General features: G+C 68.2%; 53 protein-coding genes (2 of these 53 only partly in view). 28 read left to right on the forward strand and 25 right to left on the reverse strand.

The window, feature by feature from the left end; all coding sequences use genetic code 11:
• The 6 genes from BACI71_RS11505 to BACI71_RS11530 form a co-directional block, all read right to left on the reverse strand.
• Positions 1–489, reverse strand: partial view of a sugar phosphate isomerase/epimerase family protein gene (locus BACI71_RS11505; protein ID WP_159758733.1) — the 5' portion only. 348 nt of this gene lie to the left of the window's left edge; only the first 489 of its 837 coding nucleotides appear in the window; its start codon is at positions 487–489; the stop codon falls past the left edge of the window.
• A complete protein-coding gene (locus BACI71_RS11510; RefSeq protein ID WP_159758735.1) occupies positions 486–1,061 on the reverse strand; it encodes a gluconate 2-dehydrogenase subunit 3 family protein in 576 nt (191 codons plus the stop codon). The genes BACI71_RS11505 and BACI71_RS11510 overlap by 4 nt, the downstream gene beginning before the upstream one ends.
• Positions 1,062–1,095: 34 nt before the next feature.
• Entirely contained in the window at positions 1,096–2,004 is a 909-nt protein-coding gene (locus tag BACI71_RS11515; protein ID WP_159758737.1) for a hydroxypyruvate isomerase family protein, read from the reverse strand.
• A complete protein-coding gene (locus BACI71_RS11520; RefSeq protein ID WP_236552962.1) occupies positions 2,001–3,266 on the reverse strand; it encodes an MFS transporter in 1,266 nt (421 codons plus the stop codon). The genes BACI71_RS11515 and BACI71_RS11520 overlap by 4 nt, the downstream gene beginning before the upstream one ends.
• 101 nt (positions 3,267–3,367) lie before the next feature.
• Positions 3,368–4,411, reverse strand: coding sequence for a sugar phosphate isomerase/epimerase family protein (locus BACI71_RS11525; protein WP_159758741.1), 1,044 nt, complete (start codon positions 4,409–4,411; stop codon positions 3,368–3,370).
• Positions 4,412–4,425: 14 nt separating this feature from the next.
• Positions 4,426–4,806: a c-type cytochrome gene (locus BACI71_RS11530; protein WP_159758743.1), complete on the reverse strand. Its 381-nt coding sequence runs from the start codon at positions 4,804–4,806 to the stop codon at positions 4,426–4,428.
• Between the two features lie 115 nt (positions 4,807–4,921).
• On the opposite strand from BACI71_RS11530, the gene BACI71_RS11535 reads away from it, so the two are divergent.
• On the forward strand, positions 4,922–6,082 hold the full coding sequence (locus BACI71_RS11535; RefSeq protein WP_159758745.1) for a Gfo/Idh/MocA family protein: 1,161 nt from the start codon (positions 4,922–4,924) through the stop codon (positions 6,080–6,082).
• Between the two features lie 167 nt (positions 6,083–6,249).
• On the opposite strand, the gene hemW is transcribed toward BACI71_RS11535, so the two are convergent.
• Entirely contained in the window at positions 6,250–7,434 is a 1,185-nt protein-coding gene (gene hemW, locus BACI71_RS11540; RefSeq protein WP_159761148.1) for a radical SAM family heme chaperone HemW, read from the reverse strand.
• Positions 7,435–7,543: 109 nt separating this feature from the next.
• Here hemW and BACI71_RS11545 point away from each other — a divergent pair, with 109 nt between their 5' ends.
• Positions 7,544–8,092 carry a CAP domain-containing protein gene (locus tag BACI71_RS11545; protein WP_159758747.1) on the forward strand — a complete coding sequence of 183 codons (549 nt, stop codon included), beginning with the start codon at positions 7,544–7,546 and terminating at the stop codon, positions 8,090–8,092.
• Positions 8,093–8,198: 106 nt separating this feature from the next.
• Here BACI71_RS11545 and rdgB read toward each other — a convergent pair whose 3' ends face one another.
• Both rdgB and rph read right to left on the reverse strand, forming a co-directional pair.
• A complete protein-coding gene (gene rdgB / locus BACI71_RS11550; RefSeq protein ID WP_159758749.1) occupies positions 8,199–8,840 on the reverse strand; it encodes an RdgB/HAM1 family non-canonical purine NTP pyrophosphatase in 642 nt (213 codons plus the stop codon).
• Positions 8,837–9,550 (reverse strand): ribonuclease PH, encoded by a 714-nt coding sequence (gene rph, locus BACI71_RS11555; protein WP_159758751.1) that lies wholly within the window; start codon positions 9,548–9,550, stop codon positions 8,837–8,839. The genes rdgB and rph overlap by 4 nt, the downstream gene beginning before the upstream one ends.
• 79 nt (positions 9,551–9,629) lie before the next feature.
• Here rph and BACI71_RS11560 point away from each other — a divergent pair, with 79 nt between their 5' ends.
• Positions 9,630–10,127 (forward strand): DUF6438 domain-containing protein, encoded by a 498-nt coding sequence (locus BACI71_RS11560; protein WP_159758753.1) that lies wholly within the window; start codon positions 9,630–9,632, stop codon positions 10,125–10,127.
• A 182-nt stretch (positions 10,128–10,309) separates the two neighbouring features.
• Here BACI71_RS11560 and BACI71_RS11565 read toward each other — a convergent pair whose 3' ends face one another.
• A complete protein-coding gene (locus BACI71_RS11565) occupies positions 10,310–10,660 on the reverse strand; it encodes an STAS/SEC14 domain-containing protein (RefSeq protein ID WP_159758755.1) in 351 nt (116 codons plus the stop codon).
• A gap of 100 nt (positions 10,661–10,760) precedes the next feature.
• On the opposite strand from BACI71_RS11565, the gene hrcA reads away from it, so the two are divergent.
• Together hrcA and grpE are read left to right on the forward strand one after the other, a co-directional pair.
• Positions 10,761–11,804: a heat-inducible transcriptional repressor HrcA gene (gene hrcA / locus BACI71_RS11570; RefSeq protein WP_443018467.1), complete on the forward strand. Its 1,044-nt coding sequence runs from the start codon at positions 10,761–10,763 to the stop codon at positions 11,802–11,804.
• Between the two features lie 35 nt (positions 11,805–11,839).
• Positions 11,840–12,391, forward strand: a complete 552-nt coding sequence (gene grpE / locus BACI71_RS11575; RefSeq protein WP_159758759.1) for a nucleotide exchange factor GrpE — start codon at positions 11,840–11,842, stop codon at positions 12,389–12,391.
• Positions 12,392–12,597: 206 nt separating this feature from the next.
• Here the strand turns inward: grpE and BACI71_RS11580 are convergent, their stop codons facing one another.
• Entirely contained in the window at positions 12,598–13,926 is a 1,329-nt protein-coding gene (locus BACI71_RS11580; protein ID WP_159758761.1) for an MFS transporter, read from the reverse strand.
• A gap of 115 nt (positions 13,927–14,041) precedes the next feature.
• Between BACI71_RS11580 and cyoA the strand changes: the two genes are divergently transcribed.
• From cyoA to BACI71_RS11615, 7 genes are all read left to right on the forward strand, one after another.
• On the forward strand, positions 14,042–15,202 hold the full coding sequence (cyoA, locus tag BACI71_RS11585) for a ubiquinol oxidase subunit II (protein WP_159758763.1): 1,161 nt from the start codon (positions 14,042–14,044) through the stop codon (positions 15,200–15,202).
• A 7-nt stretch (positions 15,203–15,209) separates the two neighbouring features.
• The gene (cyoB, locus tag BACI71_RS11590; RefSeq protein WP_159758765.1) at positions 15,210–17,210 is read left to right on the forward strand and encodes a cytochrome o ubiquinol oxidase subunit I; all 2,001 of its coding nucleotides are present in this window, start codon (positions 15,210–15,212) and stop codon (positions 17,208–17,210) included.
• Positions 17,211–17,215: 5 nt separating this feature from the next.
• A complete protein-coding gene (cyoC, locus tag BACI71_RS11595; RefSeq protein WP_159758767.1) occupies positions 17,216–17,848 on the forward strand; it encodes a cytochrome o ubiquinol oxidase subunit III in 633 nt (210 codons plus the stop codon).
• Complete coding sequence (cyoD, locus tag BACI71_RS11600) at positions 17,848–18,258, forward strand: cytochrome o ubiquinol oxidase subunit IV (protein ID WP_159758769.1); 411 nt, start codon at positions 17,848–17,850, stop codon at positions 18,256–18,258. Before cyoC ends, cyoD begins: the two co-directional genes overlap by 1 nt.
• Entirely contained in the window at positions 18,258–18,935 is a 678-nt protein-coding gene (locus BACI71_RS11605; protein WP_159758771.1) for an SURF1 family protein, read from the forward strand. Before cyoD ends, BACI71_RS11605 begins: the two co-directional genes overlap by 1 nt.
• Before the next feature lie 210 nt (positions 18,936–19,145).
• Positions 19,146–20,444, forward strand: coding sequence for an ATP-binding protein (locus tag BACI71_RS11610; protein ID WP_159758773.1), 1,299 nt, complete (start codon positions 19,146–19,148; stop codon positions 20,442–20,444).
• Positions 20,441–20,971 (forward strand): response regulator transcription factor, encoded by a 531-nt coding sequence (locus BACI71_RS11615; protein ID WP_159758775.1) that lies wholly within the window; start codon positions 20,441–20,443, stop codon positions 20,969–20,971. The genes BACI71_RS11610 and BACI71_RS11615 overlap by 4 nt, the downstream gene beginning before the upstream one ends.
• Positions 20,972–21,109: 138 nt before the next feature.
• Here BACI71_RS11615 and BACI71_RS11620 read toward each other — a convergent pair whose 3' ends face one another.
• From BACI71_RS11620 to BACI71_RS11630, 3 genes are all read right to left on the reverse strand, one after another.
• Positions 21,110–21,853, reverse strand: a complete 744-nt coding sequence (locus BACI71_RS11620; protein ID WP_236552963.1) for a MauE/DoxX family redox-associated membrane protein — start codon at positions 21,851–21,853, stop codon at positions 21,110–21,112.
• 19 nt (positions 21,854–21,872) lie between these two features.
• A complete protein-coding gene (locus BACI71_RS11625; protein ID WP_159758777.1) occupies positions 21,873–22,877 on the reverse strand; it encodes a glycosyltransferase family 4 protein in 1,005 nt (334 codons plus the stop codon).
• Between the two features lie 74 nt (positions 22,878–22,951).
• Positions 22,952–24,529: an alpha-amylase family glycosyl hydrolase gene (locus tag BACI71_RS11630; protein WP_159758779.1), complete on the reverse strand. Its 1,578-nt coding sequence runs from the start codon at positions 24,527–24,529 to the stop codon at positions 22,952–22,954.
• 232 nt (positions 24,530–24,761) lie between these two features.
• On the opposite strand from BACI71_RS11630, the gene coxB reads away from it, so the two are divergent.
• From coxB to BACI71_RS11675, 9 genes are all read left to right on the forward strand, one after another.
• The gene (coxB, locus tag BACI71_RS11635; protein ID WP_268894076.1) at positions 24,762–25,688 is read left to right on the forward strand and encodes a cytochrome c oxidase subunit II; all 927 of its coding nucleotides are present in this window, start codon (positions 24,762–24,764) and stop codon (positions 25,686–25,688) included.
• Positions 25,685–28,210: a cytochrome c oxidase subunit I gene (gene ctaD, locus BACI71_RS11640; protein WP_159758783.1), complete on the forward strand. Its 2,526-nt coding sequence runs from the start codon at positions 25,685–25,687 to the stop codon at positions 28,208–28,210. The genes coxB and ctaD overlap by 4 nt, the downstream gene beginning before the upstream one ends.
• On the forward strand, positions 28,207–28,614 hold the full coding sequence (locus BACI71_RS11645) for a hypothetical protein (protein ID WP_159758785.1): 408 nt from the start codon (positions 28,207–28,209) through the stop codon (positions 28,612–28,614). The genes ctaD and BACI71_RS11645 overlap by 4 nt, the downstream gene beginning before the upstream one ends.
• The gene (locus tag BACI71_RS11650; protein WP_236552964.1) at positions 28,614–29,270 is read left to right on the forward strand and encodes a cytochrome c oxidase assembly protein; all 657 of its coding nucleotides are present in this window, start codon (positions 28,614–28,616) and stop codon (positions 29,268–29,270) included. The genes BACI71_RS11645 and BACI71_RS11650 overlap by 1 nt, the downstream gene beginning before the upstream one ends.
• The gene (locus tag BACI71_RS11655) at positions 29,267–30,334 is read left to right on the forward strand and encodes a c-type cytochrome (protein ID WP_159758789.1); all 1,068 of its coding nucleotides are present in this window, start codon (positions 29,267–29,269) and stop codon (positions 30,332–30,334) included. The genes BACI71_RS11650 and BACI71_RS11655 overlap by 4 nt, the downstream gene beginning before the upstream one ends.
• Positions 30,335–30,456: 122 nt before the next feature.
• Positions 30,457–32,013: a sensor histidine kinase gene (locus tag BACI71_RS11660; protein ID WP_159758791.1), complete on the forward strand. Its 1,557-nt coding sequence runs from the start codon at positions 30,457–30,459 to the stop codon at positions 32,011–32,013.
• Between the two features lie 35 nt (positions 32,014–32,048).
• Positions 32,049–32,393 (forward strand): response regulator, encoded by a 345-nt coding sequence (locus tag BACI71_RS11665; protein ID WP_268894077.1) that lies wholly within the window; start codon positions 32,049–32,051, stop codon positions 32,391–32,393.
• Positions 32,390–33,106: a Crp/Fnr family transcriptional regulator gene (locus BACI71_RS11670; protein ID WP_159758793.1), complete on the forward strand. Its 717-nt coding sequence runs from the start codon at positions 32,390–32,392 to the stop codon at positions 33,104–33,106. Before BACI71_RS11665 ends, BACI71_RS11670 begins: the two co-directional genes overlap by 4 nt.
• 36 nt (positions 33,107–33,142) lie before the next feature.
• Positions 33,143–33,718, forward strand: coding sequence for a TetR/AcrR family transcriptional regulator (locus tag BACI71_RS11675; protein WP_159758795.1), 576 nt, complete (start codon positions 33,143–33,145; stop codon positions 33,716–33,718).
• On the opposite strand, the gene BACI71_RS11680 is transcribed toward BACI71_RS11675, so the two are convergent.
• From BACI71_RS11680 to BACI71_RS11690, 3 genes are read right to left on the reverse strand one after another with little or no spacing between them, the layout of a single operon-like run.
• Positions 33,704–35,149 carry an efflux transporter outer membrane subunit gene (locus BACI71_RS11680; RefSeq protein ID WP_159758797.1) on the reverse strand — a complete coding sequence of 482 codons (1,446 nt, stop codon included), beginning with the start codon at positions 35,147–35,149 and terminating at the stop codon, positions 33,704–33,706. The genes BACI71_RS11675 and BACI71_RS11680 overlap by 15 nt on opposite strands.
• The gene (locus BACI71_RS11685; protein WP_159758799.1) at positions 35,149–36,732 is read right to left on the reverse strand and encodes an MDR family MFS transporter; all 1,584 of its coding nucleotides are present in this window, start codon (positions 36,730–36,732) and stop codon (positions 35,149–35,151) included. Before BACI71_RS11685 ends, BACI71_RS11680 begins: the two co-directional genes overlap by 1 nt.
• A gap of 2 nt (positions 36,733–36,734) precedes the next feature.
• Positions 36,735–37,907 (reverse strand): HlyD family secretion protein, encoded by a 1,173-nt coding sequence (locus tag BACI71_RS11690; protein ID WP_159758801.1) that lies wholly within the window; start codon positions 37,905–37,907, stop codon positions 36,735–36,737.
• 117 nt (positions 37,908–38,024) lie between these two features.
• Here BACI71_RS11690 and BACI71_RS11695 point away from each other — a divergent pair, with 117 nt between their 5' ends.
• Positions 38,025–38,819 (forward strand): FadR/GntR family transcriptional regulator, encoded by a 795-nt coding sequence (locus tag BACI71_RS11695; RefSeq protein ID WP_236552965.1) that lies wholly within the window; start codon positions 38,025–38,027, stop codon positions 38,817–38,819.
• Between the two features lie 96 nt (positions 38,820–38,915).
• Here BACI71_RS11695 and BACI71_RS11700 read toward each other — a convergent pair whose 3' ends face one another.
• Positions 38,916–41,405, reverse strand: a complete 2,490-nt coding sequence (locus BACI71_RS11700) for an ABC transporter permease (RefSeq protein WP_159758803.1) — start codon at positions 41,403–41,405, stop codon at positions 38,916–38,918.
• A 10-nt stretch (positions 41,406–41,415) separates the two neighbouring features.
• Positions 41,416–42,123 (reverse strand): ABC transporter ATP-binding protein, encoded by a 708-nt coding sequence (locus BACI71_RS11705; RefSeq protein WP_159758805.1) that lies wholly within the window; start codon positions 42,121–42,123, stop codon positions 41,416–41,418.
• A gap of 47 nt (positions 42,124–42,170) precedes the next feature.
• Here BACI71_RS11705 and BACI71_RS11710 point away from each other — a divergent pair, with 47 nt between their 5' ends.
• The gene (locus tag BACI71_RS11710; protein ID WP_443018508.1) at positions 42,171–42,764 is read left to right on the forward strand and encodes an arylesterase; all 594 of its coding nucleotides are present in this window, start codon (positions 42,171–42,173) and stop codon (positions 42,762–42,764) included.
• Positions 42,765–43,001: 237 nt separating this feature from the next.
• Here the strand turns inward: BACI71_RS11710 and mobA are convergent, their stop codons facing one another.
• From mobA to cobU, 4 genes are all read right to left on the reverse strand, one after another.
• A complete protein-coding gene (gene mobA, locus BACI71_RS11715; RefSeq protein WP_159758809.1) occupies positions 43,002–43,535 on the reverse strand; it encodes a molybdenum cofactor guanylyltransferase in 534 nt (177 codons plus the stop codon).
• A gap of 303 nt (positions 43,536–43,838) precedes the next feature.
• Positions 43,839–45,167, reverse strand: coding sequence for an adenylosuccinate lyase (gene purB / locus BACI71_RS11720; RefSeq protein WP_159758811.1), 1,329 nt, complete (start codon positions 45,165–45,167; stop codon positions 43,839–43,841).
• 210 nt (positions 45,168–45,377) lie between these two features.
• Positions 45,378–46,469 (reverse strand): Gfo/Idh/MocA family protein, encoded by a 1,092-nt coding sequence (locus tag BACI71_RS11725; RefSeq protein ID WP_159758813.1) that lies wholly within the window; start codon positions 46,467–46,469, stop codon positions 45,378–45,380.
• Between the two features lie 61 nt (positions 46,470–46,530).
• Complete coding sequence (gene cobU / locus BACI71_RS11730; protein WP_159758815.1) at positions 46,531–47,046, reverse strand: bifunctional adenosylcobinamide kinase/adenosylcobinamide-phosphate guanylyltransferase; 516 nt, start codon at positions 47,044–47,046, stop codon at positions 46,531–46,533.
• 63 nt (positions 47,047–47,109) lie between these two features.
• Between cobU and BACI71_RS11735 the strand changes: the two genes are divergently transcribed.
• The 3 genes from BACI71_RS11735 to BACI71_RS11745 are packed head-to-tail and all read left to right on the forward strand — an operon-like array spanning position 47,110 to position 50,457.
• A complete protein-coding gene (locus tag BACI71_RS11735) occupies positions 47,110–48,099 on the forward strand; it encodes an aminotransferase class I/II-fold pyridoxal phosphate-dependent enzyme (RefSeq protein WP_159758817.1) in 990 nt (329 codons plus the stop codon).
• Positions 48,092–49,015 (forward strand): adenosylcobinamide-phosphate synthase CbiB, encoded by a 924-nt coding sequence (gene cbiB, locus BACI71_RS11740; RefSeq protein WP_159758819.1) that lies wholly within the window; start codon positions 48,092–48,094, stop codon positions 49,013–49,015. The genes BACI71_RS11735 and cbiB overlap by 8 nt, the downstream gene beginning before the upstream one ends.
• Positions 49,003–50,457: a cobyric acid synthase gene (locus BACI71_RS11745; protein WP_159758821.1), complete on the forward strand. Its 1,455-nt coding sequence runs from the start codon at positions 49,003–49,005 to the stop codon at positions 50,455–50,457. The genes cbiB and BACI71_RS11745 overlap by 13 nt, the downstream gene beginning before the upstream one ends.
• Here BACI71_RS11745 and BACI71_RS11750 read toward each other — a convergent pair.
• Together BACI71_RS11750 and BACI71_RS11755 are read right to left on the reverse strand one after the other, a co-directional pair.
• A complete protein-coding gene (locus BACI71_RS11750) occupies positions 50,443–51,141 on the reverse strand; it encodes an adenosylcobinamide-GDP ribazoletransferase (protein ID WP_159758823.1) in 699 nt (232 codons plus the stop codon). The genes BACI71_RS11745 and BACI71_RS11750 overlap by 15 nt on opposite strands.
• A 252-nt stretch (positions 51,142–51,393) precedes the next feature.
• On the reverse strand, positions 51,394–51,921 hold the full coding sequence (locus tag BACI71_RS11755) for a GNAT family N-acetyltransferase (RefSeq protein WP_159758825.1): 528 nt from the start codon (positions 51,919–51,921) through the stop codon (positions 51,394–51,396).
• A gap of 796 nt (positions 51,922–52,717) precedes the next feature.
• On the opposite strand from BACI71_RS11755, the gene BACI71_RS11760 reads away from it, so the two are divergent.
• Both BACI71_RS11760 and BACI71_RS11765 read left to right on the forward strand, forming a co-directional pair.
• Positions 52,718–55,384 (forward strand): TonB-dependent receptor, encoded by a 2,667-nt coding sequence (locus tag BACI71_RS11760; RefSeq protein WP_159758827.1) that lies wholly within the window; start codon positions 52,718–52,720, stop codon positions 55,382–55,384.
• On the forward strand, positions 55,384–56,225 hold the 5' portion of the coding sequence (locus tag BACI71_RS11765) for a Ca2+-dependent phosphoinositide-specific phospholipase C (RefSeq protein ID WP_159758829.1). It continues 250 nt past the right edge of the window; 842 of the gene's 1,092 nt are visible here — the first part of the coding sequence; the start codon lies at positions 55,384–55,386; the stop codon falls past the right edge of the window. Before BACI71_RS11760 ends, BACI71_RS11765 begins: the two co-directional genes overlap by 1 nt.

Genomic DNA, 56,225 nt, shown 5'->3' on the forward strand with positions numbered 1-56,225 from the left:
GAACTCGAAATCGTGGTTGTGATAGGCGAACGCCAGCCCGGCCTTCTTCAGATCGCGCGCGAAGCGGTTGAAGTCCTTGAGCGCGGTGTTCCAGCTGGCCTCGTTGCGGTGCTGGTCGGTCATGTACGGCAGGATGACCGTGTCGGCCCCCAGCGTCCTGGCCATCTTCACCATGCCGTCGAAGTCGGCGAGCAGCCACTCATAGGGAACGTGGACCGACGGCGCCTTCAGACCAAGCTTGTCCTGCGTGCGGCGCAGCGCGGCATGGTCCATCTTGTCATAGCCGCCACCACCATATTCGATCTCGCGGTAGCCGATCTTCGCGACCTTCTCGAGCGTGCCCATCGGGTCCGGCTGGAAGATCTCGCGGATCGTGTAGAGCTGGAGCCCGATCGCGCCGAGCTGCGCGGCCTGGGCCGAGACCCCGAACAGCCCGAGCGCGGCGAGACCGCCGGCACCGGCGAGGACGTTGCGACGCGTGGCGATCATGAGGAATAGACCTTGTTGACGTTGGAATAGGGGAAAGCGCCGTCATAGCTGCCGGGGACGGGCAGATATTCGCGCTCCTGCGTGATGCCGATCTCGGATGTGTAGTAACCGGCGATCACCATCTGGCGGAACGGGCCGAAGAAGGCCGCGCCGCCGGGCAGCTTGTCGTCCATCGCCAGCGTCAGCAGCGCGTCGTGCTGCGCGGGCGTGAGCTGGTTGGCAGTTTTCTTGTAATCGGCCTGCGCGCGCGCGGCGATCGCGTCGAGCCCGGCGATGATCGGCACGCGATCGTCGGGGGTCGACCAGTCGGCGAGCAGCTTCTCGATATAGTCCGGCACGCCCGCGGCGACCGCGCCCGGCGTGTCGGTGGTCGGGATCACCCGGTCGCTGAGCGCGCTCATCAGCGCGCGTTGCGCCGGCGTGAACACCTGCGTGCTAGGCGGTCCCTCGCTGATGACGGGGATGCCACCGCCCTTTGCCGTCGCGGCGGTCGCCGCGCGTGCCAGCGGCGCGTACAAGGACGCCCCGAACATGGCGGCGATGCCGCCCAAGGCCTGTCGTCTGTCGATCACTCACCCTCTCCCGTAATGCTGATGCTGCGCCGGCTCATGCCGCGTCGATCGCGCGATAGGCGGCGATCAGCCGCTCCTCGCCCGCGCGTCCCGGCTGCGATGTGCCATGTTCCATGCCGATCACGCCGCGGTAGCGGCGCTCGCGGAGGAAGCGCACGATATTGTTGAAATTGACTTCGCCGGTGCCCGGCTCCTTGCGGCCGGGATTGTCGCCGAACTGGATATAGCCGACCTCGTCCCAGATCATCCCGAGCGAGCGGATCAGGTTTCCCGACTGGATCTGCTCGTGATAGCAATCGGCGAGCACCTTGACCGCCGGGCTGTTCGCGCCGCGCGCCACCGCATAGCCGCCGGCGAACGAGCGCATATAGACGTTCGGATGGTCAGTGCGCGTGTTGAGCGGCTCCATGACCAGCGCCAGATCGTGCGGCGCGAGGATCTCGCCCGCGCGGCGCATCAGGTCGATGACGCGCCCGGTCTGGATCTCCATCGGCACCTTGTGGTCGACGAAGCCGGTGACAACGGTCATGTGCTTTGCGTTCAGCCGCTTGGCGACCTCGACCGAGGCGCGCACGTCGGCAAGGAACGCCTCGCGCTCCGCGCCGTCGTCGCTGCCGAAGATCGGGCGAAACGCCGACCATTTCGGCATCGACGCGACGAACACGCCCATCGTCATCCCGCGCTGTTGCAGCGCCTTGGCCATCGCCTCCTGCTCGGCGACGCTGCGGCTGCGCGCCTCATTGTCTTCCCATGCACGGAAGCCCTGATCGGCGGCGAAGGCGATCTGCTCCAGCCGGTCGCCGCGGCTCGCGAAGCTGCCCTCGTGCGGGGCGTAGTTGAGCGAAAAGGTCGCGGCGTTGCTCACGCGGGCCTGGCCTTGCGCCGACGACGACAGCGCCGCGGCAGCGGCGCCCGCCAGAACCGTGCGCCGCGAGGGCGTCATGCCGCCGCGACCGTCGCGCGACGGCGGCGCTCCGACAGCCAGATCGCCCCGAACACGAACAGCAGCACGATCGGCACCAGCGCGAGCTTCGCGAAGGATTGCGAGGCGGCGGCGTCCTCGACCGAGCGCAGCGCCTCGCCGGTCAGCTGCTTGAAGGCCTCGGGTCCGCCCGCGAGCCGCACCTTGGCCTCGTCGAACATGCCGCCGAGCGCCGGGAGCACGAAGAAGCTGGCGAGCGCACCCGCCGACCCGACGAGCCCGAGCGCCCACGCCCCGCCGCGCGGATAGCGTTCGGCGACAGAGGCGAGCATCGTCGGCCACATCGCGCAGACGCCCAGCCCCCAGACGGTCGAGGCGACCAGCGCCGCGACCGGCGACTGCGCGCGCGACAGCAGGAACAGCCCGATCGCGGCGAGCAGGCTCGAAATCCACAGCAGCCCCGGATTGGAAAGCTTGCCTGCCAGACGCCCCGCGAAATGGCGGAACACGAACATCAGCGCGCTGACATAAACGAGCAGCAGGATGCCGCGCATCCCGACGCGGTTGGTGAGCGCGACATCGAGCCATTGGCCCGGCGCCAGCTCCGACGAGGCGGTGAGGAACATCGCGCCAAACCACACGAAGAAGCTCGGGCGGCGGAACACCTCGCCGATCATCGTCCCAAAGCTCTCGCCCTCGACCGCCGCCGGGGCAGGGGGGAAGGTCGTGGTGGCGCCGATGATGACCACGCCGATCGCGGGCAGGAACACCAGCCCCATGATCGCCTGCCACGGCAGCACGTTGGCGAGGAACACGCCGGCCAGCCCGCCGATAATGAGCCCGCCCGGATACCAGGCATGGAGCACGTTCAGGCGGTGCGTGGTCTCCTCGGGATAGAGGCGCGCGGTCAGCGGGTTGATCGACGACTCGGCCAGCCCCCAGCCGATGCCGCTGAGCATCATGCCCAGCCAGACCAGCGAATAGATCGTCATGCCGGTCGCGATCGCGCCTGCGCCGACGATCAGCGCGGTGCCGAGAATGAAGCAGATGCCCGAGCCGATCACGATCCGCTTCGCGCCGATCTTGTCGAGCAGCGCGCTGGCGACGAACAGAGTGATGGCGAAGCCGAGGAACGCCGAGCCGAGCGCCGCGCCGATCAGCTCACCGGCCTGCACCGGCGCGATCGGATCGATCCATTCCGCCTTCAGGCTGCTGGCGATCGCTGCGCGCAGCGATGCGCTGACCGCCGCGGTGGTCAGCGCCAGCACGCTCAGCCAGAACAAGCGGGACCGATGTTGTCCCGTAAACGCCGCTGCCTCTGTCTGCACCCTCAACCCCTTTAAAACCGTACGATTCTTTTATCTGATTTTTGCAGTCTGGCCGATCAGTCGAGCCCGAGCAAGCGCCGGTTCGCGGCCGGATCGGAGCCGCCCGCGAAATCGTCGAAGGCGCGCTCGGGGCGACGGATCATGTGCGCAGCGATGAACGGTGCGCCTTCACGCGCGCCGTCCTCGGGATGCTTCAGGCAGCATTCCCATTCGAGCACCGCCCAGCCGCCATAGCCATATTGCGTCAGCTTCGAGAAGATACCGCCGAAATCGACCTGCCCGTCGCCGAGCGAGCGGAAGCGGCCCGGGCGATCGACCCAGTCCGAATAGCTGCCGTACACGCCCGCCTTGCCGGTCGGGTTGAACTCCGCGTCCTTGACGTGGAACATCCGGATACGGTCGTGATAGAAGTCGATGAACTGGAGATAGTCCATCGCCTGCAGCACGAAGTGGCTGGGATCGTAGAGGATATTGGCGCGCTGGTGCCCGCCGACCGCGTCGAGGAACCGCTCGAAGGTGGTGCCGTCGTGCAGGTCCTCGCCGGGATGCAGCTCGAAGCAGAGATCGACGCCTTCGTTCTCGAACGCGTCGAGGATCGGGGTCCAGCGCTTGCCGAGTTCGGCGAACGCGTCCTCGACCATGCCAGCCGGGCGCTGCGGCCACGGATAGACGAACGGCCACGCGAACGCGCCCGAGAAGGTGGCGTGCGCGTCTAGCCCCAGCCGGCGGCTCGCCTTGGCGGCGAGCTTGAGCTGATCGACCGCCCATGCCTGCCGCTCGGCGGGCTTGCCGCGGAGTTCCTCCGGCGCGAACACGTCGAAGGCGGTGTCGTAGGCGGGGTGGACCGCGACGAGCTGGCCTTGCAGGTGCGTCGACAATTCGGTGATCGCGACGCCCGCCTCGCGGCAGCGCCCGACCAGGTCGTCGGCATAATCCTGGCTCTCGGCGGCGAGTTTCAGATCCATGCATCGCTCATCGCGGGTCGGGATCTGCACGCCTTCGTAGCCGGCGTCGGCCATCCAGCGCGCGGCATTGTCGAGTGTGTCGAACGGCGCGGCGTCCCCCATGAACTGCGCGAGGAAGACACCCGGGCCGCGCATGGTGCCGCCGCCGCTCACTTGGCGGTCTCGGACTTCAGATAGGCGATGATCGCGGCGCGCTTGGCGGGATCGGGAGTCGCGATCGGCATCCGCGTCCCCGGCACCTTCTTCTGCGGCGCGGCGAGAAATTCGCTGAGCGACGCATCGTTCCACTTCAGCTGCGCCTTCTTGAAAGCGGCCGAGTAATTGAAGCCGGGTGCCGAGGCGGGGGCGCGCGTGAACAGCCCGTTCAGGTTCGGGCCGATGCCGTTGCGGCCACCCTTGTCGACCGTGTGGCACGCCTTGCACGCGGCGAACGCCTGTTGCCCGTTCTGTTGTGCCGGCGCGGGCGCCGACACGACCAGCGCGACAATGGCTGCGACTGGCGCAGCGGCCAGACCGGCGATCAACTTCATCGCATACTCTCCAAACCCGAATTGATTGCCGCCAGTTTACCGCTAAACCGGGCGATAGCAAGGCGGCTGACGTTACGGTCTTCGTAATGCCGGTATGCGGATGACGGGAGGATGAATGGCGCGGGTAGAACCACTTAAGCTTGGTATGGTCGGCGGCGGCGAAGGCGCGTTCATCGGCGCGGTCCATCGGATGGCGGCGGGCGTCGACGGCGACTGGCGGCTGGTCGCGGGCGCGTTCAGCACCGACGCGGGGCGCAATTCGCGCACCGGCGAGCTGCTCGGTATGGATGCGGGACGCGCTTACGGCTCAATTGATGAGCTGCTTTCGGCCGAGCGTGCGCTGCCGGAGGCCGAACGGATCGACGCGGTGGCGATCGTGACGCCGAATCACCTGCATGCGCCGATGTCGATCGCGGCGCTCGACGCCGGCTTCCACGTCATCTGCGAGAAGCCGATGTCGCTGAACCTGGAGGAAGCGCAGGCGATCGCGGCGGCAGCCGAGCGGAGCGGGCGGCATTATGCGCTGGCCTTTACCTACAGCGGCTATCCGCTGGTCGAGGAAGCACGCGCGCGGGTGGCGCGCGGCGACTTCGGCGCGATCCGGCTGGTGCAGGTCGAATATTCGCAGGGCTGGCTCAGCAGCGCGCTGGACCGCGAGGGCAATCGCCAGGCCGAGTGGCGCACCGATCCGGCGCGCGCCGGGCTGGGCGGGTGCCTTGGGGATATCGGTACGCACGCCTTCCAGCTTGCCGAGCATGTCAGCGGCCTGCGCGTCGACTCGCTGTGCGCCGATCTGACGACGCATGTGCCGGGGCGGCGGCTCGACGACGACGTCAGCGTGCTGCTGCGCTTCGAGGGCGGCGCGCGCGGCGTGCTGAAGGCGACGCAGGTCGCGGCCGGCGACGAGAACGGCTTGCGGCTGCGCATTCACGGCGAGAAGGGCGGGCTCGACTGGGCGCAGATGGAGCCCAACACGCTGACGCTCCGCTGGCTCGACCGGCCGGGCGAGGTGGTACGTACCGGCGGGCCGGGGCTGGCCGAGACGACGCTGGGCCGCATCCGGACGCCGGCCGGGCATCCGGAAGGATATATCGAGGCGTTCGCGAACATCTATCGCGCGGTCGCGGCGACGATCCGCGGCGGCGATGCGGTCGCCGGGCGCGGCGCGGCGGCGTGGTTCCCGGGGACCGATGACGGCGTGCGGACGATGGCGTTCGTCGAGGCGGTGGTCGCCAATGCGGCGTCGGATCAGAAGTGGAGCGGGTTGGCGGGGTAGCTCCCGGCATTGCTGGCCTGGCCAGCCACTTGCCTCATCCCGTCATCCCGGACCCGTCGGCAAGCTCAGGAGAGCCTTGATCCGGGATCCCGCTTCTTACGTCGGTCGCCAAGAAGAAGCGGGGCCCCGGATCAAGTCCGGGGCGACGGAGGGTAGGGTGTCGATCCCTATCGCACCACCTTCGGCAGGATCGCGTCGAGCAGGATCATCCCCGCCTCGGTGACGCGCAACCGCGAGCCCTCGCGCACGATCAGTTCGGGCAGCGCGGCGATCGCGGCGAGGTCGACGATCTCCTCGACCCGCATCCCCGCTGCCGCCGCTATGCCCTCGACATCGACGCCCTCGCGCAGCCGCAGCCCCATCAGCAACGCCTCGCTGACGCGCGTCGCGGCATCCAGCGGCTCCTCGCTCTCCAGCCCGTGGCCGTTGCGCGCGACGGCGGCGAGCCAGTTCTCGGGCTTCTTGCGCCGGAACGTCGCGAGATGGTCGCGCCGCCCGTGCGCGCCCGGGCCGATGCCGGCGTAATCGCGGTAGCGCCAGTAAGCGAGATTGTGGCGACTCTCCGCGCCGGGGCGGGCGTGGTTGGAGATCTCATAGGCGGGCACCCCCGCCGCCGCGGTGCGTGCACGGGTGAGTTCGAACAGATCGGCGGCAGTGTCGCCGTCGGGGATCGTCAGCCGCCCCGCCGCCGCCTCGGTCGCGAAGCGCGTGCCGGGCTCGATCGTCAGCTGGTAGAGCGACAGGTGCTCGGTCCCGAATGACAGCGCGCGTGCCAGCTCGGCATCCCACGCCGCCTGCGTCTGGCCGGGGCGGGCGTAGATCAGGTCGAAGCTGACCCGCGCGAAATGGTGCTGCGCCACTGCCAACGCCCCGAGCCCCTCGTCGACGCCGTGCGCCCGTCCCAGAAAGCGCAGCGCGGCATCGTCGAGCGCCTGTAATCCCAGCGAAACGCGATTGACCCCCGCCGCCGCCAGATCGGCAAAGCGCGCCGCCTCGACTGACGACGGATTGGCCTCCAGCGTGATCTCGACATCGCCGAGCGGCGCCCATGCCTTCGTCGCCGCCTCGATCAGCGCGGCGACGGTGGCGGGTGGCATCAGCGAGGGCGTGCCGCCGCCGAAGAAGATCGATCCCAACCGCCGTCCCGGCAGCAGCGCCGCCTCGTGCGCGAGATCGGCGAGCAGCGCCTCATGCCACTCCGCCTCGTCAACGGTGGCGCGGACGTGGCTGTTGAAGTCGCAATAGGGGCATTTCGAAACGCAGAATGGCCAATGGATATAAAGCGCGAGCGGCGCGGCAGCGCGCGCGGCGCGGTCCTGCGCGGCGGGGTCGCGGGAGACGAGGTCGATCATGCCCATGATCGCGGTCATATGGCGGCTCGTCGCAGCAAACGCCACTGTCACCGCACCGGGAGAAAACGGACGTTGCGCATCCGTAACGACTTTGGCATCAGACCCGACGATGGTTTTCCGGTTCGCCGCGTTGCTGCTCGCCCTGATTCTCTCCGCGCCAACAATGGCCGCCGGGGTTGAATGGCGGATGAACCGCGTCACGCCCGCGCGCGACGGATCGCTGCTCCAGCGGGCGGTGCTCGACGCGCACAACCGGGAACGCGGTGCGATCGGGCTTGCCCCGTTGCGGTGGAGTCCGACGCTGGCAACGGCCGCGGCGCGCCATGCGGAGGTGCTGGCCCGCGCCGGGCAGCTTTTTCACGCCGATCCTTCGAGCCGCGGCGGCTGGCAGGGCGAGAACCTGTTCGCAGGGACGCGCGGCGGCTATGACTATGACGAGATGGTGCGCTATTGGCTCGACGAGCGCCGCAACTTCCGCAATCGCCCAAGCCCGCGCTTCAGCCGCACCGGGCGTGCGCAGGACGCCGCGCATTATGCGCAGATCGTGTGGCGGACCACGACCGAGGTCGGCTGCGCGCTGGAGAGCGGGCAGACGCAGGACTTCCTCGTCTGCCGCTACAATCCCGGCGGTGAACTGGCGGGGCAGCGGGCGTATTGAAGAAGCCTTCTTCCGTCATCCCGGACTTGATCCGGGATCCCGCTTCCCACCGCGATCGCGAAGAAGAAGCGGGGCCCCGGATCAAGTCCGGGGCGACGACGCCGCCTCAGAAGACCGCCGCGACCATTTGCCGGAACGCATCGCCGCGATGGCTGATCTCGTTCTTGGCGGGTTCGTCCATTTCCCCGAAAGTGACGTCGTGCCCGACCGGCTGGAACACCGGGTCATAGCCGTGCCCCTTGTCGCCGCGCGGCGGCCAGACCAGCGTGCCGTCGACACGCCCCTCGAACCATTCGACGTGGCCGTCGGGCCACGCCAGCGCGAGCGCACAGACGAAATGCGCATCGCGCGGTGCGTCGGGGGTTTCCGCGAGCTTGTCCTCGACCAGCCGCATCGCATGGTCGAAGTCCTTGTTCGGTCCGCCCCAGCGCGCCGAGAAGATACCGGGATCGCCGCCCAGCGCATCGACGCACAAGCCGCTGTCATCGGCGAGCGCGGGTAGTCCCGAAAGGTCCGCTGCCGCGCGCGCCTTCAGCTCGGCATTCATCACGAAGGTGGTGCCGGTCTCCTCCGGCTCGGGCAGATCGAGCGCCCCCGCCGAGACGATGTCGAGCCCGCGGCCTTCCAGCAGCGCGGCGATCTCGCGCACCTTGCCGGCATTGTGGCTGGCGATCACCAGCTTGCCGGGCTGGAGCTTGCGGATCGCCTGCGGCTCGTTACCCCCATCCTCGTCAAAGGCGCCGCTCATGCGATCGCGCGCGCCTGCGCGGCGAAGATCTCGTTGCAGCCGATCCGCGCGAGGCGGAGCAGGCGCAGCAGCGCTTCCTCGTCATAGGTCGCGTGTTCGGCGGTCGCCTGCGCCTCGGCGATATGACCGTTTTCGAGCAGCACGAAATTGGCGTCGGCGTCGGCGTTCGAATCCTCGTCATAATCGAGGTCGAGCACCGGATTGCCCTGATAGATGCCGCACGACACCGCCGCGATCTTCTGTTTGATCGGGTCGGCGGTCAGCTTGCCCGAGGCGAGCAGCCCATCGACCGCCAGCCGCAGCGCGACCCATGCGCCCGAGATCGACGCGGTACGCGTGCCGCCATCAGCCTGGATCACGTCGCAGTCGAGCGTGATCTGCCGCTCGCCGAGCAATGTCAGGTCGGTGACCGCGCGCAAGCTGCGCCCGATCAGCCGCTGGATCTCCTGCGTGCGCCCGGATTGCTTGCCCTTGGCGGCCTCGCGGCTGCCGCGCGTGTGCGTGGCGCGCGGCAGCATCCCGTATTCGGCGGTCACCCAGCCCTGGCCCTTGCCGCGCAGGAACGGCGGCAGACGCTCCTCGACCGAGGCGGTGACCAGCACCCTGGTATCGCCGAAGCCGATCAGCACCGAGCCTTCGGCGTGGCGGGTGAAGCGCGGCTCGATGGTTATCGGGCGCATCTGGTCGGGGGTGCGGCCGCTGGGGCGCATTCAACTCTCCTCAAGGTCGGATCGCCCACGCCCCTAGCGGGGTTGGTGCGGCGGCGCCAGCGACTTACAGGAGGATGCGATGCGGGTGATGATGGCGATGCTGGTGCTGGCGGCGGGATGCACGCCCGTTGAGCTGCGCGCGCCGGCGGCGGCGGGCACGCCGATGGCGATCGAAGGCGACTCGATCAGCTATGCGACGGGGCCGTGCCATGGCACCTGCCCGGTCTACAAGGTGACGGTCCGTCCCGACGGCACGGGGACGTTCGAGGGCGAGCGCTTCACCGCGGTGACGGGCAGCCGGGCATTCCGGGTGACGCCGGACGACTATCGCCGCTTCGCCGCCGCGCTCGAACCGTATCGGCCCGACGGCGACCGGCGGGTCGAGATGGGCTCGCCCGATTGCGGCCCCGCGCCGACCGACATGCCGAGCGTCGACGTCAACTGGGCAATGGCGAGCGGCGGGGCAGGGCATCTGCATTTCTATTACGGGTGCCGGGTCGGGAATGCAGCGATGGCCGAGGTGCTGCAGGAGGCACCCAAGCGGCTGCCGATCGCGGGGTTGATCGGGAAACGCTGACCGGGATGACGGACGGTTTGCCCCGAACCCGGTCGCCCCTGCGCAGGCAGGGGCCCATGGCTGTGTCGTATCGTAAAAAGTTCGACACATAGGCGACGTGACCTGTGTCAGGCCGCCGATCCCGACGACACAGCCATAGGCCCCTGCCTGCGCAGGGGCGACGGCGTATGAGGCGTGCGCCCCTATTCCACCACCCATCCGCGTGCCGCGGCGGCGTCGTCAAACAACCGCATATACGACTGCGTCATCACCCGGCGCACCTGCCCGCGCAATACGGCGCTGATCGCGACGATCGCGATGCGGCTTGCTTTAGGGAACGGCCCCATATGCTGTGCCAGCGCCGCGAGCGTCTCCTGCGCCTGCGGCCCGCACGCGCTCATGTCGATCATCAGGCGATAACCGGGGCGGAAGTGCGCGGCGAGAAACTGGCGCATCACGTCGCGGGTATAGGCGACCACCTCGTCGGGGGTGAAGATCCGGTGCCAGCGGATCGCCAGCAATTGCGCGTCATGGTCGAATGAAACGTCGTACATCACTGATCTTCCTCATTTCCGTCTTTGCGCGCGTCAGGTTGCGGAAAGGTGAAAGACGGAGCGGTTGAGCCGGGCGGCGCGGGCGCATACATCTATGCACGTGACCCGTTCGCCGCCCATCGCCGAGCTGACCGACCGCGCCCGCGATATCTTCCGCCGCGTCGTCGACGGCTATCTGGAGAGCGGGCAGCCGGTCGGGTCGCGGACGCTGGCGCAGGCGGGACTCAACCTGTCGCCCGCCTCGATCCGCGGGGTGCTGGCGCAGCTCGAGATGGCCGGGCTGCTCACCGCGCCGCATACCTCGGCGGGACGGATGCCGACCGAGCGCGGGCTGCGGCTGTTCGTCGACGGGATGATGCAGGCGCACGAACCCAGCGACGAGGAGCGCCAGCAGATCGAGGCGCGCGCGGGAACCGGCGGCCCGGTCGAGGAAGCGCTGGCGGCGACCACTGCCGCGCTCTCCGGGCTGTCGGCGTGCGCCGGGCTGGTGATGGTGCCCAAGCGCGAGGCGGTGCTGCGCTCGATCGGCTTCGTCCCGCTCGGCCCCGCGCAGGCGCTGGCGGTGCTGGTCGGTGAGGATGGTGCGGTCGAGAATCGCGTGATCGACCTGCCCGTCGGGATCGCGCCGGGCGCGCTGGTAGAGGCGGGCAATTTCATGACCGCGACGCTCGCCGGACTGACGCTCGGCGAGGCGCGCGCACGGCTGGAGCGCGAGCTGTCGCAGGGACGATCAGCGCTCGACGCGGCGGCGCGCGCGCTGGTCGAACGCGGGCTGGCGGTGTGGAGCGAGGATGGCGCGCGCCGCCCGGTGCTGATCGTGCGCGGTCACGGGCGGCTGCTCGACGACGCGGCGACCGCCGACCTCGAGCGGGTGCGTGCGCTGCTCGACGACCTCGACGGCAAGCAGGAGGTCGCCGCATTGCTCGACTCGGCGCGCGCGGGCGATGCGACGCGCATCTTCATCGGGGCGGAGAACAAATTGTTCACGCTCAGCGGCTCGTCGGTGATCGCGAAACCGTTCCGCGGTCGCGACGGCCGCGTGGTCGGCGTGGTCGGCGTGATCGGGCCGACGCGGTTGAACTACGCCCGCGTCGTGCCCATGGTGGATTTCACGGCCGCGACGCTCACCCGGTTGCTCGGGTGAGGCGCGGCTTTCCGACGTAGAAGAACAGGACGGATATGACCGACAACGCCACCCCCGCCGACGACCTGCGCGACGCCACCGCCGAGGCCGCCCCCGAGGTCGCGGAACACGATGCCTCGGCGGCCCGCATCGCCGAACTCGAAGAGCAACTCGCCGCCGCACGGCAGGAGACGCTCTATGCGCAGGCCGATATCCAGAACGTCCGCCGCCGCGCCGAGAAGGACGCCGCCGACGCACGCGCCTATGCCGCGACCGGCTTTGCGCGCGATGTGCTGTCGGTCGCCGACAACCTCGAACGCGCGCTGGCCGCGATCCCGGCGAGCCTGCGCGAGGACGAGAAGTTCAAGGGGCTGGTCGTCGGCCTTGAGGCGACGGGGCGCGAATTGGCGAACGTCTTCGGCCGCCACGGGCTGACGAAGATCGAGGCACTCGGCCAGCCGCTCGACCCGAACAAGCATCAGGCGATGGTCGAGATGCCGAGCGATGCCGAGCCGGGCACCATCGTGCAGGAGATGCAGGCGGGCTGGATGATCAAGGACCGTCTGCTCCGCCCGGCGCTGGTCGGCGTCGCGAAGAAGCCGGACTGAAGAGTCGCGCCACAAGCACTACCGTCATTCCCGCGAAGGCGGGAATCCAGAACCTCTGACGTGGCGCCTCTAGCTATAGACCTTCGCGTCTGGATCCCCGCCTCCGCGGGGATGACGGCCGGCAAATTGCCCCGATGGGAAAAGGAAAGGGCGGGTCGTGGTCTCCACCACGCCCGCCCTTTTCCTTTGGCAAAAGCCGCCGCGCGTCAGTCCAGACGCCGCGCGAGTTCCACGTTCAGCCCCAGCGCGATCAGCGTGCCGAGCGCGCCCGACAGCAGATACCCGCCCGCCGCGACCAGCCCGAACGCCTGCGTCAGCGCCAGCGCCGCCAGCGGCGCGAAGCCTGCGCCGAACAGCCACGCCAGATCCGAGGTCAGCGCCGCGCCCGTATAGCGCGCGCGCTTCGGGAAGTTGCTGGTCACCGCGCCCGACGACTGGCCGAACGAAATGCCGAGCAACAGGAAGCCCATCACCATGAACAGGATCTCGCCCGCCCGCCCGCCGCCGAGCAGCTGCGGCGCGAAGCCGCTGAACGCTGCGATGCCCGCCGCCGTGTAGCCGAGCACGCTGCGTCGCCCGATCCGGTCGGCCAGCATGCCCGACAGCACGATCGCGCCCAGCCCGACAACACCGCCCAGCACCTCGATCATCAGGAAGGTCGAGATATCCTCGCGGGTATACAGCGCCACCCACGACAGGGGGAACACCGTCACCATGTGGAACATGGCGAAGCTCGCCAGCGGCGCGAACGCGCCGATGATGATGTTGCGCCACTGCGCCTTGACGGTCGCAGTGACGCGCGACGGGGTCAGCTCGCGGCTATGGAACAGTTCGCTATATTCGGGGGTGACGACGATGCGCAGACGCGCGAACAGCGCGACGACGTTCAGCGCGAACGCCACGAAGAACGGATAGCGCCAGCCCCAGGAGATGAAGTCCTCGGGCGCCAGCGTTGACAGGAAGAAGGCGAACAAGGCGCTCGCCACGATCAGCCCGAGCGGCGCGCCGAGCTGCGGGACCATCGCCCACCAGCCGCGCTTCTTCTCCGGCGCGTTGAGTGCCAGCAGCGACGGCAGCCCGTCCCACGCGCCGCCCAGCGCGATCCCCTGGCCAACCCGGAACAGCGCCAGCAGGATCGCCGATGAGGAGCCGATCGTGTCGTAACCGGGCAGGAAGGCGACCAGCACCGTCGAGGTGCCGAGCAGGAACAGCGCGATCGTCAGCTTGGTGCCGCGACCGTAGCGGCGGTCGAGCTTCATGAAGATTTGCGTGCCGATCGGGCGGGCGATGAACGCCAGCGGGAACAGCGCGAATGACCACAGGGTCGCGGCGATCGGCTGCATGTACGGGAAGATCACCGCCGGGAAGACGAGCACCGAGGCGATCGCATAGACGAAAAAGTCGAAGAACTCGGACGTGCGCCCGATAATGACGCCGATTGCGATCTCACCGGGGCGCACATCGTGATCCCCTCTGCTATGGAGAGCGCGAGCATCCTGCTCTAGCGACGTGGACGAAGCGGTGGCCATATTCATTCCCGATCGGTCGGACGGACGGTTTCCGGCGGAGCCCTACCCTAAACCATTCCGCGCGTGGATGGGACAAAATGTCCTATTCCGCTGCGCCGCAGCAAAGCCTAGCTCGCGCCGCATGACCCGTCGTCCCGCCCCCCGTCGTTCCACCCGACCTGCGCCCGGCCGCACGCCCCTCGTCCGTCACCTCGCCGCGGCGGCGGCGCTAGTCGCGCTCGGCGGGTGCAACACCGTCGTGATGCGTCCCGCCGGTGATGTTGCGGTGCAGGAATCCAGCCTGATCGTATGGTCGGTCGTGCTGATGCTGCTGATCATCGTGCCGGTTATGGCATTGGTGGTGCTGTTCGCATGGCGTTATCGCGAGTCGAACACCGAGGCGAGCTACGAGCCCGACTGGGATCACTCGACCGGGCTGGAGCTGGTGATCTGGTCTGCGCCGCTGCTCATCATCATCGCGCTTGGCGCGCTGACCTGGGTCGGCACGCATACGCTCGACCCCTACCGCCCGCTGGCGCGCACCGCGCCGGGCAAGCCGGTGGCCGCGAACGTCAGGCCGCTTGAGGTGCAGGTGGTCGCGCTCGACTGGAAATGGCTGTTCATCTACCCCGAACAGGGTGTCGCAACGGTCAACGAGCTGGTCGTGCCGGTCGATCGCCCGGTGAAGTTCACCATGACCTCGTCGAGCGTCATGAACGCTTTGTGGGTGCCGACGATGGCGGGCATGATCTACACGATGCCGGGGATGGAGACGGTGCTGCACGGCGTGCTGAACCGCACCGGCAAGTTCGAGGGCCGCTCGGGCAATTATTCCGGCGCCGGCTTCTCGCATATGACCTTCTGGACGCATTCGGTGACCCCGGCGCGCTTCGACCAATGGGTCGCCGGGGTGAAGCGTAACCGCTGGCAGCTCGACAACGCCACGTATCTGAAGCTGGCCAAGCCGAGCGAGAAGGTGCGGCCGATCGGGTTCAGCACGGTTGACCCCGCATTGTTCAAGCGCGTCGTCGCGATGTGCACGAAACCGGGCACCAGCTGCATGCAGAACATGTCGCACGCCGGCCCGGCGGTGAACGACCGGCCGCAGCGCACCGACGAGCCCGAAGGCGCGCTGACCCGCGATCCGTCGCAGAAGGGCGAGAGCCCGCACTCGACCGCGCCGCAGGGCTCGGCACCGGGCTCGAACGATCCGGGGGCGGGGAACCGCGATATGACCATGCTCGATAAACCCGGGCTCGATATTCCCGCGCTGCGGCGCGCCAACGCCTCCAAGGGGGCTTGAGGACATCATGTCGGACGACCTCATCAAGACGATCTTCGGGCGGCTGACGCTCGAGAGCTTTCCGATCCACGAGCCGATCCTCGTCGGGACCTTTGTCATGGTCGCGATCGGCGGCGCCGCGGTGCTGGGCGCGCTCACCTATTTCAAACTGTGGGGCTATCTCTGGAAGGAGTGGTTCACCAGCGTCGATCACAAGAAGATCGGCATCATGTACATCGTGCTGGCGCTGGTCATGTTCCTGCGTGGTTTTGCCGACGCGTTGATGATGCGCGCACAGCAGGCGGTCGCCTTCAACGGCAGCGAGGGCTTCCTGCCCGCGCACCATTATGACCAGGTGTTCACCGCGCACGGCGTCATCATGATCTTCTTCGTGGCGATGCCGTTCGTCACGGGGCTGATGAACTATGTCGTCCCGCTCCAGATCGGCGCGCGCGACGTCAGCTTCCCGTTCCTGAACAATTTCAGCTTCTGGATGACGGTCAGCGGCGCGATCACGGTGATGATGAGCCTGTTCGTCGGCGAGTTTGCGCGGACCGGCTGGCTGGCGATGGCGCCGCTGTCGGGGCTCGATTACTCGCCCGATGTCGGTGTCGACTATTACATCTGGGCCTTGCAGATCGCCGGCGTCGGCACGCTTCTGTCGGGCGTCAACCTGCTGGCGACGATCATCAAGATGCGCGCGCCGGGCATGAGCCTGATGCAGATGCCGATCTTCACCTGGTCGGCGCTGGTCACCAACGTCCTGATCGTCGCGGCTTTCCCGGTGCTGACCGCCGTGCTCGCGATGCTCAGCCTCGACCGCTACGTCGGCACCAACTTCTTCACGAACACCGGCGGGGGCAACCCGATGATGTACGTGAACATGATCTGGATCTGGGGCCACCCGGAGGTCTACATCCTGATCCTGCCCGCGTTCGGCGTGTTCTCGGAGGTCGTCTCGACCTTCTCGGGCAAGCGGCTGTTCGGCTATACGTCGATGGTCTACGCGCTGATCGTCATCTGCATCCTGTCGTATCTGGTGTGGCTGCACCACTTCTTCACGATGGGCTCGGGCGCCAGCGTCAACAGCTTCTTCGGCATCACGACGATGATCATCTCGATCCCGACGGGTGCGAAGATCTTCAACTGGCTGTTCACGATGTATCGTGGGCGGATCCGGTTCGAGCTGCCGATGATGTGGGCGGTCGCGTTCATGCTGACCTTCGTGATCGGCGGGATGACCGGCGTGATGCTGGCGGTGCCGCCGGCCGACTTCCAGTTCCACAACTCGCTGTTCCTGATCGCGCACTTCCACAACGTCATTATCGGCGGCGTGCTGTTCGGGATGTTCGCGGGCGTGAATTACTGGTGGCCGAAGGCGTTCGGGTTCAAGCTCGACAAGTTCTGGGGCACGATCAGCTTCTGGTGCTGGGTCGTCGGCTTCTGGGTCGCGTTCACCCCGCTCTACGTGCTGGGGCTGATGGGCGTCACCCGCCGCCTGCGCGCCTTCGAGGATCCGTCGCTGCAGATCTGGTTCGTGATCGCCGCGATCGGTGCGCTTATCATCGCTGCCGGGATCGGCGCCATGCTGATGCAATTCTACGTCAGCATCCGCGACCGCGAGAAGCTGCGCGATTTCACGGGCGATCCGTGGAACGGGCGCACGCTGGAGTGGGCGACCTCGTCGCCGCCGCCGGCCTATAACTTCGCCTTCTCGCCGGTCGTTCACGATCTGGACGCGTGGCACGACATGAAGTCGAAGAAGGCCGAGCGTCCGACCGCCGGGTTCCGCGCGATCCACATGCCCAAGAACACCGGCGCCGGGGTGATCCTGGCCGGGCTGTCGACGGTCTTCGGCGTGGCGATGATCTGGTACATCTGGTGGCTCGCCGCGCTCGCGTTCGTTGCGCTGATCGCGACCGCGATCGGGCACACCTTCAACTATGACCGCGACTTCCACATTCCCGTCGAGGATGTCGTCAACAGCGAGGATGCGCGCACCCGCGCGCTCCAGCAGGCGGGGGTGTGAGCACGATGAGCACGACGACGCAGACGGCACCGGGCGCCGCGGCCCCGTCCTATTACGATCTGGACGAGCACGAGCATCCGCCCGGTGCCAGCACGATGCTGGGCTTCTGGCTGTACCTGATGAGCGATTGCCTCATCTTCGCGATGCTGTTCGCGGCATACGGGGTGTACGGCGGCAGCTACGCCGGCGGGCCGGGGCCCAAGGAGCTGTTCGAGCTGCCGCTGGTCGCGGTGAACACGACTGCGCTGCTGCTGTCGTCGATCACCTATGGCTTCGCGATGATCAACGCCGACGAGCAGAACAAGGCCGCGACCCTGCGCTGGCTCGCCATCACCGGCGTGTTCGGCGCGGCGTTCCTGTCGATCGAGTTGTATGAGTTCAGCAACCTGATCCACGAGGGCGCGGGCCCGTGGCGTTCGGCGTTCCTGTCGTCGTTCTTCACCTTGGTCGGCACGCACGGGCTGCACGTCACCTTCGGCATCATCTGGCTGGTGACGCTGATGGTGCAGGTCGCACGTCGCGGGCTGGAGCCGGCCAACATCCGCCGTCTACAGTGCCTGTCGCTGTTCTGGCACTTCCTCGACGTCATCTGGATCGGCGTCTTCACCTTCGTCTATCTGCTGGGAGTGCTCCGCTGATGAGCGCCGATACGCACGGCCACGGCCACGATTCCGCGCACGGGCATCACGACGCGCATGATCATCATGGCGGCGCGCCGCACGGCTCGCGTCGCGAATATTGGATCGGCTTCATCCTCTCGGTGCTGCTGACCGCGCCCGCGTTCGGGCTGGTGATGACCGGGGTGATCTCCGATCCGCGCGTCACCGCCGGGATCGTGATGGCGCTGGCGATGGTGCAGATCGTGGTGCACATGATCTACTTCCTGCACATGAACACCAAATCCGAGAACGGCTGGACGATGCTGGCGCTGATCTTCACCGCGATCATCGTGCTGATCGTGATCGCCGGGTCGCTGTGGGTCATGTACCACATGAACCTCAACATGATGCCGGGCATGGGCGGAGAGATGTCGAGCGGCGGCATGTGATGCGCGCGCGCTGGGCCCTCGCCGGCGTCGCGCTGCTGCTGGCGGCGGTGCTGGCGGGGCTCGGCGTCTGGCAGGTCGAGCGGCGCGTGTGGAAGCTTGCGCTGATCGACCGTGTTGAGGCGCGGCTCGCCGCGCCCGCCGAACCCGCCCCGCCGCGCATGCGCTGGGCCAGGATTACGGATGACGACGCCTACCGGCGCGTCACGGCGACCGGCACCTGGCGCGCGGCCCCGCCGGTGTTCACGCAAGCGGTCACCGACTTCGGTGCGGGTCACTGGGTTCTTTCGCCGCTGGACACTGCGGGCGGCACGATCCTCGTCAATCGCGGCTTCGTACCTGCCGGTGATCGCAGGACGATCGCGCAGCCGAGCGGTCCGGGGCGCATCACCGGCCTGTTGCGCGTCAGCGAGCCCGACGGCGGCTTCCTCCGCGACAACGACCCCGCCGACGACCGCTGGTATTCGCGCGACACCGCCGCGATCGCCCGCGCCCGCCGGCTGGGGTCGGTCGCCCCTTACTTCATCGACGCCGAGGCGGTGCCGGGGACGCAATGGCCGCGTGGCGGGCTGACGGTGGTCCGGTTCCGCAACAACCACCTCGTCTACGCGCTGACATGGTTCACGCTCGCGGCAATGATGGCGTATTTTTCGTGGCGGCTCGCGCGCGGACGGGGTTAGCCCGGACACGCATCAGGGCTGCGCGGCGACGCGGTGCCGCGCGTGGCTGTCCTACATCCCCGGTTTCCGCTAGACTGGCGCAAGCCGGACTGCATCGTTGCGCCGGGCGTGCCGCTCAGATGGCCATTATGCGCAAACTTCGCCAACTTTGCCGCCCCTGGTCGCTCTCCACGATAGCGCATCCGACCCGATCCGCCGTAAGGACAGCCGATGCCTGCGTCTGACATCATCGCCGGAACCGGGCTGCGCGAGGACGCCGGGCGGCGCAACGTGCGGTTGTTGTCGATCCTGCGCTGGCTCGCGGTCGGCGGGCAGCTCGCGACGATCCTGTTCGTCCATTTCGTCGTCGGTGTGCACCTGCCGCTGGTCGCGATGCTCGGCGCGGTCGCGGTGCTGGTCGCGCTCAACCTTGCGATCGCGCAGATCGTCGGGCGGCGGCCGATCACCTATGGCGCGCTGTTCGCGACGCTGCTGGTCGATGTCGCCTGCCTGACGACGCAATTGTATCTCAGCGGCGGGGTCAGCAACCCGTTCGTCACCCTGTATTTGCTCCAGGTCGTGATCGCCGCGCTGCTGCTGCGCGATCATGCCAGCTGGGCAATGGTGGCGCTCAGCAGCGCGTTGTTCGCGTGGCTCGCGCACGCCGCGCCGCCGTTCGCGCTGCCGCGCGGCTGGGCCTCGACGCTGTCGACACCGTATATCGCGGGCAGCTGGTTCAATTTCACGCTTACCGCCACATTGCTCGCGCTGTTCGTCACCCGGATCGTCCGCAACGTCTCCGAACATGACGCGCGGCTCGCTGCGCTCCGCCAGCGCGCCGCCGAGGAGGAACATATCGTTCGCATGGGGCTGCTCGCCAGCGGGGCGGCGCACGAACTCGGCACACCCCTGTCGTCGATCGCGGTGATGCTGGGCGACTGGCGGCGTGAGCCCGCGATCGCCGCCTCGCCGGCGCTGCTCGCCGATCTCGACGACATGCGCACCGAGGTGACGCGCTGCAAGGACATCCTCAGCCAGGTGCTGCTCGCCTCGGGCGAAGTGCGCGGGATGGGGCCGGTGCGCACAACGCTCAAGACCTTCCTGTCGGGGCTCGTCGGTGACTGGCGCGGCAAGACGCAGGTCGCCGCTGCCTACGAACATCTGATGACCAGCGACCCGCGAATCGTCGCCGACAAGGCGCTGGCGCAGACGATCACCAATTTGCTCGACAATGCGCTGGAGGCGGGCGGTCGCACGATCGCGCTATGCGCGTGGTGGGACGGCGACCGGCTGGTGCTGTCGGTGCGCGACGACGGGCGCGGCTTTGCGCCCGCGATCCTCGACGGGCTCGGCAAGCCTTATATGAGTACCAAGACGCGCCGCGGCGCCGGGCTGGGATTGTTCCTCGCGGTCAATGTGTTGCGGACGCTTGGCGGGACCGTGTCGGCGCGCAACCGCGAGGGCGGCGGGGGCGAGGTGACGCTGACGCTGCCGATCGCGGCGATCTCGATCCCGGAGGACGGCGCATGAGCGAGCGGCGGCTGCTGATCGTCGAGGATGACGAGGTGTTCGCGCGCACGCTGGCGCGCTCGTTCGAGCGGCGCGGTTATCAGGTGCGCGCGATCACCGATCCCGACGATCTGGACGCGGCGGTGGATGCGCTGAAGCCCGATCACGCAGTGGTCGACCTGCGGCTCGGCAACGCCTCGGGGCTGACATGCGTGGCGCGGCTCCATGCGCTCGATGCGCAGATGCGGATCGTGGTGCTGACCGGCTTTGCGAGCATCGCCACTGCGGTCGAGGCGGTGAAGCTGGGTGCGACCAACTATCTGTCGAAGCCGGCCAATTCCGACGATATCGAGGCGGCGTTCCAGGCGAGCGGCGAGGGCGATGCCAGCGTCGAGCTGGTCGCGCCGCCGACCTCGCTGCGCACGCTGGAATGGGAGCATATCCACCAGACGCTCGCGGATTGCGGGTTCAACGTGTCCGAGGCGGCGCGCCGATTGGGGATGCACCGGCGGACCTTGGCGCGGAAGCTCGGCAAGCGGCATTTGTGATGCGTGCCGTCACCCCTGCGGAGGCAGGGGCCTATGTCTTTGTCGTGCTGCGGTACACTGACACACGGGGGTCATTCATGTGTCAGACCTATCGCAACATTTGACAGAGATGGGCCCCTGCCTGCGCAGGGGCGACGATCATCGAGCCGCCATCCACACCGCCATCGCGACCATCATGACATTTTCGGTCAGTGAGACGAACCCCAGCGGCACCCGCGTCGCGCCGCCGACACAGGCGCATTTCAGCTCGCGCCTGTCGATATAGACCGCCTTGAACACCGACACCGCGCCGACCGTCCCGATGAACAGCGCGAGCGGAACTGACAACCAGTCAGCGACATGCGCGGTCATCAGCAGGCCCGCCAGCCCCTCCGCGAACGGATAGACATAGCCGTAGCGTACCCAGCGTTTCGCCAGCAGGTCGTAATTGAGGAACATTGTCGAGAAGGTCTCGAGATCCTGCAGCTTGAGCAGCGCGAGCACGCACATGCTGAACGAGATGAACCACTCGGCGGCGCGCAGCGTCAGCGGGGTGCCGAACGCCGCCATGCTCGCCGCGAGCGCCATCAGCGCGGTCATCGCAAACACCGCCAGCACCGGGCGGTAGCTCGTCTCGCCGGGCGCAGGCACGTGGATGCCGAGGAAGCGGCGCAGATCGTCATAGCCGCCGATCCGCTCGCCATCGATGAACGTCTGCGGCGTCGTCTTGACGCCGTGCTCGGCCTTGAAGGCGTCGGTCGCTTCGCGGGTCCGCAGCAGCTGATCGTCCACCATGTAGCCGCGCCGCTGCAGCAGGTCCTTCGCCTTCACGCCATATGGGCAGGTGTGCGTCGGCATCACCATCCGATAGAGCGTGGCGCGCTTCTCGGTCGTTCCGGTCATACAGCCAAGATAGGTCGGATCAGCCGAGAATGCGCCGGTACAGCGCGATATATTCGTCAGCCATCCGGGCGACGCTGAACCGCGCGGCGACCGCGCGTCGGCACGCCGCGCGATCGATATCGCCTGCGCGTTTGATCGCCGCCACCGCTTCCTCGGGTGTGTCGACCAGAAAGCCGGTGACGCCGTGCTCGATCAGTTCGGGCATCGAGCCGCGGCGCGTGGCGATCACCGGCGTCCCGCACGCCATCGCCTCGATCACCGACAGCCCGAACGGCTCGTCGAAGTTGATGAGGTGGAGCAGCGCCCGCGCCTTCCCCAGCGCCGCGACCCGCGCCTCCCCGCCGACCGCGCCATGATAGCGGATGCGATCGTCGAGCGCGGGCGCGACAGCACGGTCGTGATAGCCCTGATCCTGCACGATTCCGTAGAGGTTCAGCGCGCGCCCGGTCGCCCGCGCCGCCGCGATCGCCTCGGCCGCACCCTTGTCGGGATGGAGCCGCCCGAAGAACAGCAGATCGTCGCTACCCTCGGCGTCGAAGCGGAAATCGTCGAGCGGGATGCCGTGGTGGATCGTCGCCGCGTACCGCAGGTCGGGGTGCCGATCGGCGTCGCTGATCGCGACATAGTGCACGCGGTCCGCATAGGGCGCGTACATCGGCAGGATACGGTCGGACGAAAAACCGTGGATCGTCGTGACGATCGGCCTGTCGATCAGCGGTGCGAAGGCGTGCGCCGGAAAGTCGGCCTGGTTGTGGATCAAGTCGAAGCGATCGGCCTGCGCGAACACATGGCTGAGATGGCGATATTCCCACACCTTCGCGTCGATGCGCGGATCTTCTGAGTAAGGCGCGGGCACCACGCCATCAAGCGTGGCGGTCGTGATGCTGTCGAGCGTCGCGAAGAGAGTGACGTCGACACCGCGCTCGACCAGCGCCTCGGTAAGCAGGTGCGTGACGAGTTCCCACGGGCCGTAATGGCGCGGCGGGGTGCGCCACGCGATCGGGGCGAGCATGGCGATCTTCATCAACGATGGTCCTTGGTCATGGCGCGCCCGGGCGCAGCGATTGGTCGCTACGCCGGTGCAAGTCTCGGAGACGGTTAGCGGAAGATCACGCCTTCGTCCCCGCGCAAATAATCGCTCGCTGCGCCGGGCAGCGTCGACAGCAACATCGTGCCCGCAAATGGCAGCGGGCGCGCTTCACCGGTCAGGTTCAGCGCCACCCGCAGCTGCTCGCCGCCATGCCGGCGCTCATAGGCCAGCACCCCGTCCGCGGCGTCCAGCAAGCGGAAGTCTCCGACCGACAACGCCGCCCGCTCGCGCCGCAGTGCGAGCAGGCGGCGGTAGAGTGTCAGCATCGAGCCCCCGTCCTGTTCCTGCGCGGCGACGTTGCGGGTCGGCCAGTCGGGGTTGAGCGGCAACCACGGCTCGACGGTCGAGAAGCCCGCGAAGGATGAGGCGTCCCACGGCATCGGCGTGCGCGAGCGGTCGCGGCCGATGCCGATGCCGGGCTGGCGAAGCTCCTGCGGATCGCGGACGCGGTCGGCGGGGATGTCGACCTGGCCGATGCCGAGTTCGTCGCCCTGGTAGAGCGTCGGCGTGCCGCGCAGCGTGAGCAGCAGCATCGCGGCGACGCGCGCCTGCGCCTCGCCGATCCGCGCGGCGATCCGCGGCGCGTCGTGGCTGCCGATCACCCAGTTGGGCCAGCCGTGCGGCGGGAGGCTCGCCTCATAGGCGGCGATCATGTCGCGCAAGGTCGCGGCATCCCACGCATTTTCGATGAGCTGGAAGTTGAACGGCAGATGCACCTGCGGGCGTTCGGGCGTGCCGTACCAGCGCGCGTGACGATCGTTGGGGAGGAAGATCTCGCCGATCAGTACGCGCCCCTGCCCATCGGCACCGTAGCTGTCGGCGAGCGCGCGCATCTCGGCGGCGATCGCGTGCGCCTCGGGTTGATCGGTCGAATGTTGCTGGATCAACCGGTCGCGCTCGGTGATGCCGGGGCGCCAATAGGGGTTCGGCGGATTGTCCGGGAAGCCTTCGGCCTTCACGATGTGCCACAACACGTCGATGCGGAACCCGTCGACGCCGCGATCGAACCAGAAGCGCATCGCATCCAGCATCGCCGCCTTCAGCGCGGGGTTGCGCCAGTTGAGATCGGGTTGCTGTTTCAGGAAGGCGTGGAGATGATATTGGCCGCTGTTGGCGTCATATTCCCACGCCGAGCCGCCGAAATCGCTGATCCAGTTGTTCGGCGGGCCACCATCGGGCGCCGGATCGCGCCAGATATACCAGTCGCGTTTCGGGCTGTTTCGCCCGGAGCGGCTTTCGACGAACCACGGGTGCTGGTCGGAGCTGTGGTTCGGCACGAAATCGAGCAGCAGCTTCAGCCCGCGTGCGTGGATGGCGGCGAGCAACCGGTCGAACGCCGCCAGATCGCCGAACAGCGGCTCGACTCCGCAATAATCGGCGACGTCATAGCCGAAGTCGGCCATCGGCGACGGGAAGATCGGGGACAACCAGATCGCGTCGACGCCCAGTGCGGCGACATGGTCGAGCCGCCGCTCGATCCCGGCGAGATCGCCGACGCCGTCGCCGTCGCTGTCCTGAAAGGAGCGCGGGTAGATTTGATAGACGGTGCCGCGTTCCCACCACGGGTGACTGGTTTGGTTGCTCATCGACGGCGGTAACGGCGGGGCGGGGGATGCGATCCCGCGTGCGTGTCGTCATCCCGCCCCCTTCGTCATTCCCGCGGCCAGAACCTCGGACGTTTCGGTCATCACGAAGACCTGCGCGTCTGGATACCCGCCTGCGCGGGAATGACGGGGTGGCCAGCAACACAACGTCACCGTCGAAGCAGGAACAAAGCGACCGCGCGGCTCTTAACGTAGGATAGCGCAGGGGGCGGCGATTTTCGGTTCGGGGCGGCAATCCGCATTCACGACTTTTGGTAGCGAAGCGGCGTGGCTGGCCGGGCTGACCGGCTGGATGGTGCTGGGCGCGGTGGTCATCGCCGGGGCGCTCGGTGCGCTGATGGTCGTTGCGCAGCGCAGCCGCGAAGGCGCGATCACGCATCGGCAGGGGATGCGGCTGGTGCTGTGGGCGGGCGGCGTGGTGCCGACCGTGGTGTTGCTGACGCTGCTGATCTCCACCTTGCCCGCGATGCGTCCGATCGCCGTCAAACCCGACGACCTGCGGATCACCGTTACCGGCGAGCAATTCTGGTGGCGGGTCCGCTACCAGCCGGCGGGGCAGCCAGCGGTCGGCGATGCGAACGAGCTGCGCGTGCCGGTCGGGCGCGACGTCGAGCTGCTGCTCGAGGCAGGTGACGTGCTGCACAGCTTCTGGGTGCCGGGGCTGGCGGGCAAGCTCGACATGGTTCCGGGGCGGACGAACAGGCTGGTCGTCCATGCCACGCGCGCCGGGCGGTTTCGCGGGCAATGCGCCGAATTCTGCGGGTTGAGTCACGCGCTGATGGCGTTCGACGTGGTGGCGATGGAGCCGGCCGCGTTCGACGCCTGGCTGGCGGCGCGCCGCACGCCCGCGCCGGTCGGCGGTGACGTCGGCGGTGAGGGGGCGAGGCTGTTCGCGGCGAATGGCTGCGGTGGCTGCCACAGGGTCGCAGGCCTGTCGGATGCGACGATCGGGCCGGACCTGACGCATCTTGGGAGCCGCCCGTCGCTGGGTGCGGGAATGCAGAAGCGGACGCACGCCAATCTGGTGCGTTTCATCCGCGAGGCACCGACGGCGAAGCCCGGTGCGCGGATGCCCGCCTATCCGCAGATGACGAACGAGGATGCGGCGACGATCGCGCGCTGGCTGGAGCAATCGAAATGAGCCTCCATGCGCAGGACGATCCTGCCCTTCGCGCCGCGCAGGAAGAACGGCTCCGCGCGGTGTGGAAGCCGCCGACCGGCTGGTTCTTCCGCTGGACCGATACCAACAACAACCAGGTCGGCGTCTGGTACACGCTGACCGCGTTCGGTTTCATGCTGTTCGCGGGCGTGCTGGCGATGATCATGCGCGCGCAGCTCGCCGTCCCCGAAAACGACCTCGTCAGCCCTGCGACCTTCAACCAGCTGTTCACGCTGCACGGGTCGATGATGATGTTCCTGTTCGCGGTGCCGATGTTCGAGGCGGTCTCGATCATCCTGCTGCCGCAATTGCTGGGCGCGCGCGACCTGCCGTTTCCGCGGCTGTCGGCGTTCGGATACTGGAGCTTCCTGATCGGCGGCGTGTTCGTCTCCGGATCGATCTTCTTCAACGTCGCGCCCGATGGCGGCTGGTTCATGTATCCGCCGTTCACGACCCGCACCGATCTGTCGGGGCTGGGCGCGGACATCTGGATGCTGGGGCTCAGCTTCATCGAGGTGTCGTCGGTGGCCGCCGCCGTCGAGCTGATCGTCGGCGTGCTGAAGTGCCGCCCGCCCGGCATGCGGCTGAACCTGATGCCGCTCTACGCCTGGTACATCCTGGTCGTGGCGGTGATGATCCTCTTCGCCTTCCCGCCGCTGATCGCGGGCGACGTGCTGTTCGAGATGGAGCGGCTGCTCGGCTGGCCGTTCTTCGATCAGGCCAAGGGTGGCGATCCGATCCTGTGGCAGCACCTGTTCTGGATCTTCGGCCACCCCGAGGTCTATATCGTCTTCCTGCCGTCGATCGCGCTGTTCGCGATGATCGTGCCGACCTTCGCGCGGCGGCATCTGCTCGGCTATCCGTGGATCGTGCTCGCGGCGGTCGGGACGGCGTTCCTGTCGTTCGGGCTGTGGGTCCACCATATGTTCACGACCGGGCTGCCCAAGATCAGCCTCGCGTTCTTCTCGGCGGCGTCCGAGGCGGTGGCGATCCCGACCGGTATCCAGATCTTCGCGTTCATCGCCACGCTTTGGGCGGGGCGCGTCGTGTGGTCGACGCCGTTGTTGTACGTCACGGGCTCGCTCGCGATCTTTGTGATCGGCGGGCTGACCGGCGTGATGGTGGCGATCGCGCCGTTCGACTGGCAGGCGCACGACACCTATTTCATCGTCGCGCATCTGCACTACGTGTTGATCGGCGGGACGCTGATCCCGTTGTTCGGCGGGCTTTACTATTACTGGCCGCTGATCACCGGCAAGAAGCTGTCCGACCGGATGGGGCGCACCGCCTTCTGGTTCCTGTTCGCGGGCGCGAACCTCACCTTCTTCCCGATGCATTTCTCCGGCTTGCTCGGGATGCCGCGGCGCGTGTTCACCTATCCCGCCGAACTGGGGATCGGCGGGCTGAACCTCGCATCGACGATCGGGTCGTGGGTGTTCGCGGCGGGCGTGGCGATCGTGTGCGTCGATCTGGCGCTGAGCCCGCGGCGGAGCAAGAGCCGGCGCAATCCGTGGGACGCCGGGACGCTCGAATGGCTCGCGCATCCCGATGACGAGGATTGGGGCATCCGCTCTGTGCCGCTGATCGAGAGCCGCTATCCGATCTGGGACCAGCCGGACTTCGTGAAGAAGGTCGACGAGGGTCGCTTCTTCCTGCCCGATGCCGAGGAGGGCCGCCGCGAGACGATCATCACCAGCGTGCTCGACGCGCGGCCGGTGCAGGTGGTGCGGCTGGGCGGGCCGAGCATCAAGCCGATGCTGACCGCGATCGCGCTGGGCAGCGTGTTCATCCTGACCACCTATCACCTCTATTGGGCAGCGCTGGTCGGCGCGGTGGCGACGTTGTGGATGGTGCTGTGGTGGCTGTGGACCGGCACCGCGGAGATCCCGGAGAAGGACTGCAAGCCGATCGGGCATGGCATCGAGCTGCCGCTCTACATCTCGGGCGCATCGGCGAGCGGGTGGTGGGCGATGTTCATCACGATGATGGCGGATGCGACCGCGTTCTCGGGGCTGGTGTTCGGTTACTTCTTCTTCTGGACGCGGCATGAGGATTTTCCACCGGGCGGCGCGGGGCTCGACGGACCGGGGGCGTTCTGGCCGATGGTCGCGCTGGCGGTGTCGCTGGCGGGCTGGCTGATGACGATCGCGGCGCGCGAGACGAACCGTCGCGGGCTGGTCGGGGCGGCGCGGGCGTTGCTGGCGCTGGGGGCGGTCGCGTCGCTGGCGGCGATCGGCGCGGGGCTGGCGGGGCCGTGGCTGTCGGGGCTGGCACCGAAGCTGCACGTCTATCCCGCGATCGTCTGGACATTGGTGATCTGGACCACCGCGCACGCCGGCGTGGGGGCGATCATGCAGCTCTATACGCTGGCGCGCAGTTGCGCGGGGAAGATGACGCCGAAATACGATGCCGACGTCCGTAACATCACCGTCTACCAGCATTTCATGGCGCTGACCGCGGTGGTGACCTACGCCACGATCGGCCTGTTCCCGGGGGCGGCATGAAGAACGAGGCGCCGCATGGCCCCGAGCGGCGCGGGCTGCGGCACCGGCTGCGCGAGGTGCGCGTCACCTTGTGGACGCTGATCGTCCCGCCGAGCGTGTGGGCGGTGCATTTCCTGTTCTGCTATCTATGGGCGGCGGTGAGTTGCGCCAGGCTGGGCGAGCTGCCGCGCTTCACGGTGGCGTTCGTGATCGGGACGGTGGTGGCGGAGGCGATCATCCTGGCCTCGGGCTGGATCGCCTGGGTGCAGACGCACACGCCCGGCGACCCCGCACCGCACGATCAGGGGACCGACATCGACCGGTTGCGCTTCCTGGCGGTGTCGACGTTGTTGCTGGCGGGGCTCAGCTTCGTGGCGGTGATCTTCACCGCGGTGCCGGCGCTGATGCTGACGGATTGCCGATGATGCTGGCGGGGGTCTTGCTGGCGCTGGCGGCGACGGTGCTGGGGTTCGCCGGGCTCGGGATGACCGGGCATATGGCCGCGCATATGGTGGCGGTGGCGGTGGCCGCGCCGGTGCTGGCGTGGGGCATGACCAATCGTCAGCCACATCCGTCATTCCCGCGTAGCCGGGAAACCAGACGCGCAGGTTTTTCGATCGAGCCGCGGAGGTCCGGGGTTCTGGATTCCCGCCTGCGCGGGAATGACGGTGGGGCGGGTGGGCCGCTGGCGTGGGCGACGGTGGAGTTCGTCGTCGTCTGGGCATGGCATGCACCGGGGCTGCGCGGGCTGGCAGACATGCATCCGGCAGTCGCGCTCATCGAGCAGGCGATGTTCCTCGGTGTCGGCATCGGATTGTGGCGCGCGGCGGTCGCGCATCCGGCGGGCGGGGTCGCGGCGCTGTTGCTGACGTCAATGCACATGACGTTGCTCGGCGCGCTGATCGGGCTCGCGCCACGGCCGCTCTACGCGATGATGGCGATGCATCCTGCGCCGGGGCTGGACGCCCTCGCCGACCAGCAACTGGGCGGAGTGGTGATGCTGGTGGTCGGCGGGGTGGCTTATTGTCTGGGCGGGCTGGCGCTGCTCGGCCCGATGTTGAGGGAGCGCGCGGCGGCATGACGATCCGGCTGACATGGAAGCGCGCGGTCGCCGGGTTGCTCGGGATCGTGCTGGCGGGGCTGCTGTTCGCCTGGTCGGGGGTGTTCAACATCGCCGCCTCGTCGGGGCATTGGGCGGTGACCGAGTGGTTCCTGCACTGGACGATGCGCAACTCGGTCAGGACGCACAGTTTCTTCGACTCGCCGAAGGATCCGATCGCGACCGATGGCGGGCTGGTCAGCGCCGCGGGGCATTTCGCCGCCGCCTGCGCGAGCTGTCACGGCGCGCCCGGGCAGCGTCCCTCGCCGGTGATGCAGAAGGCGATGCCGCCCGCCCCTGATCTGGCGATCAATGCGCGGCAATGGACCGACGGGCAGCTGTTCTACATCCTGCGCCACGGCGTGAAATATTCGGGGATGCCGGCCTGGGCCGGGGCGAAGCGCGACGGCGAGATCCGGCGGATGGTGGCGTTCGTCCGCCGCCTGCCCGACATGACCCCGGCGCAATATCGCGCGCTGAGCGGGCAGGCGCAGGGTGCGGGGACCGCCGACGTCCGCGCGCTGGGCAGCAACGTGCTGGCCGGGTGCGTCGCCTGTCACGGGACGGACGGGCGCGGGCGCGGGCAGCCGGATATTCCGATCCTCGGCGGGCAGCACCCGCGCTATCTGGAAGCGGCGCTGGCTGCCTATGCCGACGGGCGACGGGCGAGTGCGGTGATGGCGAATGCCGCCGCGATCCTTACCGCCGACGAGCGGCGGGAACTGGCAGCGCATTTCGCCGCGCTGCCGGGCTTGCGCGCCGACGCCGTACCGCGCGGCGACCCGCGCGCGCGGGTGATCGTCGAGCGCGGGCTGCCCGAACGCCAGCTTCCCGCCTGTGCGAGCTGCCACGGCGCCGGCAAGCCGCAGCCGCTGCTGGTCGGGCAACGCGCGACCTATATCGCCACACGGCTGCGCTACTGGAAGGGCGACGGCAAGGAGATCGACGCGCGCCTCCCACAGAACGTAATGCCGGTGATCGCGCGGCGCATTCCCGAGGAGTTGATCGACCCGCTGGCGCGCTACCTGGCCGGCGAGGCACGTTAGACGTTAGGATCGTTTCGGAGGAAAGCGTCATTCCGGGTCGCTAACGGCAGCGGATTGGTCCACAACCATCACTGTCCACGGCCGCGCCCGCGCTGCGACCGGCAACCGGCTAGGAGGCGGTGGTGAAGGCCGAGACACATGACGAAACCGACCTTCTGGAAACGCTGGCGCGCAAGAACGCCGTGCTGCAGGCGATCAACCGCATCTTCCACGAGGCGCTGGGTGCCACGACCGACGAGGCGCTGGGCCGGCTGTGTCTCGCCGTCGCGGAGGATCTGACCGGCGCGTCGTTCAGCTTCATGGCGGAACTGACCCCGGCGCGCGACCGGCTGCACGATCTGGCGATCAGCGACCGTGCATGGACGGTGTTTCGTCAGGCGTGGCCGGACGGCGCCGAGCAGCACGTCCCGACGCATCTCGATCTGCACGGGCTATATGGTCGCGTCATTCACGACGATGCCTGCCTGATCGCCAACGACGCTGGGGCGCACCCCGATGCGATCGGCACGCCGCATGGCCATCCGCCGCTGACGTCGTTTCTCGGCGTTCCCTTGCGTCGGCAGGGGCGGGTGATCGGCGTGATGGGGCTCGGCAATCGTCCCGGCGGGTTCCGCGACATTGATCGCGAGGCGGCGGAGGAGCTGGCACCGGCGGTCGTTCAGGCGCTGGGCGGCAAGCGCGCCGAAGTGGCGCTGCGCGACAGCGAGGACATGCGGCGGGTGAGCATGGAACTCGTCCCAGCGATGCTGTGGCGCACCGACCAAAGCGGCAACAACAAGATGAGCGAAAGCCAATGGGCCGATCTGACCGGACAGGATGAGCGCGAGGCCGCCGACTGGGGATGGCTTGATGCGGTTCACCCCGAGGATCGCGCGAGCACCGAGGCGGCGTTCCGGCGCTCCTATACGGACGGCGAATCGCTGGAACTGCAATTGCGGCTGCGCGACCGCTATGGCGAGTATCGCTGGTTCCTGATGCGGCAGGTGCCGCGCCGCGCCGAAAGCGCCTCGGTGACACACTGGTTCGGCGCGGCGACCGACGTGCATGAAATGCATCTGCTTGAACAGCGCCAGCGGCGACTGGTCGCTGAACTGCAGCACCGCGTCCGTAACATCCTGACCGTGGTGCGCTCGGTTTTCTCGCGCACCGTCGAGGCGGGCGGTACGCTGGACGATGTCGCGGACCATTTCCGGGGGCGGCTCGACGCGTTGGCGCGGACGCAGACGATCGTGACGCAGACGGCGAGCGGCGACGTCGACCTGCAGAACCTGATCCGCGACGAATTGCTGAGCGTCGGCGTCGCCGATGGCGAGGCCGTGACGATCGCAGGCCCCGATGTGCCGCTGCCGCCACGCGCTGCCGAGGCGATCGGCCTGGCCGTCCACGAGCTCGCGATCAATTCGGTCAAATATGGCGCGCTCAAACGCCCCGGCGCGGTGCTGCACGTCGCGTGGTCGACCTATGACGACAAGGATGGTAAACCGGGCGTTCGGCTGAGCTGGACGGAGAAAGGCGTGCCTGCACTGCCGATTTCCCCTTGCCGTCAAGGCTTTGGGACGGAATTGATCTGCGAGGCGTTGCCATATCAATATGGTGCGGAAACGCAGTTGACGTTCGTGGGCGGCGGGGTGCGGTGTGAAATCGCCCTGCCGCTGCAAGAGGAAGGACGACCATTCTGAGCAACGCGACCACTCTGGACGGCCAACGGCTGCTGATCGTCGAGGACGAATATTTCATCGCCTCGGATCTGAAGCGCGCGCTCGAGGCGCACGGCATGGTGGTCGTCGGGCCGGTCGGGCGCGTGGCCGACGCGCTGGCGTTGATCGAGCGCGAGCAGATCGACGTGGCGACGCTCGACGTCAATCTGGGGACCGCGATGTGCTATCCGATCGCCGAGCAATTGCGCGCGCGCGGCGTGCCCTTTCTGTTCCTCACCGGCTATGACGGCTGGACGCTTCCCGAATGGCTGCGCGACGTGCCATTGCTTATCAAACCCTTCGACAGCGCAGCGGTGGTTGCCGCGGTACGCGCCTTGTGTGGACTGGAGAAAGTATCATGATCCGAGCACAGCCGCGCAGCGACTCGCCCGGTATGGCGATCACGCGCCTGATGGCGCTGGCGCCGCTTGACGCGGAGGCCATCGCCGCGCTGGAACAGGCGATGGAGGATACGCGCGCGGTGCGCGTCCGCCGCGACATCATCACCGAAGGGCGCGAGATCGTACAGGCGCAGCTGCTGCTGTCTGGCTGGGCCGCGCGGGTCCGGCTGCTGCCCGACGGGCGCCGGCAGTTCCTGAGCTTCCTGTTGCCGGGTGACCTGATCGGTGCGTGCGACCATCCCCATGCGCTGGCGGTGTCGACCGTCGTGGCAATGTCCGACGTGCTGGTCTGCCCGTTGCCGCCAGCGTCGGCGGGCTCGCCGCTACATGTCGCCTATGCGATCAGCCGCGCGATGGATGAGGGCCATCTGCTCGCACAGATTACCCGGCTCGGGCGGTTGAACGCGCAGGAGCGGATCAGCGACCTGTTGCTGGAGCTGCACGAGCGCCTGACGCTCAACGGCAGCGCGAGCGGCACCGGCTTCGACCTGCCGCTAACGCAGGAGACGCTGGCGGACGCGCTGGGGCTCACCTCGGTCCACGTCAATCGCATGTTGCAGCAGGCGCGACGCGAGGGCGACCTGCAATGGCGGGTCGGGCACGTGAAGCTGACCGATCCCGCCGGGCTGGCGCGCAAGATCGGGCATGTGCCGGTGCGTGTCGCGGCCAAGTGATCGGGCCAGCGCGGCGCTGACCGGTTCATAGGGCTGATGACCGATGACACAATGGCCGGCGCTCGCGCGATGCGGCGCGACGCGATGGCGCGGCGTGGGGCATTGATCGAGGCGGCGCGCGCCTGTTTCGCGCGGTCGGGCTATTTCGTCCCCCTGGAGGAAGTGGCCGATGCCGCCGGGGTGGGGCGCGGCACCTTCTACCGCAACTTCAAGGACCGCATGGCGCTGGCGCTGGCGGTGTTCGAGCGTGAGATCGACCGGATGGCGCCGCTGATCGACGCGACGTTGCCGCTCGACCGCGCGGTCGCCAAGCTGGTCGTGGAAGGGCGGGAGGCGACGGCATTGTTCGCGCGGCTGGCGATCGACATGCCGCTCGACGGCGAAAATCGCACCGCGTTCGACGATCTGCGCGCCCGGCTCGAACGGCTGCTGGTGCCGCTCGCCGAGCGGGCGCATCGCGACGGCACGCTGGCGCCGACGATGGGCGCGCACGAACTGGCGATCGCGATGCGGATGCTGGGGGCGTTGATCAATCCCGCGCCGGTCTGCCGCCGCCAGACGATGCTGGAGGAGGCGCTGGCGCTGGTGATGGCGGGATTACGGCCGCGTTGACCCCGCCGGGTCGGTCCATCCGAGCCCAAGGCTTTTCTGCACCGCGATGTAATTGTTGGTGAGCTGCGCGCGCCCTTGTTCGGCGCCGATCGCGGCGGACAGGCGCTGGCGCTCGATATCGAGCTGATCGACCAGCGTGCTGGTGCCGGCGTCGACGCGCTGCGCGTTGAGCGTGGCGGCGCGGGTCGCGGATTGTTCGGCGAGCAGCAATTGCGCGAGTTGCTGGCGCGCATTGCCGAACCGCGACAGGCTGGTCTCGGCATCCTGCAACGCCTCCAGCACGGTCTGGCGATATTGTGCGTCGGCGGCGTCGCGCTGCGCCTCGGCCTGACGGACGGCGGCGCGGTTGCGGCCGAAATCGAGGAACGACCAGTTGAGCATCGGCGCGGCGACCGTCGCCAGCTTCGACGGATCGAGCACGTCGCCGATGCCGGTGCCGCCGAGCCCGAGGATGCCGAGCAGGTTGAGCGACGGGAACTTGCGCGCGGTGGCGACGCCGATCTGCGCATTGCCCGCCGCCAGCGCGCGCTCGGCGGCGCGGATGTCGGGGCGATGCTGGATCAGCGCGGCGGGGTCGCCGATCGGGACCTGTGCGGGCGGGAGCGGCACCGCGACGACGGTGGCGAGCGTCGCATCGAGCGCGCCGGGGGCGCGGCCGGTGAGCACCGCGAGCTGGCCCTTGTATTCGTCGATCTGCGCGGCGAGCGGGATGGTCTGCGCATCGGTGCTGTTGAGCTGGTTGCGCAGCCGCTCGACCTGAAGCTGCGAGGCGGTGCCGGCGGCGTAGCGCTGCTCGAGCAGCGTCAACTGGCGGCGTTGCAGCGCGCTCGACTGCGCGTTCAGGCGCGCGCGGGCCTGCGCGTCGCGGAGCGCGACATAGGCCTGTGCGACCTGCGCCGACAGCGTGACCTGCGCGTCGGCGAGCTGTGCGAAGCGTTGCCCTTCGGTGGCGCGCTGCTGTTCGAGCGTGCGGCGGGCACCGCCGAACAGATCGGGCTCCCACGATGCCATCGCGCCGAGATTGTAGAAGTCGAGCGTGGTGTCGCTGTCGCCGCCGCCCTGCTGCGCGCCGCCGAGATTGGTGCCGGGCAGCCGCGCGTTCAGGTAGACCGCGCTGGCGCTGACCGAGGGCAGGCGGGCGGCGCGTTGCTGGCGATATTGCTCCTGCGCGATGCGGAGGTTCGCCTGCGCCGCGTCGATCGTCGGGCTGTGCGCCAGCGCATCGTCGACAAGGGCGTTCAGCGTCGGATCGGCGAGCGTCTCCCACCAGCGCGCGAGCCCCGGTGCGGAGGTCAGCGCCGGATCGGCGGCGCGGACGAACGTGCCGCGCGTCACCGCGTCGGAGGCGACGGCGGGCGGTCCCTTGTAATCGGGGCCGACCGTGCACGCGCCGAGCAGCGCAAGAGCGAGGAGTGGAAGAGCGTGGCGCATCAGTGCATCGCCGCCGGCGCGGCGCCTCTGGGAAGCGGACGAAGGAAGAAGACGAGCGGGAGGACGACCAGCGTGCCCATGCCCATGATCCAGAAGATGTCGTTGTAGGTCATGACCAGCGCCTGCCCCTGGATCTGCTGCCCCAGTGCGCGGACCGCGGTCTGCGGTCCGCCGAGCGACCCGGCGGTCGCGGCCATATAATCCTGCACGCGCACCGAATTGGCGTTGAGCGATTCCTCGATCCGCCGCGAGTGGAACCACGACCGCTGGTCCTGAAGGATCGCGATCCCGGCGAGCGCGAAGCTGCCGCCGAGGTTGCGCATCGCGCTGAACAACCCGGAGGCGTCGCCGGCCTCGGCAGGCGGGACCGAGCGGATCGCGGCTTGGCTGAGGAACAGCATCGCGAGGATCTGCCCGACGCCGCGCAGCAATTGCGATTCGGTGAAATCGCTGCCGACCGAATCGATGGTCAGACGGGCGTCGAGCAGCGCCGACGCGCCCATGATGAGCAACCCCGCGCCGACCGCCAGCCGGATGTCGACGCGCACCAGCAGGATGGGGACGATCGCCATCATGAACAGGCTGGGGATGCCGGCGAGCAGCACGACCTTGCCCGATTGCAGCGCGTTGTAATTGGCGATCGCGGCAAGGAATTGCGGGATCGCATAGGAGGTGCCGTAGAGCACGACGCCGAGCACCAGCCCCATGACCGCCACCGAGCCGAACTGCCGGTCGAGCAGCAGCCGCAGCTTGATGACCGGCCGGCGCGCGACGAACTGCCCCGCGAGCAGCAGCCCGAACCCCAGCACCGTCACCGCGAACATCCAGCGGATCAGCTCGGACGAGAACCATTGCTCGCGTTGCCCTTCCTCAAGGAAGACGGTCAGCCCGCCGAGGCCGAGCGCCAGCCCGGCGATCCCCAGCCAGTCGGCCTCGCGGAACAGGTGCAGCCGCGACGGTTCGTGGCGCAGCCCGATCAGCAGCAGCAGCACGAGGATGCCGCAGATCGGCACGTTGAGGAAGAAGGCGTAATGCCAGCTGATGTTCTCGGTCAGCCAGCCGCCGATCAGCGGGCCGAGCACCGGCCCCATGATCGCGGTCATGCCGAACGCGGCGATGCCGATCGGCTGTTGCGAACGCGGCAGGCGCTGCGCGATGATGGTCTGCGCGGTCGGGATCATCGCGCCGCCGGTGAAGCCCTGGCCGATCCGGCCGACGATCATCAGCGTCAGCGTGTCGGCCGAACCGCAGATGACCGAGAAGATCGTGAACAGGATCGCGGCGATCAGGAGGAAGGTGCGCAGCCCCAGCAACCGCTCCAGCCACGCCGCCATCGGGATGATGACGATCTCGGCGACCAGATAGGCGGTGGCGATCCACGTGCCTTCGGTGCCGCTCGCGCCGATCTCGCCCTGGATCGTGGGAAGCGCGGAATTGACGATCGAGATGTCGAGCGTCGCCATGAACGCGCCGAGCGTCCCGGCCGCGACCGCGAGCCATGCGCCGAGGTCGGCGCGCTCCGCCCCGCCCGCGGGCAGGTCGCTGCGCTTCGCGGCCGAAGCGCCGGGGGCCGCGCTGGCCATCGTCAGCGCTCCTGCCGGTTGGCCCTGCGTTGTTCGTCGCGCAGCCGCTCGATCTCGTCCTTGGCCGAGCGGGTGTCGACCGTCACCTCGACCGACAGGCCGGGGACGAGCAGGCGGCGGGTCTGCGGCGTCGCCTCCAGCGCGATCCGCACCGGCACGCGCTGCGTGATCTTGGTGAAATTGCCGGTCGCGTTCTGCGGCGGCAGCAGCGAGAATTGCGCGCCGGTGCCGGGCGAGAAGCTGGCGACGCGGCCCTTCAGCTTGATCCCGTCGAGCGCATCGACCTTGATCTCGGCCGGTTGCCCGGGACGCATCAGCGCGAGCTGCGTCTCCTTGAAATTGGCGGTGATGTAGAGCTTGTCGAGCGGGACCAGCGACATCAGCCGCGTGCCGGTGCCGGCATATTGGCCGACGTTGACGGTCTTGTCGCCGACACGCCCGTCGATCGCGGCGCGGATCAGCGTGGCGTTGAGGTCGACGCTGGCGGCGCTTTGCTGCGCGCGCGCGGCCTGTGCCTGCGCGAGCCCCTGTTTGATCTGCGTCTCGAAGGTGGCGACGCGGCGCTGCTGCATCGCGACCGCCGCTTCCTGTGCGCGCACCGCCTGCGCGGATTGCTGCGCGGCGAGCTGCAGTTGCGCGAGTTGCTGGCGCGTTTCCGCGCCCGAGGCGGCGAGCGGGCGATAGCGCGCGACCTCGGCGGCGTCGTGCGCGGCCTTGTCGCGTGCCGAGGCGAGCTGCGCACGGGCCTGATCGATCGCGGCATATTGTTCGCGGACCTGCGCGCGCGCGCTGTCGGCCTGCGCGTCGGCGACCGCGATCTGTGCCTCGGCCTGCGCGGCCTGCGCCTGCGAGTTGCGCGGATCGATCCGCACCAGCGGCTGGCCGGCGCGGACGTCCTGATTGTCGGTGACGAACACCTCCGCGACATAGCCGGCGACGCGCGGTGCGACGACGACCATGTCGGCGCGCACCTGCGCGTCGTTGGTGTCCTGCATATATTGCCCGGTCGCCTGATAGCGCAGGTACCAGATCGTCCCGAGCCCGGCGACGGCCAGCGCCACGACGATCAGGATCACCTTGGCGCGCCCGCTCAGCTTGCGCTTCTTCTGCTGATCGTCAGGCGCCGCCGCGGCGTCGACCGAAGGTTCGTTCGAGGGGCCGGCCGCTTCTGCCATTGGTTCAATTCCGCTCAATGCCGACGCGCGCCGATCCGCGGTCGACTGTTCTTAACCGGACAATATGTCCGCTTAAGGGTTTGCTGCAAGTGACAATGCTGCAATGCACACACATTGATGAGATTATTGCCGATTATGCTGGTTGAGGTCGATGCGGCGGGTTACGTTGCGTTCACGCGGCGCGATGATGCCGAACAGGGGAGAGTGTCGTCGGTGCAGCATGCTTTCGGTCGGAACCTGACCTACGGCCTTCACGAGACGCTTGGCCGCGCGATCGTCGTCGGCGATTATGCCCAGAGGCCGTTTCCCAACGAGGCCGACATCGTCCGTGAGCATGGCGTCAGCCGCTCGGTCACGCGCGAGGCGGTGAAGATGCTGGCCGCAAAGGGTTTGCTCGGCGCGCGGCCTAAGCAGGGCACGTTTGTGCTGCCGCAGGAATCGTGGAACCTGCTCGACCCCGATGTGCTGCGCTGGTTGCTGGAGCGCGAGGCGTCGATCGATCTGCTCCGCCACTTCAACGAATTGCGCGTCGGCGTCGAGCCGGAGGCGGCGGCGCTGGCGGCGCGCGGGGCGAGCGCGGAGCAGCAGGCGGGGATTTCGGCGGGGCTGGCGCGGATGGTCGCCGCAGAGCGCGGCGAGGACGACCCGCTCGATTCCGACATCGCCTTCCACGTCGCGGTCCTCCGCGCGTCGAACAACCCGTTCTTCCTTCAGTTCCGCGAGATGGTGAGCACTGCGCTGCGCACCTCGATCCGCTTCACCAACCAGATCGCGGGGCGGACGGCCAATATCGCCGAACATACCGCCGTTCGCGACGCGATCCTTGCGGGGGACCCGGACGGTGCGCACGCCGCGATGCGCGGGTTGATCGTCAACGTGCTGACGCTGATCGATCCGCCGGCGGGCGGGTAGGCGCCTGATGTGTCATTGCGAGCTTAGCGAAGCAATCCAGCGCCGGACCCGGACGCCCTGGATTGCTTCGCTACGCTCGCAATGACGGCAGGCATGTCATAGCGTCCGCAGCATTTGCGCCGGGCGGGCGCGCAAGGCCGGGATGCTGCCGGCGACGCCGATCCCGAGCGTCACAGCGCTCGCCAGCCCCAATGTCGCTGCCACGCGCAGCCAGTCGGGCGCGAAGCCCATGTCGAAGACGTGCGTCACGACATACCAGCCCGCCGCGCCGCCCGCGAGCAGCGCCACCGCCGACAGCAGCGCGGCGAGCAGCGCATATTCGATCGCCTGCGCGGCGAGCACCTGCCGTGTGCTGCCGCCGAGCAGCTTGAGCACGACCGCGTCGTAGCGGCGCGCGCGCCCGGAGGCGGCAACCGCGCCGATCAGCACCGCCAGCCCCGCGAGCACCGTCGCTGCGGCGGCGACGCGCACCGCGGTTGCGATCTGGCCGAGCAGCGCCGAGACTTGCCCTATGATGTCACCGGTGCGGATCAGCGTGACCGCCGGCATCGCGCGCGCCACGCTGCGTGCGATCGAGCCGTCGCGCGCTGGCGGGGCGTAGATGCTGGCGAGCAGGCTGTGCGGCGCTTCCTCGATATAGCCGGGCGAGAAAACGATCGCGAAGTTGAGCCCCAATCCCTGCCAGTCGATCTTGCGTAGCGCCGCGATCCGCGCCGGCACGTCGACGCCGAGCACCGAAACGGTGATCGCATCGCCGATCCTCAGCCCCAGCGCCTGCGCGGCGCGATCCTCGATCGAGACGAGCGGCGGGCCCTTGTAACCGGTGGGCCACCAGCGGCCGGCGACGACCTGATTGCGGGGCGGGACGGTCGCCGACCAGGTCAGCGTGCGGTCGCCGCGCAGCACCCAGGCGTCGGCGGGGAGCGTCTTGAGCTGTGTCGTCGGCACGCCCTTGATCGCGACGATCGCGCCGCGCAGCGACGGGACGGCCTCGATCCGCGCATTGGGCGCGGCGTTCAGGACAGCGGCGCGGAAGGTTGTGGCTTCCTCCGCCGGCACGTCGGCGGCGAAGAAGCGCGGCGCGCGCGCCGGGGCGCTGCCGGCGAGTTCGGCGGACAGGCTCGCGTCGATCACCGCCAGCGCGACGAACAGCGAGAAGCCAAGCCCGAGCGCGACGACCAGCCGGTCGGTTGCGGCACCGGGGCGGTGGAGATTGGCGAGTGCGAGCCGCGGCAAGGGCGCTCGCGGGCGGGGCAGCCTTGCGAGCGTGCGGCGTAGCGCAATGCCGACGAGCCACAGCAGCAGCACCAGCCCGGCGATCGCGGCGACGAATCCGGCGGCCAGCACGTGGTCGGCCGCCGACCAGACCGCAAGCGCGACCAGTGTGCCCAGCAGCGCGGCCATTGCCGCGAGCACGCGCCACGATGGACGGCCGGTGTCGGCAAGGGCGTCGCGCAACAGCGTCGCGGCGGGGACGCGACGCGCTTGCGCCAGTGCCGGGAGCGCGAACAGCAACGCGACCAAGGTGCTGAGTATGGCGGCGGTGACGAGCGGGAGCGGGTAGAGCGCCAGCCGTGGCGTGATCGGCAGCGCGTCGCCCGCGACCCGCGCCACGATCCACGGCACCGTCGCGCCGAGCGCCAGCCCCGGCAGCATTCCCGCGGCGCCGACCAGCGCCAGTTCGATCAGGAACAGCCGCGCGATCAGGGTCGAGCGCGCGCCGAGCACCTTGAGCGTCGCGACCATCTTCGTGCGCGCGGCGAGATAGGCGGTTACCCCGCTGCCGACCCCGACCCCGGCGATCGCGAGTGCGGCGAGCCCCACGAGCAGCAGGAACTGCCCGAGCGTGGCGATCCCGCCGCGCAGGCCGCGCCCGGCGTTCTCTGTGGTACGCGGCGTCCAGCCCGCATCGGGGAAGCGCTTGGCGAGCTGCTTGCCGACCGCCTCGGCGCGAGCGGGATCGGGAAGGGTGATGCGATAGCCGCTGCGGTACAGGCTGCCCGGCTGGAGCAGGGCGCTGGCGTCGAGCCCCGCCATGTCGACCAGCGCCGGGCTGCCGAGGGAAAAGCCTGCGCCGAGCCGGTCGGGCTCCTCCGCGATCAGCCCGATGACGCGGAACGGCTGCGTCCCGAGCCGGATCGTGTCGCCGACCCGCGCGCCGAGCCGGTCTGCCAGCGCGGGGGCGATCGCGACCTGCGCGCCATGCGGGCGCGACGCCAGCGCACCGGGGGCGAGCTGGAAGCGTCCGACCAGCGGCCAGCGATCGTCGACTCCGCGCAGCTCGACCAATGTATCCTGATCGCCCTTGTGCGCCATCGCGCGCAGCGACACGACCTCCGCGACCGGGCCGGCGGCGGTAAAGGCGGCCAGCTCCTCCGGGGTGGCGCGGCGTTGCGAGACGACTAGCTCGACATCGCCGCCCAGCATGGCGCGGCCCTGCGCATCGAGCGCGGCGAGCATCGCGGCGGACAGGCTGCCGATCCCGGCGAGCGCGGCGGTGCCGAGGAACAGGCACATCGCGAGCAACAGCAGCCCGCGCCCGCCGCGGCGCAGGTCGCGGAAGGCGAGAGTGGTGGCGATGCTCACGCGTGGGGGCTCACGCGCGCGGCGTATCGGCGACGATGCGGCCGTCGGCCAGCTCGACGACGCGCGCGCAGCGGGCGGCGAGCGCGGGATCGTGGGTGATGACCAGCATCGTCGTGCCCGCGCTCGTGGCGCGCGCGAACAACAGGTCCATGATCGCCGCGCCGGTGGTGGTGTCGAGATTGCCGGTCGGTTCGTCGGCAAACAGGAGGGCAGGGCGCGACACCAGGGCGCGCGCGATCGCGACGCGCTGTTGCTCGCCGCCCGAGAGTTGTGCGGGATAGTGGCCGGTGCGTTCCGCGAGCCCGACCGCCGCCAGTTCGGCGCGGGCGCGGTCGAAGGCGTCGGGTTCGCCGGCAAGCTCAAGCGGCACCGCGACATTTTCGAGCGCGGTCATCGTCGGGAGCAGGTGGAAGGCCTGCAGGACGATCCCGATCCGACCGCGCCGCGCGACGGCCAGTGCGTCCTCGTTTAGCGTGGTGAAATCGAGTCCGACGACCCGGACCTCGCCCGCGCTGGGCCGCTCAAGCCCGGCGAGCACCGCCATCAGCGACGACTTGCCCGATCCCGACGCGCCGAGCAGCGCGACGGTCTCGCCGGTGTCGACCGTCAGGTCGACGCCGTGGAGGATGTCGACGCGCGCGGGCGGCCTGCCGAGCGCGAGGCGGACGTTGCGCGCCCGGATCGGTGCGCTATCTGAAGCGGATGGAAAGCCGGTCACGAACACGTCGATACGGAGGGTGGTGGTGGCTTGTCCATCCGGTCCTGCTGCTGTTGCTGGCCTCACCTGCTGCGGCGGATCGGCGTGCGCCGCTGATATGGGCGTTCGGCGACAGTTTAACGGCGGGCTATGGCCTGCCGCCGACGCAGGGCTTTCCCGCGCAATTGCAGGGCGCGCTGCGGCGGCAGGGCGTCGCGGCGACGGTGCGCAATGGCGGGGTCGCCGGCGACACCGCCGCGCAGGGGCGCGCGCGGCTGCGCTGGGGACTGCGCGGGTTGAAGGTGCGGCCCGATCTGGTGATCGTTGAACTGGGCGCGAACGACATGCTGCGCGGGCTGCCGGTCGCGCAGGCGCAGGCGAACCTCGATCGCATCCTGACCGAATTGCGCGCGCGGAACATTCCGGTGCTGCTCACCGGAATGCGCGCCGCGCCGAACATGGGCGGCGATTATGCGCGCGCGTTCGAGGGCATGTATCCGGCGCTGGCGACGAAGCATCGTGTGGCACTCTACCCGTTCTTCCTCGACGGGGTGGCGGGGCGGCGCGACCTGTTCCAGGCGGACGGGCTGCACCCCGATCCGCGCGGGGTGGCGATCATCGTCCGGCGGATCGTGCCGGCGGTGCGGCGCGCGCTGACGTAGCGGGGATCGCTTGGGCGCGCGGTCGGTTGGTGGCGGGCAAGGAGATGCGACCATGATGACCGATCCCGAAAAGCACGACGACGACGATCAGGCGCAGGCGATGGAAGAGGCGCAGGAGGAAGCCGCCGAGGAACGCGAGGAAGAGGGCGGGTATCAGTAAGGGTATGTTTGTCGTCCCGGGCTCGATCCGGGACCCCGCTTCTTATGACGGATGGTGCAGAGAAGAGGGATCCCGGATCAAGTCCGGGACGACAATAGATCGGTCAGATCGTTCGGGGTGTTGATGTTGGGCAGCACCACGCCGGGCAATACTGCCGTCGCGCCGATCGTCTCCGCCCAGCGGCGGATCGCGCGTGGCTGGTCCGCGAGCAGATGCGTGAGCAGCGGGGTGGCGAAGCGCGCCGGCCACAAACCGACGGTGGGCGCTTCCGCCGCATAGGCCGGCGCGGCAGCCCGAAGCGCGACGATTACCGCATCCGGCAGGCAAGGCGTGTCGCAGGCGGTGGTCAGTGCCGCCTCGAAGCCGTGATCGGCGGCATAGGCGAGCGCCCCCGCGATGCCGCCGAGCGGGCCGAGGTCGGAGAACGGCAGGTCGGGGATGCAGGTGACCGATGCGGAGGCGCGGCCGACGACGACGATCGTGTCGCAATGTGCGCCGAGGCTGGTGATCGCGTGATCGATCAGCGCGCGCCCGTCGAGCGCCGCCAGCGCCTTGTCGCTGCCGAAGCGGGTGGCGCGGCCACCGGCGAGGACGGCGCCCAGCAATTTCATGAGGTGGAGAGGAGCGGCGATCCGCCCCCCGTCAGAGGGGCGGTATGCCGATGGGTCAGAGCGTGGTGAACACGACGCCGACCACCAGCGCCTGAGCCGCAAGAACCAGCACGGTGCTGGCCGCGGTTTCGAACATACGCATGGGGTTGGTCTCCGTTTGCCGGGTCATACCGGCAAACGGGCAGATGGAGTTTATTGCTCGGCCGCGCAATAATCGAACAACGCATTCGCACTTGCACAATTTGCATCATCTGAAGTGATTGAAAGTTAACAGTCGCCTCGGCTAGCTGATCCGGCGCTGCGTCAGGCGGCGAAGACCCGGTCGAAGATCGTGTCGACATGGCGGTAGTGATAGCCGAGGTCGAACTTCTCGTCGATCTCGGCGGTCGAGAGCGCGGCGGTGACTTCCGGGTCGGCCTTGAGCAGCTCCTGCAGCGACAAGGCGCCGTCCGATTCCCATACCTTCATCGCGTTGCGCTGGACGAGGCGATAGGCGTCCTCGCGGCTGACCCCGGCCTGCGTCAGCGCGAGCAGCACGCGCTGCGAGTGGACCAGCCCGCCCATCCGGTCGAGATTCTTCTGCATCCGCTCGGGATAGACGAGCAGCTTGTCGACCACACCGGTGAGCCGCGCGAGCGCGAAATCGAGCGTGATCGTCGCGTCGGGGCCGATGTAACGCTCGACCGACGAATGCGAAATGTCGCGTTCGTGCCACAAGGCGACGTTCTCGAGCGCCGGGGTGACATAGCCGCGCACCATCCGGGCAAGGCCGGTGAGGTTCTCGGTCAGCACCGGGTTGCGCTTGTGCGGCATCGCCGACGAGCCCTTCTGCCCCGGCGAGAAATATTCCTCCGCTTCGAGCACCTCGGTGCGCTGCAAGTGGCGGACTTCGGTGGCGAGGCGCTCGATCGAGCTGGCGATCACGCCCAGCGTCGCGAAGTACATCGCGTGGCGGTCGCGCGGGATGACCTGCGTCGAGACGGGCTCGATCGCGAGCCCGAGCTTATCGGCGACGTGCGCCTCGACGCGCGGATCGACGTTGGCGAAGGTGCCGACCGCGCCCGAGATCGCAGCGGTGGCGATATCCTCGCGCGCCATCGCGAGCCGCGCGCGGTTGCGGCGGAATTCGGCGTGCGCCTGCGCCAGCTTGAGCCCGAAGGTGACCGGCTCGGCATGGATGCCGTGGCTGCGCCCGATCGTCGGGGTCAGCTTATGCTCCTTGGCGCGGCGCTCCAGCACCTCGAGCAGCCGGTCGATGTCGGCGAGCAGGATGTCCGAGGCGCGTGCGAGCTGCACCGACAGGGTGGTGTCGAGCACGTCGGACGAGGTCATCCCCTGATGCATGAAGCGCGCCCAATCATGTCCTGAGTGGGCGCCGACCTGCTCCGCGACCCAGGTCAGGAACGCGATGACGTCATGCTTGGTCACGGCCTCGATCGCGTCGATGGCGGCGACGTTGATCGTCGGGTTGGTGGCCCACCATGCCCAGAGCGCTTCGGCAGCGCTCTTCGGCACCACGCCCAGCTCGGCCAGCGCATCGGTGGCGTGCGCCTCGATCTCGAACCAGATGCGATAGCGCGCCTCCGGCTCCCAGATCGCGGCCATGTCGGGGCGGGAGTAGCGGGGGATCATGCGCGCGGTCCTTCAAGGAATGGGGGAGTTGGCGCGCGGTTAGCAGCGTGGGGGCGGGCGGGCAAATGCGGGTGGGGCACTCAACGCACTCGTCGCCCCGGACTTGATCCGGGGCCTCGCTTCTTCTTGCCGTCAGAAGGAAGAAGCGGGATCCCGGATCAAGTCCGGGATGACGGAAGTGGAGAGGTGCCGGGTCAAGGTCGGTCGGGTTCAGACCAGCCGGATCGTCTTGCCTTCGCGCGCGGAGCGATAGATCGCCTCGACGATGCGCAGGTCGCGCAGTCCCTCCTCGCCCGAGACGATCGGTTCGCGCCCGTCGACCACGCACTGCGAAAGATGGTCGAGCTGCCCGGCGAATTGCGTCTTGCCGGGGCCGGGCGGGGGCGAGATCTCCTGCTCGCGACCGTCGCGGCCGGTCCATAGACGGTTGCCGTCGTAGCGGGTGGCGGGTTCCAGCTCGACACGGCCCTTGCTGCCCATCAGCAGGATGCGGTTCTGGTTGGCCGAATACATCGACTGGCAGCCCGCGAGCGCGCCGGACGGGAATTCGAGCGTCCACTCGATCATATCCTCGACCTCGCGGAAGCGCGGATCGTTGCGGTCGGTCGATTCGCGCGCGGTGACCGCGATCGGCTCCTCGCCGGTCATGTAGCGCGCCGCCTGCAGGCTGTAGACGCCCATGTCCATCAGCGACCCGCCGCCCGACAGCGCCTTCTTGAGCCGCCATGCATTGGGATCGCCGGCGGTGAAGCCGTGTTCGGAGCGGACGTAGCGGATCTTGCCGGTGTCGGGCTGTTTGGCGAGCCGCATTGCGGCGATGTTCGTCGCCTCGAAATGGCAGCGATAGCCGATCATCAGCTTGCGGTTGGCGGCCTTGCACGCCGCGATCATCGCCTCGCATTCCGCGACCGACACCGCCATCGGCTTTTCGCACATCACATGCTTGCCGGCCCTGGCGGCGCGGATCGTGTATTCGGCGTGCATCGCATTGGGCAGGCAGACATAGACGATGTCGACGTCGGGATTGTCGCGGATGCTGTCGAAATTGGAGTAGGAATAGATCGCCTTTTCGGACAGGCCATATTCAGCGGCGACCTTCTTCGCCTTGGCCGCGTCGCCGCTGACCACCGCCGCCAGCCGGCTGTGCGTGCAATTCTTGAACTCGGGGATGATCCGGCCGAGGCCGTAACCGCCGAGCCCGACGATCGCATAGCCGAGCTTGCGCTGCGACGGCTGTGCGCAGGCCCCGCCCGCCACCAGCAACGGCGCGGCCGCGATAAGCGTGCGGCGTCCGATCTCCATCCTCACCTCCCTCAATTATCGCGGGCAGGCTGAGGATCGCGGGCAGCAATGTCAACGCGTTCTATTTCAGTGGCATAGGTAAGCCTGCCACCACCAGGTCGACCCGATCGGCGGCGGCGGCGACGCGCTGGTTGACCCGCCCGGCCACGTCGCGGAAGCGTCGTGCGAGCGCATTGTCGGGGACGATCCCCCAGCCGACCTCGTTGGAAACAAGGATGATGTGCGCGCGTGATTGCGCCAGCCCAGTGACGAGCCCGTCGGTCGCGGCGTCGATATCGGCGTCGGCGAGCAGCAGGTTCGAGGTCCAGAGCGTCAGGCAGTCGACCAGCAGCACGCCGTCATCGACCGCCGCTATGGTCTCGGCGAGCGCCAGCGTTGCCTCGATCGTCGCCCACGCGGCGCTGCGGTCGGCGCGGTGGTGCGCGATCCGCTCCGCCATTTCGGCATCGAACGCCTGCGCGGTGGCGACGAACCGCCACGGCGCGGCGCACGCCTCCGCCAGCGCCTGTGCATGGCGGCTCTTGCCCGATCGCGCGCCGCCCAGCACCAGCCGGATGCGCCAGGGATCGTCGGTCATCTTGGTCCTTGCCTGTCGATACGCGATTGCCGATGGAGGCGGCCTTGCCGCAATTCGAGGCCCATGTCGCGCGATCTGACCTATCACGGTGGCCGTATCGAGGCCGCGGCCCGGCTATACCCCGATGCGCCGCGCCCGTGGCTGGACCTGTCGACGGGGATCAATCCTTATCCGTGGACGCCGCCGGCGGGGCTGGTGGTGGATCAGCAGCGGCTGCCCTCGGGGGAGGCGCTGGCGGGGTTGCTGGCGGCGGCGGGCGCGGCGTTCGGGTTTGCGGGGGCGCTGGCGGCGGTGCCGGGGAGCGAGCTGGCGCTGCGGCTGATGGCGACGCTCGATCTGCCGCGGCCGTGGCATGTGGTGACGCCGTGTTATCGCACGCATCGCGATGCCTTGCCGGGGGCTCGGGCGATTGCAGCGGAGCAGATCGACGAAGTGGCGGCGCGCGGCGGGACGGTGCTGCTCGCCAACCCCAACAACCCGGACGGGCGGCTGATCGCGCCTGACGTGTTGCTGGCGATCGCCCGGACGCTGGGGGAGCGCGGGGGGGTGTTGATCGTCGATGAGGCGTTTGCGGATGCGGTGGCGGGGGCGAGCGTGTTGCCGTTGCTGCGCGCGGACGATCCGGTGGTGGTGCTGCGGTCGTTCGGGAAGTTCTACGGGCTGGCGGGGGTGCGGCTGGGGTTCGTGGGCGGCGCTCGGTCGGTGGTGGCGCGGATCGCGGCGCTGCTGGGCGACTGGCCGGTATCGGCGACGGCACTGGCTTACGGTGCGGCGGCGTATCGCGACGTGGCATGGGCGGAGCGGATGCGACTGCGGCTGGGGGCGGAGGCGGTCAATCTCGATGCCTTGCTGGCCCGGCGGGGGCTGCTGGCGCGGGGGGCGTGTCCGTTGTTCCGGCTGGTCGAGCATGACCGGGCGGGGGCGATGTTCGAACGGCTTGCGGCGGCCGGTATTCTGACGCGGCCGTTCGAGGAGCGGGCGGACTGGCTGCGGTTTGGCCTGCCGGGCGGGGAAGTCGAGCGGTTGGAAGCCGCCCTGGCCGTCGATGGCTGAGCCGGTCGCGCTCGCCGCGCTCGCGATCGACGTCGCGGTCGGGTGGCCGGCGTGGCTCTATGCGCGGGTCGGGCATCCGGTCGGCGCCATCGCGCGGGTGATCGATGCGCTGGAGCGGTGCTGGAACCGTCCGGGGTTGCCGCGCCGGCTGCTGGGGGTCGTGACGATCGCGATCGTGGTGGCGCTGGCCGGTATCGTCGCGCTGCTTGCCGAGCGGGCTGTGCGGGCGCTGGGGCTTGGCTGGGCCGGCGTGGCGTTGCTGGCCTGGCCGGGGCTGGCGCAGCGGAGCCTCTACGAGCATGTCCGGCCGGTCGCGACGGCGCTGGCGCGTGGCGATCTGCCCGCGGCGCGGCGCGCGGTGGCGATGATCGTCGGGCGCGACACCGCGGCGCTGGATGACGCGGGGGTCGCGCGCGCGGCGATCGAAAGTCTGGCGGAGAGCTTTTGCGACGGCGTCGCCGCGCCGTTATTCTGGTTGCTGGTCGGGGGCTTGCCGGGATTGTGGGCGTATAAGGCGATCAATACCGCCGACAGTTTGATCGGGCACCTGGAGGAACGCTGGCGGGACTTCGGCTGGGCGGCGGCGCGGCTGGACGACGTCGCCAACTGGGCCCCGGCGCGGATCGGGGCGGTGCTAATCTGTGTGGCCGGTGGTGGCGGCTGGCGGGTGACGTGGCGTGACGCACGCAACCATGCCTCGCCCAATGCCGGCTGGACCGAGGCGGCGATGGCGGGGGTGTTAGGACTGCGGCTTGCGGGGCCGATCGCCTATGACGGCGTGGTCGCCGACAAGCCGTGGATCGGGGACGGGCGCGCGGCGGCAAGCGCCATGGATGTGCGGCGGGCGCTGGCGGTGTACGGCCGCGCGTGCGGATTGTTGTGGGTTCTGGCGGGGATAGCGGCATGGGCAAGCTGATGCTGCAGGGAACCGGCTCCGACGTCGGCAAGTCGGTGCTGGTTGCGGGATTGTGCCGGGCCTATGCCAATCGCGGGCTGACCGTGCGCCCGTTCAAGCCGCAGAATATGTCGACGAATGCGGCGGTTACCGCGGATGGCGGCGAGATCGGGCGCGCACAGGCGACACAGGCGATCGCCGCGCGGGTCGCGCCGCATGTCGACATGAACCCGGTCCTGCTCAAGCCGCAGGGCGACCGGACCTCGCAGCTGATCGTGCGTGGGAAGATGCGCGGGACGCTGGCGGCGGCGCGGTGGCGCGAAGGGCGGGAGGGATTGCTCGCCGAGGTGCTGGCGAGCTTCAACGCACTGGAACGACAGGCCGATCTGGTGCTGGTCGAGGGTGCCGGGTCGCCGGCCGAGATCAATTTGCGCAGCGGCGACATCGCGAACATGGGGTTCGCGCGCGCCGCCGACGTGCCGGTGGTGCTGGTCGGCGATATCGATCGCGGCGGTGTGATCGCGTCGCTGGTGGGGACGCGCGCGGTGCTCGACGCCGATGATGCGGCGATGGTGCGGGGCTTTATTATCAATCGCTTCCGCGGTGATCCGGCGCTGTTCGAGGATGGCTATCGCGCGATCGAGGAACGGAGCGGGTGGCGCGGCTTCGGGGTGGTGCCGTGGCTGCATGAGGCGGCGCGGCTGCCGAGCGAGGATGCGGTGGTGCTGGAGCGCACACGGGCGCGGCCGGGCGGGCGGGTGGTGGTGGCGTGCCCCGTGACGCGGCACATCGCCAATTTCGACGATCTCGATCCGCTGCGGCTCGATCCCGCGATCGAGGTGGCCATGATTTCGCCGGGATCTCCGTTACCTGCCGAGGCGGCGCTGGTGGTGCTGCCGGGGTCGAAGGCGACGATCGCCGACCTCGCGTTCGTCCGTGAGCAGGGCTGGGACGTCGACCTGATCGCGCACCGGCGCAGGGGCGGGGCGGTGCTGGGGCTGTGCGGCGGGTATCAGATGCTGGGGCGGACGGTCGCCGATCCGCTCGGGCTGGAGGGGCCTGCCGGGAGCGTGGCGGGGCTCGGGTTGCTGGCGGTCGATACCGTGCTGGGTGGCGACAAGATGCTGCGTGAGGTGCGCGGGGTGGCGCGTGGCGCGCCAATATATGGCTACGAAATGCACCTCGGTACCACGACCGGCGCGGATACGGCGCGGCCGGTGGCGCGATATGACGACGGGGGGCACGATGGCGCGACCAGCGCCGACGGCCTGGTCGCGGGGACCTACGTCCACGGGCTGTTCGCGCTGGCGGCGCAGCGGCGCGCGTGGCTGGCGGCGGCGGGGGACGGGCCGGATCATGCCGCGTCGGTCGATGCCGCGCTGGAGGCGATCGCCGCGGCGCTGGAGCGGCATCTCGATCTGGATGCGTTGCTGGCGGTCGCGCGCGGGTCAGCCGCAGAGTAGGGCGGTGAGCAGGGCGCTTTCGACGAGTTCGATCCCCGCGCCATGCGCGTCGCCGTTGATGCCGCCGAGCCGGTGGCGGCACCACATTCCATAAGCCGCGACGAACAGCGGCGCGGCGAGCAGCGGCGGGGCGGCGATCGTCGCCAGCACAGACAGCGCCAGCCAACCGGTCAGGTCGCGCGGGCGGACCGCGGTCGCCACCTGCGCGCCGAGCCCGCTGCCGAGCGGGGGGAGCCAGCGCGCCCATGCGAGCGGGGCGATGCGCGCCGCGAACGGGATCAGCGCGACCCGCCAGTCGCCGGCGAGCGCGTGGAGCAGGACGAGCTTGGCGATCAACTGGAGCGCGATCGTGACGACCGCGAAGCTGCCGACATGCGAGTCGCGCATCACGGCGAGCAGCCGGGTGCGGTCGCCATGCGCCGCGCCGACGCCGTCCGCGACGTCGCCGAGCCCGTCGAGATGGAGTGCGCCGGTCACTGCGACCCACACGACCAGCCCGGCCAGCGCGCCGGTCCACGGATCGTGGCGCGCGCCGAGCCACGCCGCACCCGCGACGAGGGCGCCGACCACTGCGCCGACCAGTGGATAGAAGCGGATCGCGGCGGCAAAATCCTGCCGGGTGCCGGTCGTGCGCGGCACGGGCAGGCGCGTCAGGAAGGCGAAGGCGAGCCAGAGGCGGGGCATGGCTTTAGCGTAGTCGAACCGAATTGTGGCGCGCGCGGGCGGCGCGTTTAGTTTGGGGTGCAGCCACTGTGACCCGTTTCATGTCGGTTTCCAGCCTTGATCGGAGGTTACGCCCTTCCCGCTATCCTGCCTTTGATCGATCCTTTCGAGAAAATACATCCGGGAACGTATCGCGGGAAACTCGGGGTTGCTGGGCGATGCTGCCGCGAGCGGACGGCCCGATCCTCATTTCCTAGTTGCCAGTCGGGAAGGTTATCCCCGCCCGCTGTGGGGATGATCCGCAACCCACGTAAGACCGGTCCAATCCCCTTTAGGGTAGCGAGCCGTAAAGTCTCGGTCGGGGTCACGACGGAGGCCAAGGCGCTGCATCACGTTCTGCGATCGAATGTTATCGACCGCCGTGTAGGAGACGATCTCGTTTGGCTTGATGGTGGACCAAGCGCGACCAAGCGCCTGCCGGGCGCTTTCTGTCGCTACACCTCGCCCCCAAGCATTACGGCAGAAGCGCCAGCCGATTTCATAGTGCGATCCAAGAGGATGCTCGGCGTCGGCGCGGAGCATCACTCCTGCATATCCCAGAAATTGGCCGGACGGCTGATCGACCACGGCCCATCGGGGAATGCCGTTGGCCTTCCAGGCATCGCTGTACCGCTCAAATTTGTCTCTGCTGGCACTTTCGTCAAATGGGCCGCCAAGATCGGCCATTACGTCTGGATCGCGCTGCATCGCTGCAAAACCCTGCCAATGAGCTTCCGACCATTTTTGTAGATTGAACGTCATCCTGCCTTCCGGTTGCCGAGACGGTGTTCTCATCCAATTCTATCGCATGGACCGTTCGCCAAGCCAGACTTCCTTTTTCCAATCTTTTTCGGGGAAGTGAGCCGCGAACGGAGCACGATCTGCCAGAGCCATACTCTAAACGTACCAGCTCGAAATCGGTCAATTGGCGCGGTCAGGCCCGGTCGGAACAGTGGGGGGAGGCGAGGGCTGACCCGACCCGACTCGAGAGCGGACCGTGCGCTTCTGCCCCATGCTCGCCATCATAGGCTGACGAACCGGCAAGCCGATGTTCATTAACCTCACGAAGCGCAGTAGCGCCTCCCGAAACGCTGGAACTTCCTTGCGATCTGGCGGCCACAGCCATGTATGTCTCAAGATCGCCTCGTGAGAGATGAGCAATCTGACACTTGCTAAATTCAGAGCCGGGCAGACCTTGCCAGTATCGCCGAGTCTGCACCGAGATACCTGACAGCCTCAGATGAGGAACTATCAGAGGTCGACGAGGCTGTCTGAGGACGTCGGGCGGTCATCAAACATCCTGACCGCAGCTCGATGTAATTAAGGTCAAAATAAATAAATAATCGGGTGAGCACTCATCGCTCGCGAACGCCCCAGCAAGAGGGTGCGCTGGATCAAGCGTCATCGAACCTGCCTTGCCATTGGTGGCTAGCGGAACTGTTGACATAACAGCGACATGTAATCGTCACTCAAACGTAATCACTCTTACCCGGAACTGCCACGATCGCTTTCTAGAGCGCCCGGCAGAAGAACCGCACGGTTCCAACGGGGACACCAAATGATTGATCATACGCGCCTCCTTCGCGCCACGCTGCCGTTTACCCTTGCCGCACTGGGTGTTGCATCATCCGCGCACGCCCAGTCCGCCGACGCCCCCGCGCCCGTCACCAGCCGGCCTGCCGCCGACGCTACCGGCGACGGCACTGACGACATCATCGTGACCGGCTCCTATGCACAGAGCCTCGCCGCGGCGACGCAGACCAAACGCGAGGCCGGCTATGGCGTCGACGCGATCAACGCGACCGACATCGGCAAATTTCCGGCGCAGAACGTCGCGGAGGCGCTCCAGCTCGTGCCCGGCGTTGCCATCACCCGCCCGCGCGGCGAAGGCCTGTATGTCAGCGTCCGGGGGCTGGGGCCGCAGTTCCAGAGCACCTTGCTCAACGGCCGGCCGGTGGCGATCAACGATCTGATCGAGAATGGCGGCGCGAACGGGCGGCAGTTCCGCTTCGAGATGTTGCCGGCCGAATTCGTGTCGCAGATCGACGTGGTGAAGACGCCGACGCCGGACATGACCGAGGGCGCGCTGGGTGGCAATATCGACGTGCGAACCTTCCGCCCGCTCGACGTCGGCACCAAGACCACGCTGAACCTGCGCGGCACCTACACGACACTCGCCGCCAAGGTGAAGCCGAACGCCACGGTGCTGACCAGCGGGACGAACGCCGACGGGACATTCGGCATCCTCGCCGCCGCGCAATATTGGGGCAAGGCGGTCCGCAACGACCGTTCGTATAACACCGGCTGGTATCTCGACAAATTCGCGTCGGTGCTGGGGAAGGGGTTCTACACGCCGGGCCGCACGCGTCCGACGGTCGAGAACGAGGATCGCAAGCGCCTGTCGGGGATGATCTCGGCGCAATGGCGGCCCAGCCCGGAGCTGGAGACGACGCTGGACGTGCTCGCGACGCGGCTGGACGTCGCCTATGACGAATATGGCCTCGACATCTATCCCGACGATGCCAGCGTCAAAGGGCATAGCCCGGTGCTGGTGCCGGGATCGGTCAAGCTGGACGGCAGCACCGTGGTCGCGGCGACGATCAATGACGTGCGCTTCATGGGCACGCGCGAATACAGCCTCAACCGCCACGATCTCATCACCGTCGGCCTCAAACAGGCGTGGAACCCGGAGGGGTGGCACATCGTCGCCAGTGGCAATTGGTCGTTCGCGCACAGCTTCCATCCCAGCGATGCCGAGGGCACGGTGCGCAGCCGTATCCAGTTCTTCGCGCCGCTGAGCTACGATTCCTCGGCCGGCTACAAGGTCGCACCGACGCTCTCGACGCCGGTCGACGTGAACAACCCCGCCAATTACACCCTCTATCCGTTCAATATCGCGCCGAAGAACAGCCGCGACTGGGATACGTACGGGCGGTTCGATGTCGATCACGACCTCGACGGCTTTCTCACGAAGCTGGCCGCTGGCGGCGAATATCACTGGCGCAAGCGCGACTATCGCCGCCGCGACTTCACCGTTACCCCGGCGGCAAACACGTCGTTGCCCGGGTTTGCGCCGAATGGTTTCGAGCAGATGCCGTTCGATGATTTTCTCTCAGGCGTCTCCGGCAACATCCCGCGCAACTGGCTCGTGCCGATCACCAGCGTCTTCTACGACAAGCTGTTCACGGCGGCGGTCGCCAACGGCCCGCTTACGCCGGGTGACAAGCGCGCCTCCTATATCGTGTCCGAGAAGACCGCCGGCGGCTATGTCCGGGCGGATTATGCTTTCCCGGTCGGCGCCGTGGCGATCACCGGCAATGTCGGCGTACGTTACGTCCATACCGATCAGGTCGCGAGCGGCACGTTGACGACGGGCAGCGTCGAGACGCCCGCGCGCTTTCCGCAGACGTTCAGCAACTGGTTGCCGAGCTTCAACCTGCGCGCCGAACTGACGCCGACGTTGCAGGCTCGGCTGGCGGCCAGCCGCGTGCTGACCCGCCCGAACGTGACGCAGAGCGCGCCGCAGATCACCGTCTCCACCGATCAGGCGACCGCGAGCGGCGGCAATCCGGCGTTGCAGCCGTTCCTTGCGACGCAGTTCGACGGTTCGCTGGAATGGTTCGCCAATCGCAGCACGTCGTTGACGGGCGCGCTGTTCTACAAGGCGATGGACGATTACATCACCGCGCAGAACATCAACGTCGAAATTCCCGGTCGTGGCACGGTGTTGCTGAGCACGCAGGTCAACGGCGGCAAGGCCAAGGTCTACGGTATGGAGGCTGCCTATAATCAGGTGTTCACCTTCCTGCCGCAACCGTTCGACGGCCTCGGCTTCCAGGCGTCGTACACCCACACGTCGGTGCAGGCGAGCTACACCGCCGGGGCGCGGCCGATCCGCGACCAGTTGATCGGCTTGTCGAAGAACAGCTTCAACGTGGTCGGCTTCTACGACAAGGGACCGCTGTCGGCGCGGCTGTCCTATACGTGGCGTGACAAGTATCTGACGGGGATCGGCAGCACGACCCAGGTGCCGACCTATCAGGCGGCATTCGGATCGCTCGACGGCAATCTGTCGGTGCGCGTTACCGACCAGATCATGGTGAGCGTCGAGGCGATCAACATCGCCAATGCGAACACCTACAGCTACAACGAGCGGGCATTGCAGTTCGGCGAGATCAACAATTACGGCCGGACCATCCTGTTCGGCGTGCGGGCGCAGTTCTGATGCTGCGCGCGTTCCTGCTCGCCGCACTCGGCACGATGTCGGCGAGCGCGGCCACGCCGCGGATGATGAACGATGTCCAGGTCGTCGGGTCGCACAACAGCTTCAAGGATCGGATCCCGATCGCGGTGATGGCGAAGCTGCGTGCGACCGAGCCGAAGCTGGCGGAGGCGCTCGATTACTACCACCTGCCGCTGTCGCGCCAGCTGGACAAAGGCGTTCGCCAGCTTGAGATCGACATCTTCGCCGATCCCGATGGCGGCCGCTACGCGGAGCCCAAGGGAGAGGCTTGGGCAAGAGCCGTGGGCGAGAGAACCGGTTTTGATCGGGCGGCGATGGTCATGCCCGGGTTCAAGGTGCTGCACATTCCGGATGTCGACTATCTGAGCACGTGCGCGACGCTGGTGCGTTGCCTGCGGGAGGTCGATAGCTGGTCGCGCGCTCATCCCCAGCACCTGCCGATCATGATCACGATCAATGCTGCCGACCTGCCGTCGGAGCGTCCGGGCAGCACCGTCCCGCTGCCGCTCGATGACAGAGCGCTGCTTGACGCGCTGGATGCCGAAATCCGGTCGGTACTTCCGGGCCGGCGGCTTATCACGCCCGATGAGGTTCGCGGCACGTCACCGAGCCTGCGCGAAGCAACGCAGCGCGGCGGCTGGCCGACGCTCGCGGCGGCGCGAGGGCGCATCTACATCGCGCTTGACGTGCGAGATGCCGTCTCGAATGTTTATCGCGAGGGGCACCCATCTCTGGCGGGTCGCGCGATGTTCGGCTGGTATCCGGAGGACCAGCCCGAGGCCGCGATCCAGATCGTGCAAGATCCCGTGGCCGACTTCGACAA

This window comes from Sphingomonas sp. 8AM (genome assembly GCF_902506455.1).
Lineage (GTDB): Bacteria > Pseudomonadota > Alphaproteobacteria > Sphingomonadales > Sphingomonadaceae > Sphingomonas.

Coding starts and splice junctions, on each gene's coding strand:
- BACI71_RS11515 (WP_159758737.1), bottom strand. CDS start 2,004: ATGACGCCCTCGCGGCGCACGGTTCTGGCGGGCGCCGCTGCCGCGGCG.
- BACI71_RS11525 (WP_159758741.1), bottom strand. CDS start 4,411: ATGCGCGGCCCGGGTGTCTTCCTCGCGCAGTTCATGGGGGACGCCGCG.
- BACI71_RS11530 (WP_159758743.1), bottom strand. CDS start 4,806: ATGAAGTTGATCGCCGGTCTGGCCGCTGCGCCAGTCGCAGCCATTGTC.
- BACI71_RS11535 (WP_159758745.1), top strand. CDS start 4,922: ATGGCGCGGGTAGAACCACTTAAGCTTGGTATGGTCGGCGGCGGCGAA.
- hemW (WP_159761148.1), bottom strand. CDS start 7,434: ATGATCGACCTCGTCTCCCGCGACCCCGCCGCGCAGGACCGCGCCGCG.
- BACI71_RS11545 (WP_159758747.1), top strand. CDS start 7,544: ATGGTTTTCCGGTTCGCCGCGTTGCTGCTCGCCCTGATTCTCTCCGCG.
- rdgB (WP_159758749.1), bottom strand. CDS start 8,840: ATGAGCGGCGCCTTTGACGAGGATGGGGGTAACGAGCCGCAGGCGATC.
- rph (WP_159758751.1), bottom strand. CDS start 9,550: ATGCGCCCCAGCGGCCGCACCCCCGACCAGATGCGCCCGATAACCATC.
- BACI71_RS11560 (WP_159758753.1), top strand. CDS start 9,630: ATGCGGGTGATGATGGCGATGCTGGTGCTGGCGGCGGGATGCACGCCC.
- BACI71_RS11565 (WP_159758755.1), bottom strand. CDS start 10,660: ATGTACGACGTTTCATTCGACCATGACGCGCAATTGCTGGCGATCCGC.
- grpE (WP_159758759.1), top strand. CDS start 11,840: ATGACCGACAACGCCACCCCCGCCGACGACCTGCGCGACGCCACCGCC.
- BACI71_RS11580 (WP_159758761.1), bottom strand. CDS start 13,926: ATGAATATGGCCACCGCTTCGTCCACGTCGCTAGAGCAGGATGCTCGC.
- cyoA (WP_159758763.1), top strand. CDS start 14,042: ATGACCCGTCGTCCCGCCCCCCGTCGTTCCACCCGACCTGCGCCCGGC.
- cyoB (WP_159758765.1), top strand. CDS start 15,210: ATGTCGGACGACCTCATCAAGACGATCTTCGGGCGGCTGACGCTCGAG.
- cyoC (WP_159758767.1), top strand. CDS start 17,216: ATGAGCACGACGACGCAGACGGCACCGGGCGCCGCGGCCCCGTCCTAT.
- cyoD (WP_159758769.1), top strand. CDS start 17,848: ATGAGCGCCGATACGCACGGCCACGGCCACGATTCCGCGCACGGGCAT.
- BACI71_RS11605 (WP_159758771.1), top strand. CDS start 18,258: ATGCGCGCGCGCTGGGCCCTCGCCGGCGTCGCGCTGCTGCTGGCGGCG.
- BACI71_RS11610 (WP_159758773.1), top strand. CDS start 19,146: ATGCCTGCGTCTGACATCATCGCCGGAACCGGGCTGCGCGAGGACGCC.
- BACI71_RS11615 (WP_159758775.1), top strand. CDS start 20,441: ATGAGCGAGCGGCGGCTGCTGATCGTCGAGGATGACGAGGTGTTCGCG.
- BACI71_RS11620 (WP_236552963.1), bottom strand. CDS start 21,853: ATGACCGGAACGACCGAGAAGCGCGCCACGCTCTATCGGATGGTGATG.
- BACI71_RS11625 (WP_159758777.1), bottom strand. CDS start 22,877: ATGAAGATCGCCATGCTCGCCCCGATCGCGTGGCGCACCCCGCCGCGC.
- BACI71_RS11630 (WP_159758779.1), bottom strand. CDS start 24,529: ATGAGCAACCAAACCAGTCACCCGTGGTGGGAACGCGGCACCGTCTAT.
- ctaD (WP_159758783.1), top strand. CDS start 25,685: ATGAGCCTCCATGCGCAGGACGATCCTGCCCTTCGCGCCGCGCAGGAA.
- BACI71_RS11645 (WP_159758785.1), top strand. CDS start 28,207: ATGAAGAACGAGGCGCCGCATGGCCCCGAGCGGCGCGGGCTGCGGCAC.
- BACI71_RS11650 (WP_236552964.1), top strand. CDS start 28,614: ATGCTGGCGGGGGTCTTGCTGGCGCTGGCGGCGACGGTGCTGGGGTTC.
- BACI71_RS11655 (WP_159758789.1), top strand. CDS start 29,267: ATGACGATCCGGCTGACATGGAAGCGCGCGGTCGCCGGGTTGCTCGGG.
- BACI71_RS11670 (WP_159758793.1), top strand. CDS start 32,390: ATGATCCGAGCACAGCCGCGCAGCGACTCGCCCGGTATGGCGATCACG.
- BACI71_RS11675 (WP_159758795.1), top strand. CDS start 33,143: ATGACCGATGACACAATGGCCGGCGCTCGCGCGATGCGGCGCGACGCG.
- BACI71_RS11680 (WP_159758797.1), bottom strand. CDS start 35,149: ATGCGCCACGCTCTTCCACTCCTCGCTCTTGCGCTGCTCGGCGCGTGC.
- BACI71_RS11685 (WP_159758799.1), bottom strand. CDS start 36,732: ATGGCCAGCGCGGCCCCCGGCGCTTCGGCCGCGAAGCGCAGCGACCTG.
- BACI71_RS11690 (WP_159758801.1), bottom strand. CDS start 37,907: ATGGCAGAAGCGGCCGGCCCCTCGAACGAACCTTCGGTCGACGCCGCG.
- BACI71_RS11695 (WP_236552965.1), top strand. CDS start 38,025: ATGAGATTATTGCCGATTATGCTGGTTGAGGTCGATGCGGCGGGTTAC.
- mobA (WP_159758809.1), bottom strand. CDS start 43,535: ATGAAATTGCTGGGCGCCGTCCTCGCCGGTGGCCGCGCCACCCGCTTC.
- purB (WP_159758811.1), bottom strand. CDS start 45,167: ATGATCCCCCGCTACTCCCGCCCCGACATGGCCGCGATCTGGGAGCCG.
- BACI71_RS11725 (WP_159758813.1), bottom strand. CDS start 46,469: ATGGAGATCGGACGCCGCACGCTTATCGCGGCCGCGCCGTTGCTGGTG.
- cobU (WP_159758815.1), bottom strand. CDS start 47,046: ATGACCGACGATCCCTGGCGCATCCGGCTGGTGCTGGGCGGCGCGCGA.
- BACI71_RS11735 (WP_159758817.1), top strand. CDS start 47,110: ATGTCGCGCGATCTGACCTATCACGGTGGCCGTATCGAGGCCGCGGCC.
- cbiB (WP_159758819.1), top strand. CDS start 48,092: ATGGCTGAGCCGGTCGCGCTCGCCGCGCTCGCGATCGACGTCGCGGTC.
- BACI71_RS11745 (WP_159758821.1), top strand. CDS start 49,003: ATGGGCAAGCTGATGCTGCAGGGAACCGGCTCCGACGTCGGCAAGTCG.
- BACI71_RS11750 (WP_159758823.1), bottom strand. CDS start 51,141: ATGCCCCGCCTCTGGCTCGCCTTCGCCTTCCTGACGCGCCTGCCCGTG.
- BACI71_RS11755 (WP_159758825.1), bottom strand. CDS start 51,921: ATGACGTTCAATCTACAAAAATGGTCGGAAGCTCATTGGCAGGGTTTT.
- BACI71_RS11760 (WP_159758827.1), top strand. CDS start 52,718: ATGATTGATCATACGCGCCTCCTTCGCGCCACGCTGCCGTTTACCCTT.